The organism is Massilia aurea (assembly GCF_014200505.1).
Taxonomy (GTDB): domain Bacteria; phylum Pseudomonadota; class Gammaproteobacteria; order Burkholderiales; family Burkholderiaceae_D; genus Telluria; species Telluria aurea_B.
Map to the genome: position 1 here is coordinate 56062 of NZ_JACHBX010000003.1, position 56808 is coordinate 112869.

At 63.7% G+C, this 56808-nt stretch carries 55 protein-coding genes and 3 tRNA genes (2 of these 58 cut by a window edge); 10 read left to right on the top strand and 48 right to left on the bottom strand.

Annotated elements, in window-relative coordinates; translation table 11 throughout:
• From ltaE to HD842_RS14175, 12 genes are all read right to left on the bottom strand, one after another.
• Nucleotides 1–474: the beginning of a low-specificity L-threonine aldolase gene (gene ltaE, locus HD842_RS14120; RefSeq protein ID WP_183555374.1), read on the bottom strand. It extends 561 nt beyond the left edge of the window; only the first 474 of its 1035 coding nucleotides appear in the window; the start codon lies at nucleotides 472–474; the stop codon falls past the left edge of the window.
• A gap of 8 nt (nucleotides 475–482) precedes the next feature.
• Nucleotides 483–1367, bottom strand: coding sequence for a class I SAM-dependent methyltransferase (locus tag HD842_RS14125; protein ID WP_183555375.1), 885 nt, complete (start codon nucleotides 1365–1367; stop codon nucleotides 483–485).
• Nucleotides 1368–1372: 5 nt separating this feature from the next.
• Entirely contained in the window at nucleotides 1373–1714 is a 342-nt protein-coding gene (gene fdx, locus HD842_RS14130) for an ISC system 2Fe-2S type ferredoxin (protein WP_183555376.1), read from the bottom strand.
• 165 nt (nucleotides 1715–1879) lie between these two features.
• Nucleotides 1880–3769, bottom strand: a complete 1890-nt coding sequence (hscA, locus tag HD842_RS14135) for a Fe-S protein assembly chaperone HscA (protein WP_183555377.1) — start codon at nucleotides 3767–3769, stop codon at nucleotides 1880–1882.
• Between the two features lie 117 nt (nucleotides 3770–3886).
• Nucleotides 3887–4402: a Fe-S protein assembly co-chaperone HscB gene (gene hscB, locus HD842_RS14140; protein WP_183555378.1), complete on the bottom strand. Its 516-nt coding sequence runs from the start codon at nucleotides 4400–4402 to the stop codon at nucleotides 3887–3889.
• A 6-nt stretch (nucleotides 4403–4408) separates the two neighbouring features.
• Nucleotides 4409–4732 (bottom strand): iron-sulfur cluster assembly protein IscA, encoded by a 324-nt coding sequence (gene iscA / locus HD842_RS14145; RefSeq protein WP_183555379.1) that lies wholly within the window; start codon nucleotides 4730–4732, stop codon nucleotides 4409–4411.
• A gap of 35 nt (nucleotides 4733–4767) precedes the next feature.
• Nucleotides 4768–5178, bottom strand: coding sequence for a Fe-S cluster assembly scaffold IscU (gene iscU / locus HD842_RS14150; protein ID WP_183555380.1), 411 nt, complete (start codon nucleotides 5176–5178; stop codon nucleotides 4768–4770).
• Between the two features lie 47 nt (nucleotides 5179–5225).
• Nucleotides 5226–6482, bottom strand: a complete 1257-nt coding sequence (locus tag HD842_RS14155) for an IscS subfamily cysteine desulfurase (protein ID WP_183555381.1) — start codon at nucleotides 6480–6482, stop codon at nucleotides 5226–5228.
• Between the two features lie 19 nt (nucleotides 6483–6501).
• Complete coding sequence (gene iscR, locus HD842_RS14160) at nucleotides 6502–6978, bottom strand: Fe-S cluster assembly transcriptional regulator IscR (protein ID WP_183555382.1); 477 nt, start codon at nucleotides 6976–6978, stop codon at nucleotides 6502–6504.
• Between the two features lie 316 nt (nucleotides 6979–7294).
• Complete coding sequence (locus tag HD842_RS14165) at nucleotides 7295–8089, bottom strand: uracil-DNA glycosylase (protein WP_183555383.1); 795 nt, start codon at nucleotides 8087–8089, stop codon at nucleotides 7295–7297.
• Nucleotides 8090–8155: 66 nt separating this feature from the next.
• Nucleotides 8156–8800, bottom strand: a complete 645-nt coding sequence (gene maiA, locus HD842_RS14170; protein WP_183555384.1) for a maleylacetoacetate isomerase — start codon at nucleotides 8798–8800, stop codon at nucleotides 8156–8158.
• Nucleotides 8797–9822 carry a fumarylacetoacetate hydrolase family protein gene (locus HD842_RS14175; RefSeq protein WP_183555385.1) on the bottom strand — a complete coding sequence of 342 codons (1026 nt, stop codon included), beginning with the start codon at nucleotides 9820–9822 and terminating at the stop codon, nucleotides 8797–8799. Before HD842_RS14175 ends, maiA begins: the two co-directional genes overlap by 4 nt.
• 109 nt (nucleotides 9823–9931) lie before the next feature.
• On the opposite strand from HD842_RS14175, the gene HD842_RS14180 reads away from it, so the two are divergent.
• The gene (locus HD842_RS14180; protein ID WP_183555386.1) at nucleotides 9932–10837 is read left to right on the top strand and encodes a LysR family transcriptional regulator; all 906 of its coding nucleotides are present in this window, start codon (nucleotides 9932–9934) and stop codon (nucleotides 10835–10837) included.
• A gap of 54 nt (nucleotides 10838–10891) precedes the next feature.
• Entirely contained in the window at nucleotides 10892–11473 is a 582-nt protein-coding gene (locus HD842_RS14185; RefSeq protein ID WP_183555387.1) for a gamma-glutamylcyclotransferase, read from the top strand.
• On the opposite strand, the gene HD842_RS14190 is transcribed toward HD842_RS14185, so the two are convergent.
• The 12 genes from HD842_RS14190 to HD842_RS14245 form a co-directional block, all read right to left on the bottom strand.
• Nucleotides 11454–12050, bottom strand: a complete 597-nt coding sequence (locus tag HD842_RS14190) for an AAA family ATPase (protein ID WP_183555388.1) — start codon at nucleotides 12048–12050, stop codon at nucleotides 11454–11456. The genes HD842_RS14185 and HD842_RS14190 overlap by 20 nt on opposite strands.
• A gap of 61 nt (nucleotides 12051–12111) precedes the next feature.
• The gene (locus HD842_RS14195) at nucleotides 12112–13407 is read right to left on the bottom strand and encodes an MFS transporter (protein WP_183555913.1); all 1296 of its coding nucleotides are present in this window, start codon (nucleotides 13405–13407) and stop codon (nucleotides 12112–12114) included.
• A gap of 199 nt (nucleotides 13408–13606) precedes the next feature.
• Complete coding sequence (locus HD842_RS14200) at nucleotides 13607–14215, bottom strand: hypothetical protein (protein ID WP_183555389.1); 609 nt, start codon at nucleotides 14213–14215, stop codon at nucleotides 13607–13609.
• Nucleotides 14216–14303: 88 nt separating this feature from the next.
• Nucleotides 14304–15704 carry a S41 family peptidase gene (locus HD842_RS14205; RefSeq protein WP_183555390.1) on the bottom strand — a complete coding sequence of 467 codons (1401 nt, stop codon included), beginning with the start codon at nucleotides 15702–15704 and terminating at the stop codon, nucleotides 14304–14306.
• 128 nt (nucleotides 15705–15832) lie between these two features.
• Entirely contained in the window at nucleotides 15833–17026 is a 1194-nt protein-coding gene (locus tag HD842_RS14210; RefSeq protein WP_183555391.1) for a PA0069 family radical SAM protein, read from the bottom strand.
• A gap of 109 nt (nucleotides 17027–17135) precedes the next feature.
• On the bottom strand, nucleotides 17136–17855 hold the full coding sequence (gene ubiG / locus HD842_RS14215; RefSeq protein ID WP_183555392.1) for a bifunctional 2-polyprenyl-6-hydroxyphenol methylase/3-demethylubiquinol 3-O-methyltransferase UbiG: 720 nt from the start codon (nucleotides 17853–17855) through the stop codon (nucleotides 17136–17138).
• On the bottom strand, nucleotides 17852–18889 hold the full coding sequence (locus HD842_RS14220) for an NAD(P)/FAD-dependent oxidoreductase (RefSeq protein ID WP_183555393.1): 1038 nt from the start codon (nucleotides 18887–18889) through the stop codon (nucleotides 17852–17854). The genes ubiG and HD842_RS14220 overlap by 4 nt, the downstream gene beginning before the upstream one ends.
• The gene (locus HD842_RS14225; RefSeq protein WP_370660837.1) at nucleotides 18886–19308 is read right to left on the bottom strand and encodes a thiol-disulfide oxidoreductase DCC family protein; all 423 of its coding nucleotides are present in this window, start codon (nucleotides 19306–19308) and stop codon (nucleotides 18886–18888) included. Before HD842_RS14225 ends, HD842_RS14220 begins: the two co-directional genes overlap by 4 nt.
• A gap of 12 nt (nucleotides 19309–19320) precedes the next feature.
• A complete protein-coding gene (locus HD842_RS14230) occupies nucleotides 19321–20016 on the bottom strand; it encodes a tRNA-uridine aminocarboxypropyltransferase (protein ID WP_183555915.1) in 696 nt (231 codons plus the stop codon).
• Nucleotides 19998–21377, bottom strand: a complete 1380-nt coding sequence (locus HD842_RS14235) for an efflux transporter outer membrane subunit (protein WP_183555394.1) — start codon at nucleotides 21375–21377, stop codon at nucleotides 19998–20000. The genes HD842_RS14230 and HD842_RS14235 overlap by 19 nt, the downstream gene beginning before the upstream one ends.
• A complete protein-coding gene (locus tag HD842_RS14240; protein WP_183555395.1) occupies nucleotides 21374–22465 on the bottom strand; it encodes an HlyD family secretion protein in 1092 nt (363 codons plus the stop codon). Before HD842_RS14240 ends, HD842_RS14235 begins: the two co-directional genes overlap by 4 nt.
• Before the next feature lies 1 nt (nucleotide 22466).
• Nucleotides 22467–24167 carry an MFS transporter gene (locus HD842_RS14245; RefSeq protein WP_183555396.1) on the bottom strand — a complete coding sequence of 567 codons (1701 nt, stop codon included), beginning with the start codon at nucleotides 24165–24167 and terminating at the stop codon, nucleotides 22467–22469.
• 198 nt (nucleotides 24168–24365) lie between these two features.
• Here HD842_RS14245 and HD842_RS14250 point away from each other — a divergent pair, with 198 nt between their 5' ends.
• Entirely contained in the window at nucleotides 24366–25637 is a 1272-nt protein-coding gene (locus HD842_RS14250; RefSeq protein WP_183555397.1) for a dienelactone hydrolase family protein, read from the top strand.
• Between the two features lie 137 nt (nucleotides 25638–25774).
• Nucleotides 25775–26974, top strand: coding sequence for an esterase/lipase family protein (locus HD842_RS14255; RefSeq protein ID WP_183555398.1), 1200 nt, complete (start codon nucleotides 25775–25777; stop codon nucleotides 26972–26974).
• 97 nt (nucleotides 26975–27071) lie between these two features.
• Here the strand turns inward: HD842_RS14255 and HD842_RS14260 are convergent, their stop codons facing one another.
• A complete protein-coding gene (locus HD842_RS14260; protein WP_183555399.1) occupies nucleotides 27072–27632 on the bottom strand; it encodes a DUF2325 domain-containing protein in 561 nt (186 codons plus the stop codon).
• A gap of 158 nt (nucleotides 27633–27790) precedes the next feature.
• On the opposite strand from HD842_RS14260, the gene HD842_RS14265 reads away from it, so the two are divergent.
• Nucleotides 27791–30049, top strand: a complete 2259-nt coding sequence (locus HD842_RS14265; RefSeq protein WP_183555400.1) for an ATP-binding protein — start codon at nucleotides 27791–27793, stop codon at nucleotides 30047–30049.
• Nucleotides 30042–30497: a response regulator gene (locus HD842_RS14270; RefSeq protein ID WP_183555401.1), complete on the top strand. Its 456-nt coding sequence runs from the start codon at nucleotides 30042–30044 to the stop codon at nucleotides 30495–30497. The genes HD842_RS14265 and HD842_RS14270 overlap by 8 nt, the downstream gene beginning before the upstream one ends.
• Here HD842_RS14270 and HD842_RS14275 read toward each other — a convergent pair.
• Nucleotides 30479–32128, bottom strand: a complete 1650-nt coding sequence (locus HD842_RS14275; RefSeq protein ID WP_183555402.1) for a response regulator — start codon at nucleotides 32126–32128, stop codon at nucleotides 30479–30481. The genes HD842_RS14270 and HD842_RS14275 overlap by 19 nt on opposite strands.
• Before the next feature lie 165 nt (nucleotides 32129–32293).
• Here HD842_RS14275 and HD842_RS14280 point away from each other — a divergent pair, with 165 nt between their 5' ends.
• On the top strand, nucleotides 32294–32608 hold the full coding sequence (locus tag HD842_RS14280; protein WP_229424771.1) for an HNH endonuclease signature motif containing protein: 315 nt from the start codon (nucleotides 32294–32296) through the stop codon (nucleotides 32606–32608).
• Between the two features lie 62 nt (nucleotides 32609–32670).
• On the opposite strand, the gene HD842_RS14285 is transcribed toward HD842_RS14280, so the two are convergent.
• A tRNA-Asn gene (locus tag HD842_RS14285) sits at nucleotides 32671–32746 on the bottom strand.
• Nucleotides 32747–32878: 132 nt separating this feature from the next.
• Between HD842_RS14285 and purT the strand changes: the two genes are divergently transcribed.
• Nucleotides 32879–34093, top strand: a complete 1215-nt coding sequence (gene purT, locus HD842_RS14290) for a formate-dependent phosphoribosylglycinamide formyltransferase (protein WP_183555403.1) — start codon at nucleotides 32879–32881, stop codon at nucleotides 34091–34093.
• Between the two features lie 49 nt (nucleotides 34094–34142).
• Here purT and HD842_RS14295 read toward each other — a convergent pair whose 3' ends face one another.
• The 6 genes from HD842_RS14295 to HD842_RS14320 all read right to left on the bottom strand — a co-directional run bounded on the left by HD842_RS14295 (nucleotide 34143) and on the right by HD842_RS14320 (nucleotide 37996).
• Complete coding sequence (locus HD842_RS14295; protein ID WP_183555404.1) at nucleotides 34143–34781, bottom strand: hypothetical protein; 639 nt, start codon at nucleotides 34779–34781, stop codon at nucleotides 34143–34145.
• An 81-nt stretch (nucleotides 34782–34862) separates the two neighbouring features.
• Nucleotides 34863–35615, bottom strand: coding sequence for a hypothetical protein (locus HD842_RS14300; protein WP_183555405.1), 753 nt, complete (start codon nucleotides 35613–35615; stop codon nucleotides 34863–34865).
• 11 nt (nucleotides 35616–35626) lie between these two features.
• A tRNA-Asn gene (locus HD842_RS14305) sits at nucleotides 35627–35702 on the bottom strand.
• A gap of 55 nt (nucleotides 35703–35757) precedes the next feature.
• Nucleotides 35758–36516 (bottom strand): alpha/beta fold hydrolase, encoded by a 759-nt coding sequence (locus HD842_RS14310; protein WP_183555406.1) that lies wholly within the window; start codon nucleotides 36514–36516, stop codon nucleotides 35758–35760.
• A 76-nt stretch (nucleotides 36517–36592) separates the two neighbouring features.
• Nucleotides 36593–36668 (bottom strand) — tRNA-Asn (locus HD842_RS14315).
• 116 nt (nucleotides 36669–36784) lie between these two features.
• Entirely contained in the window at nucleotides 36785–37996 is a 1212-nt protein-coding gene (locus tag HD842_RS14320; RefSeq protein ID WP_183555407.1) for an amino acid aminotransferase, read from the bottom strand.
• A 119-nt stretch (nucleotides 37997–38115) separates the two neighbouring features.
• Here HD842_RS14320 and uvrB point away from each other — a divergent pair, with 119 nt between their 5' ends.
• The gene (uvrB, locus tag HD842_RS14325; RefSeq protein WP_221290607.1) at nucleotides 38116–40203 is read left to right on the top strand and encodes an excinuclease ABC subunit UvrB; all 2088 of its coding nucleotides are present in this window, start codon (nucleotides 38116–38118) and stop codon (nucleotides 40201–40203) included.
• A gap of 21 nt (nucleotides 40204–40224) precedes the next feature.
• Here the strand turns inward: uvrB and HD842_RS14330 are convergent, their stop codons facing one another.
• Nucleotides 40225–42246 carry a hybrid sensor histidine kinase/response regulator gene (locus HD842_RS14330; protein ID WP_183555408.1) on the bottom strand — a complete coding sequence of 674 codons (2022 nt, stop codon included), beginning with the start codon at nucleotides 42244–42246 and terminating at the stop codon, nucleotides 40225–40227.
• A 98-nt stretch (nucleotides 42247–42344) separates the two neighbouring features.
• Nucleotides 42345–42941 carry a MarC family protein gene (locus HD842_RS14335; protein ID WP_183555409.1) on the bottom strand — a complete coding sequence of 199 codons (597 nt, stop codon included), beginning with the start codon at nucleotides 42939–42941 and terminating at the stop codon, nucleotides 42345–42347.
• Between the two features lie 113 nt (nucleotides 42942–43054).
• Here HD842_RS14335 and HD842_RS14340 point away from each other — a divergent pair, with 113 nt between their 5' ends.
• Nucleotides 43055–43384: a TfoX/Sxy family protein gene (locus HD842_RS14340; protein WP_183555410.1), complete on the top strand. Its 330-nt coding sequence runs from the start codon at nucleotides 43055–43057 to the stop codon at nucleotides 43382–43384.
• A gap of 115 nt (nucleotides 43385–43499) precedes the next feature.
• On the opposite strand, the gene HD842_RS14345 is transcribed toward HD842_RS14340, so the two are convergent.
• From HD842_RS14345 to HD842_RS14405, 13 genes are all read right to left on the bottom strand, one after another.
• Entirely contained in the window at nucleotides 43500–44039 is a 540-nt protein-coding gene (locus tag HD842_RS14345; RefSeq protein WP_183555411.1) for a phosphoribosyltransferase, read from the bottom strand.
• A gap of 24 nt (nucleotides 44040–44063) precedes the next feature.
• Nucleotides 44064–45380 (bottom strand): adenylosuccinate synthase, encoded by a 1317-nt coding sequence (locus tag HD842_RS14350; protein WP_183555412.1) that lies wholly within the window; start codon nucleotides 45378–45380, stop codon nucleotides 44064–44066.
• Between the two features lie 3 nt (nucleotides 45381–45383).
• Nucleotides 45384–46538: an ATP phosphoribosyltransferase regulatory subunit gene (locus HD842_RS14355; RefSeq protein WP_183555413.1), complete on the bottom strand. Its 1155-nt coding sequence runs from the start codon at nucleotides 46536–46538 to the stop codon at nucleotides 45384–45386.
• A gap of 271 nt (nucleotides 46539–46809) precedes the next feature.
• Entirely contained in the window at nucleotides 46810–47688 is an 879-nt protein-coding gene (hflC, locus tag HD842_RS14360) for a protease modulator HflC (RefSeq protein WP_183555414.1), read from the bottom strand.
• Entirely contained in the window at nucleotides 47688–48974 is a 1287-nt protein-coding gene (gene hflK / locus HD842_RS14365) for an FtsH protease activity modulator HflK (protein ID WP_183555415.1), read from the bottom strand. Before hflK ends, hflC begins: the two co-directional genes overlap by 1 nt.
• A 4-nt stretch (nucleotides 48975–48978) precedes the next feature.
• Nucleotides 48979–50202, bottom strand: a complete 1224-nt coding sequence (gene hflX / locus HD842_RS14370; protein ID WP_183555918.1) for a GTPase HflX — start codon at nucleotides 50200–50202, stop codon at nucleotides 48979–48981.
• A gap of 32 nt (nucleotides 50203–50234) precedes the next feature.
• Complete coding sequence (gene hfq, locus HD842_RS14375; RefSeq protein ID WP_183555416.1) at nucleotides 50235–50474, bottom strand: RNA chaperone Hfq; 240 nt, start codon at nucleotides 50472–50474, stop codon at nucleotides 50235–50237.
• A 147-nt stretch (nucleotides 50475–50621) separates the two neighbouring features.
• Nucleotides 50622–51959 carry a ribosome biogenesis GTPase Der gene (gene der / locus HD842_RS14380; protein ID WP_183555417.1) on the bottom strand — a complete coding sequence of 446 codons (1338 nt, stop codon included), beginning with the start codon at nucleotides 51957–51959 and terminating at the stop codon, nucleotides 50622–50624.
• A gap of 6 nt (nucleotides 51960–51965) precedes the next feature.
• A complete protein-coding gene (bamB, locus tag HD842_RS14385) occupies nucleotides 51966–53120 on the bottom strand; it encodes an outer membrane protein assembly factor BamB (RefSeq protein ID WP_183555418.1) in 1155 nt (384 codons plus the stop codon).
• Between the two features lie 85 nt (nucleotides 53121–53205).
• Complete coding sequence (locus tag HD842_RS14390) at nucleotides 53206–53889, bottom strand: YfgM family protein (protein ID WP_183555419.1); 684 nt, start codon at nucleotides 53887–53889, stop codon at nucleotides 53206–53208.
• 47 nt (nucleotides 53890–53936) lie between these two features.
• On the bottom strand, nucleotides 53937–55295 hold the full coding sequence (hisS, locus tag HD842_RS14395; RefSeq protein WP_370660838.1) for a histidine--tRNA ligase: 1359 nt from the start codon (nucleotides 55293–55295) through the stop codon (nucleotides 53937–53939).
• Nucleotides 55296–55443: 148 nt separating this feature from the next.
• Nucleotides 55444–56745: a flavodoxin-dependent (E)-4-hydroxy-3-methylbut-2-enyl-diphosphate synthase gene (gene ispG / locus HD842_RS14400; protein ID WP_183555421.1), complete on the bottom strand. Its 1302-nt coding sequence runs from the start codon at nucleotides 56743–56745 to the stop codon at nucleotides 55444–55446.
• Nucleotides 56746–56768: 23 nt separating this feature from the next.
• Nucleotides 56769–56808 carry the 3' portion of a RodZ domain-containing protein gene (locus HD842_RS14405; protein ID WP_183555422.1) on the bottom strand. Its footprint extends 977 nt past the window's final position, so the window shows 40 of its 1017 coding nt (coding positions 978–1017); its start codon lies off the right edge, out of view; it ends in the stop codon at nucleotides 56769–56771.

Genomic DNA, 56808 nt, shown 5'->3' on the forward strand with positions numbered 1-56808 from the left:
CGCAGCCACGTACTCCTGGCTCAGCACACGGCCGCCGATCGTGTTTTCCAGCGCCAGCAGGCGGGTACGCGCGAAGTGCATGTCGTCGGGCTTGATGTAGGCCTCGATGTCGGCCAGCAGGATCGAGCCATCCGGCTGGTTGGCGATCGGCTGCGGCTGGATACTGCCCAGCACTGCAGCGCCGCCGCCTTCGTACTTGTACGTGTGCGCTTCCTGGCCCACCAGATATTCGTCGCCGCGGCCGCAATGCGTCATCAGGGCGATCAGATTGGTCTGCGTGCCGCTCGGCGCGAACATGCCGGCCTCGTAACCGAACAGCTCCGCCGCATAATCCTGCAGGCGGTTGACCGTGGGGTCGTCGCCATACACATCGTCGCCGACGCCCGCAGCCACCATCGTGGCGCGCATTGCGGCGCTTGGCTGCGTTACCGTATCGCTGCGCAGGTCGATCCAGCCTTGCGTGTTGTCGCTCATGCTTGTTGTCACTCCGTGGTAGCGGCTTGTGGGGCGTAGAAACGTTCGGTCATCTCTGCCAGGCCCAGTTCACCCAGCACCTCGTGCAGGCGTTCGGTCGGGCGGCGGCGCGGCAGGTTCTTGTAGGTGGCGATGATCAGTTCATTCTTCATCGAGTGTTCCCAGCCCACCAGCTCGGTCACGGTGACCTGGTAGCCATGCGCTTCGAGCTGCAGGCAGCGCAGCACATTGGTGATCTGGCTGCCGAATTCGCGCGTGTGGATCGGGTGGCGCCAGATTTCGGTCAGCGCCCTGCGTTTCACGTCCTTGCCCTTGTTCTTGCGCAGGACGGTAGCGACTTCGGCCTGGCAGCACGGCACCAGCACCATGTGCTTCGCATTCTTCTTGAGCGCGAAGTCGATGGCGTCGTCGGTGGCGGTATTGCAGGCATGCAGCGCGGTGACGATGTCGATCGATTCAGGGAGCGCGCTCGAGGTGCTCGATTCGGCCACCGACAGCGGCAGGAACGACATGCCCTTGAAACCCAGGCGCACAGCCAGCTCGGTCGATTTGGTGACCAGCTCTTCGCGCGTCTCGATGCCGTAGATGTGCGAGCCTTCGCCTTGAGCTTTGACGAACAGGTCGTACAGGATGAAGCCAAGGTACGATTTGCCGGCGCCATGGTCGACCAGCGACACGCTGCCCTTCGCCCCCTGCACATCGCGCAGCAGCGGCTCGATGAAGTTGTACAGGTGGTAGACCTGCTTGAGCTTGCGGCGGCTGTCCTGGTTCAACTTGCCGTCGCGGGTCAGGATGTGCAGCTCCTTGAGCAGCTCGATCGACTGGCCCGGGCGAACCTCGGGTGGCAGCTCCGGAGCGGCCGGGGCTTTCTTGACGTTCTCGACACGCTTCATGAAGATCAGTGGTTCTTTTCGGCAGCGTGGTTGATCGTGTACTTCGGGATCTCGACGACGAGGTCTTCGTCGGCGACGATCGCCTGGCACGACAGGCGCGAATTGGGCTCCAGGCCCCAGGCCTTGTCGAGCATGTCTTCTTCCTGTTCTTGCTGTTCGTTCAGCGAATTGAAGCCTTCGCGCACGATCACGTGGCAGGTCGTGCAGGCGCAGACGCGGTCGCAGGCGTGTTCGATGTCGATGTCGTTCTCGAGCAGGACGTCGCAGACCGATTTGCCGCTTGGCGCGTCAAGCACGGCGCCTTCTGGGCACAGCACTGGATGGGGGAGGATGACGATTTGTGGCACTTGGGTTACCTCGGTTGATTGTTGTAGTGATGCGCTTTCAAGACCGTCGTTCCCGCGAAGGCGGGAACCCAAGCCAGTTTGCAGCGTGCCGACGTTCGATGGTCATGGCAACGCTGGCAAACTTGGGTTCCCGCCTCCGCGGGAACGACGTTTCCGGGTTGCGTCTTAAATTTCGTCCAGCGACTTGCCCGACAATGCCTTGCGCACGCTCTTGTCCATGCGGCGCGCCGCGAATTCTTCGGTGCCATGCGCCAGCGCCTGGACTGCATCGTGCACCACGTTCTGGCGCAGGCCCGGTTCGAGCGTGGTGTCGTTCGACATCGCCACCGCGTCGCGCACCATTTGCAATTGCGCGGCAATCGTGGCCTGCTCGTCGGGCGACAGCAGATCGGTATCGCTGTCCAGCGCCGACTGCGTGGCCAGCAGGATGCGCTCGGCCTCGACTTGCTCTTCGCGCAGTGCGCGCATCTGCATGTCGCTCGAGGCCGACGTGTACGAATCCTGCAGCATGCGCGCCACCTGGTCGTCCGCCAGGCCATACGACGGCTTGACCGTGATCGATGCTTCGACGCCCGAGCGCATTTCGCGCGCAGCCACCGCCAGCAAGCCATCGGCGTCGACCTGGTAGGTCACGCGGATGCGCGCGGCGCCGGCTGCCATCGGCGGGATGCCGCGCAGCTCGAAGCGTGCCAGCGAACGGCAGTCCGACACCAGCTCGCGCTCGCCCTGCACCACGTGCACCGCCAGCGCCGTCTGGCCATCCTTGAAGGTCGTGAATTCCTGCGCGCGCGCGACCGGAATCGTCGAGTTGCGCGGAATGATTTTTTCGACCAGACCGCCCATCGTCTCGATGCCCAGCGACAGCGGGGTCACGTCCAGCAGAAGCCAGTCTTCGCCGTCGGCGCGGTTGCCGGCCAGCAGATTGGCCTGGATCGCCGCGCCCAGCGCCACCACGCGGTCCGGGTCGATATTGGCGTGAGGGATGGTCTGAAAGAATTCCGACACCGCCCGGCGCACGTGCGGCATGCGCGTCGCGCCGCCGACCATGACCACGCCGTCGACGTCTTCGACGCTCGTATCGGCATCGCGCATCGCCTTGCGGATCGCATTCATCGTCTTGCCGACCAGGTGCTTCGTGATCTCGACAAATTCCGTGGCCGTGATCGTCACCTGCACCAGCTCGCCCGACTTCAGGATCGCCTCGATCGTCGTTTCTTCGTTCGTCGACAGCAGTTCCTTGGCCTGGCGAGCCTTGACCATCAGCGTCGCGGTGTCCTGGTCCGACAGAGGCGCCAGACGCGCCTTTTCCATGATCCAGCAGAACAGGCGATGGTCGAAATCGTCGCCACCCAACGCCGAATCGCCGCCGGTCGACAGCACTTCGAACACGCCTTTTGACAGCTTGAGGATCGAGATGTCGAACGTGCCGCCGCCCAGATCGTAGACGGCGTACACGCCTTCCTTGCCCTGGTCGAGGCCATACGCGATGGCTGCGGCAGTCGGCTCGGACAGCAGGCGCAGGACATTCAGGCCGGCCAGCTGGGCCGCATCCTTGGTGGCCTGGCGCTGTGCATCGTCAAAATAGGCCGGCACCGTGATCACGGCGCCCACCAGGTCGTCGCCCAGCGAATCTTCGGCGCGCTGGCGCAGCGTGGCCAGGATCTGGGCCGAGATTTCGACGGGGCTTTTCACGCCGGCGACGGTATTCAACTGGACCATGCCCTCGCCATCGACGAAGTCGTACGGCAGGTTTTCTGCGTGCGTGATGTCTTTGAGGCCACGGCCCATGAAGCGCTTGACCGAGACGATCGTGTTCTTCGGGTCGGTGGTCTGATGCGCACGTGCCTTGTGGCCGATGTGGGCGTGGCCGTTGTCCAGGTAGCGCACGATCGACGGCAGCAGCGAGCGGCCTTCCTCGTCACTGAGCACTTCAGGGCTGCCGCTGCGAACGGTGGCGACGAGCGAATTGGTGGTGCCCAGGTCAATGCCCACTGCCAGGCGATGCTGGTGCGGGGCGGTGGACATGCCGGGTTCGGCGATTTGGAGGAGTGCCATAGTCGTGATACCAGTGTTATTTTTGCATGCCGGAGACGGTGCGGACGCTATTTTACGCGTCCGACCGGCATAGCGGGGCGTGGACGACAACGCCGTCCACGATGAAGTGCGGGAAGGTTATGCCTCGATCGCTTCGAAGGCGTACTGCACTTCGTCGCCGAACTTGTCGAGAAACATCAGCGAGCGCACGCCCTGCGCGGCTGCGGCGTAGTCCCCCGCATCGAGCTGCTGGCCAACGGTGACCAGCATCTGCTTGCGTTCGGCGCGTACCTGCGCATCGAGTGCGTCGAGCGCAGCGGCATCCTTGCCCGCGCGCGCATCGCCCAGTTCTTCGCGCCATTCCATCTGCTGCATCAGAAACGCAGTGGGCATCGCGGTATTCGATTCGGTCTGCAGGTCGACGCCGTTCAATTCGCACAGATACTGCGCGCGCTTTTGCGGATTGCGCAGGGTCTGGTAGGCGTCGTTGGCGCGCGTCGCCCATTGCATGGCGACGCGTTTTTCGCCGTCGCTGCTGCCGACAAACCTGTCAGGATGAACGCGGCCCTGGATCTCGCGGTAGGCGGCATCCAGGGCGCTCTGGTCGACCTCGAAACGGGCCGGCAGTTGAAACAGTTCGAAGTGATTCTGCATGCGCGATCAGATGCGGAAGCTCTCGCCGCAGCCGCAATTGTCCTTGACGTTCGGATTATTGAAGCGGAAGCCCTCGTTGAGGCCTTCGCGGGCGAAATCGAGCTCGGTGCCGTCGATGTACGGCAGGCTTTTCGGGTCAACGAAGACCTGCACGCCATGCGATTCGAAGACGCTGTCTTCGTTTGCGCTTTCATCGACGTACTCGAGCTTGTAGGCCAGGCCGGAGCAGCCGGTGGTGCGCACACCGAAACGCAAGCCAATGCCCTTGCCCCGGCGTTCGAGGTAACGGTTGACGTGCTTTGCAGCTTTTTCGGTCAGGGTGATTGCCATGTTGTGCTTCTCCAGCTCAGTTCTATTACCAGGAATTACGCCGCTGCGACTGCTGCAACTGCTTTATCGGCGTGCTTTGCCTTGTAGTCGGCCACAGCGGCCTTGATCGCGTCTTCTGCCAGGATCGAGCAGTGGATCTTGACCGGCGGCAGTGCCAGCTCTTCGGCGATCTGCGTGTTCTTGATGGCCAGTGCTTCGTCCAGGCTCTTGCCCTTGACCCACTCAGTGATCAGCGAGCTCGATGCGATGGCCGAACCGCAGCCATACGTCTTGAACTTTGCGTCTTCGATCAGGCCCTGGTCGTTGACCTTGATCTGCAGCTTCATGACGTCGCCGCAGGCCGGTGCGCCGACCATGCCGGTGCCGATGTCATCGTCGCCCTTGTCGAAGGCGCCGACGTTGCGTGGGTTTTCGTAGTGGTCCAGTACTTTGTCCGAATATGCCATGGTGATGCTCCAGTATGTTTAGAAAATGCGCGCTCGGTATGAGCAGATCAGTGTGCAGCCCACTGGATCGAGCTGATGTCGATCCCGTCCTTGAACATGTCCCACAGCGGCGACAGTTCACGCAGCTTGCCAACTTTGCTCTTGAGCAGGTTGACGGCAAAATCAATTTCTTCTTCGGTCGTGAAGCGGCCAATCGAGAAGCGGATCGAGCTGTGCGCCAGCTCGTCGCTGCGGCCCAGGGCGCGCAGCACGTACGATGGTTCCAGGCTGGCCGAGGTGCAGGCCGAACCGGACGACACGGCCAGGTCCTTGATCGCCATGATCAGGGACTCGCCTTCGACATAGTTGAACGAGACGTTCAGGTTATGCGGCACGCGGTGGTCCATGTCGCCATTGATATAGACTTCTTCGATCTCCATCAGGCCACGGGCCAGGCGATCGCGCAGTGCGCGCACGCGCGCCAGCTCGCTGTCCATCTCGACCTTCGCCAGGCGGAATGCTTCGCCCATGCCGACGATCTGGTGCGTCGGCAGCGTGCCCGAACGCATGCCGCGCTCGTGACCGCCACCGTGCATCTGCGCTTCGAGGCGCACGCGCGGCTTGCGACGCACGTACAGCGCGCCAATGCCTTTCGGGCCATAGGCCTTGTGCGCAGTGAAGGTCATCAGGTCGACCTTGAGGACTTCGAGGTTGATCTCGACCTTGCCGACGGCCTGGGCCGCGTCGCAATGGAAGATGATGCCCTTCGAGCGCAGCAGTTCGCCGATTTCGGCGATCGGCTGCACGACGCCGATTTCGTTGTTCACGAACATGACCGAGACGAGGATGGTGTCAGGGCGGATCGCCGCTGCCAGCTGCTCGACAGTGATCAGGCCGTTGGCTTGCGGCTCGAGGTAGGTCGCTTCGAAGCCGACGCGTTCGAGTTCACGCACGGTATCCAGCACGGCCTTGTGCTCGGTTTTCACGGTGATGATGTGCTTGCCCTTGGTCTTGTAGAACTGGGCCGCACCCTTGATCGCCAGGTTGTTGCTTTCGGTCGCGCCGGAGGTCCAGACGATTTCGCGCGGATCGGCGCCGATGATCGCGGCGACGTGGCCGCGTGCTTCTTCGACGGCCGCTTCGGCGTTCCAGCCGTAGGCATGGCTACGCGACGCAGGATTACCGAACTGCTCGCGCAGGAACGGAATCATCTTGTCGGCGACGCGTGGATCGACCGGCGTCGTGGCCGAGTAATCCATGTAGATCGGGAAATGTGGAGCTGGCGCGAAGCTTTGCTCGGTGGTCTTGTCCATTGGCGCGTTCATCTGATTTACTCCGGTAACTTTAGTTTTGTCCGACTGCGGCGGGGGCGCCGCGGTGCACGTGCACGACGTTCTGTTCTTTCTGGCGCTGCTGGTCGACCAGGTCTTGCAACGATACCGAATCGAGGTAGTCGACCATTTTTTCGTTCAGCGTGGTCCACAGTTCGTGGGTCATGCACCGGGCGCCGTCGGTATGGGCGCCATGGCAGTTCTCTTTACCGCCGCACTGGGTTGCATCGAGCGGCTCATCGACGGCGATGATGATGTCCGCCACCGTCACCTTGCCCGCCGCGCGCGCCAGGCTGTAGCCACCGCCCGGACCACGGATCGATTCGACGATCTCGTGGCGGCGCAGCTTGCCAAACAGCTGCTCGAGGTACGACAGCGAAATGGCCTGGCGCTGGCTGATGCCCGACAGCGTGACCGGACCATTGCCTTGACGCATGGCAAGGTCGATCATCGCAGTGACAGCAAAACGGCCTTTGGTGGTCAGACGCATTTCAACCCCGGTGAATGATAAAATATTTCTCTTGTCCAAGTACCAAGTCCGAGCCGCATCCTGCAGCACGTTTCCCTCTGAGAGCGGGGAAAGACCTGATTAGTTGAACGATTTAGTCAAGTATAGCAAATCGCAATGATCTTGTCTTGGACCACCCCAAAAACGGCGGGTCAGTTCCACTCCTGAAAAAGTCGCTGTTGAACGCGTGGACGGGGAACCCGTCCACCCTACGAGTGGCTCACCGTAGGGTGGATGGCTATGCCATCCACGCGTTCAACCCAACGTGATTTGTGACGCGCCGATTTGCTGAACGCGATTAACGGGCCCGCAGCAACGCCATCGGCCCGAACAGCGCCTGCATGCCCACATGCCCGATGAAGCTGAGGTTATAGGGATGCTCGGCCACCTCCTGCGGGAACGCAGCCGTCTCCGGCAACTTCTGCAATTGCTCGGCGATCTTGCCCCACAGGACCAGCGTCGGTACGTGCTTTTGCGCACCCAGCGCTGCCAGCACCGTCTGCAAAAACGGCAACCAGGCGCGCGCATCGATGACCGGCTTGACATGCTTGCGAAACACCAGCGCGGCATTCAGCAGCAAAAAGCCTTCTTGCACGAGATTGTCCTGCAACTGCGCCAGCGTCTGGATGGAGCCGTCAGCGCGCGCGGCCTGGGCGATCGGCGCCAGCGCCTCCCCGCTCGTCGCATCGGGCTTCAGCTGGCCGCCGGCCACCAGCAGCATTTTCATGAAGTTGCGCAGTGACGTCGCCCGGTTCACGGGCTTGGATAGTCCTGCGTCGCTCCACAGGTCACCCACGGCGCCGTCCATGAAGCTCACGCCGGTAGCGCTTGCGGCGCGCGGGTACGGCCCCTCCCCCACCAGCACGTAGCGTACCTTGTCCAGCGGCTGGGCAAAGGCGGCGAACATGCGGTGTTCCGTGGGGACGTAATCGTCCTGCGCCAGCGCGGGCAAATAATCAGGGTTGGCGCGGGCCACCGCCTGCAGCCCCGCTTCGAGGATCGGACGCCACGAGGCATCGGCCAGGTCGAGGGCCTGCAGGATCGGTGCAGGAATGGCAATAGAACTGGAGGCAGGCGCGGCGATGGCGGTCATGGCGAAATGGCAATGGAAGGAGGCGGCGATTGTAGCGCGCCGCCGCCCTTCGCATCCACCCGCGCGCTATTCGGAATCGGGCTGGCGCGACGGGTGCGCCGCCTGGAACGCAGGCAATGCGATGCACAACGCATTGATGCGGTCGATATTCGGGTAGCCCGACACATCGATATTGAAACGCTGCGCATTGAATACCTGCGGCGCCAGGTAGCAATCGGCGATGGTCGGATGGTCGCCGTGGCAGAACGGCCCCGCGCCGGGATCGCGCGCCAGATGGGCTTCGAGCGATTGCAGTCCCTCGATCACCCAGTGACGGTACCACTCGCTCTTGGCCTGGTCGGGCACACCGATCTCGCGCGCCAGGTAATTGAGCACGCGCAGATTGGTGATCGGGTGGATATCGCAACCGATGATCTGGGCCAGCTCGCGCACGCGCGCCCGGCCCGGTGCATCCTTCGGCAGCAGCGGCACGTCCGGATACACTTCTTCGAGATACTCGATGATCGCCAGCGACTGCGACAGCGTGATGCGGTCATCCTGGAAGGCCGGTACCAGGCCGCTCGGGTTGATCTGGCGATAGTCGTCCTGCAGGTGCTGTCCGCCATCCTTGAGCAGGTGCACCGGCACGGCGTCGTAGGCCAGCCCTTTCAGATGCAGCGCAATACGCACGCGGTAGGCGGCCGAACTGCGAAAGTAGGTATACAGTTTCATGGTTGTCTCTCGTGGTAACGGACGACTTCCTGATCGATGGCGCCAAAGATGCTGGCCCCGCTCGCATCCAGCATTTCGATGCGCACCGTGTCGCCGAATGACAGGTAAGGCGTTTTGGGGGCGCCGCCTTCGATGGTTTCGTACATGCGCACTTCGGCCAGGCAGCAATAGCCCACGCCGCCATGCTCGACACTCGAGCCATAAAGCCCACCCTGCTTGTTCGACACGGTGCCCGAACCGATGATGCTGCCCGCGCACAGCTCGCGCGTGGTGGCCGCGTGCGCGATCAGCTGGGCAAAGCTGAAGGTCATGTCTTCGCCGGCGTTGGGTTTGCCGAATGCGGCGCCGTTGAGCGTGACCAGGATCGGCAGATGCAGCTTGTTGCCCTGCCAGGCCTCGCCCAGCTCGTCCGGCGTGACCGCCACCGGCGAGAACGCGCTGGCCGGCTTGGATTGGTAGAAGCCGAAGCCCTTGGCCAGCTCGTTCGGGATCAGGTTGCGCAGCGAGACGTCGTTGACCAGCATGATGAGGCGGATGGCACTAGCGGCCTCGGCTGCGTCGGCGCCCATCGGCACGTCGCCTGTGACCACGGCCACCTCGGCTTCGAGGTCGATGCCCCAGTCTTCGGACAGTGCCGCGATCGGGTCCATTGGACCGACGAAGGAATCGCCACCGCCCTGGTACATCAGCGGATCGGTATAGAACGACGCCGGCACCTCGGCGCCGCGCGCCTTGCGCACCAGCTCGACGTGGTTGATGTAGGCCGAGCCGTCGGCCCACTGGTAGGCGCGCGGCAGCGGCGAATGACAATCTGCTTCGATGAACGATTCAGCCCCCTCGGCGTTGCCGTCATTGAGCTGGGCATAGACGTCTTCGAGCTGCGGCTTGCACGCATCCCAGTTGTCGAGCGCGGCCTGCAGCGTGCGCGCGATGGTCGGGACTTGCTGGCAGGTGACCAGATCGCGGCTGACGACGACCAGGGTGCCGTCGCGGCCGCCGGCTTTGAGGGTGGCGAGTTTCATGGACTGTCCTTTTGTTATTGCTGAGTAGCCGCCATTACAAGGTAAAACGCACTATCATACAAACGATATTTTCAGTGTGATATATCAGCTTATCTAATCAATCCATCTGATGAATCCAACGTTACGACAAATGCGCGCCTTCGTTGCGCTGGCCCGCACCGGCAATTTCACGCTGGCCGCGCAGACGCTGCACGTGACGCAATCGGCACTGTCGGGCCTGATCAAGGAGCTCGAGCAGACGCTGGACGCCAGGGTCGTCGACCGCAGCACGCGCCGGATCGGCCTGACCGACATCGGCCGCGAGTTGCTGCCCTTATTTAGCCAGATCATCGACGACCTGGACGGTGCGCTGGCTAACGTGGCCGACCACACGCGCCTGAAGAAAGGCGTTGTTCGCATCGCCGCGCCACAGCTGATGGCGTGCACCCTGCTGCCGCCCAGCATTGCCGCCTACCGCGCGCAACACCCGGAGATCGTCGTGCGCCTGGCCGACACCGAAGTCGAGGGTGTCATCACGCGCGTGCTGTCGGGCGAGGCGGATGTGGGAATCGGCCCGGAACGCACGCCCGCGCCGCCGCTGCTGGCGCGCGAACTGTTTTCCATGCCGTTCGCGCTGGTGTTTCCACACGAGCATCCGCTCGCTGCGCTCGAGCGCGTGACGTGGCAGGATGCGGCGGCCTACCCGTTCATCTCGCTGCAGGGCCAGTTCACCGAATTGCTGCTCGACGCAGTGCCGCCCTCGCGCACGGGCATTGCTTTGAGCCCAGCGCATGAGGTCACGTTCATGACGACGGCGCTGGCCATGGTCAGCGCCGGCCTGGGCGTCACGGTGTGCCTGCCCTATGCGGCGCCGCTGGCCACGCTGTACGGACTGACGATGCGCCCGCTCGATGCGCCGACGCTGCAGCGACGCTTTTTCGTCTATACGCGGCCTGGCAGATCGCTGTCGCCGGCCGCCGAGAGTTATGTGGAATTCCTCTTTGCATATGTAAAACGGGCGCAAGCGGAAGGCTGATTCTCACAAAAAGGCACGCTACAATGGGTCGTGTCTTTTTTTATCGGACCCACGATGTCCCACGATACCATCGCGATCAACCGCCAGATGAACAAGTTCGACGGCCATGCCAGCGTCTGGCTGTTTGGCTACGGCTCCCTGATCTTCAAACCCGATTTCCCGTTTCTTCAGCAACGCGCGGCGTCCATCCGCGGCTGGACGCGCCGCTTCTGGCAAGGCTCGCACGATCATCGCGGCACCGAAACGGCGCCGGGGCGCGTCGTGACCCTCGTACCAGACCCGGACGCCGTTTGCCACGGCATGGCGTTTCTCGTTACGCCCGAAGAATTCGCGCATCTCGACCATCGCGAAAAGAACGGCTACCTGCGTCTGGCGACGCAAATGCAATTTGACGACGGCAGCAGCGACGAAGGCATCGTGTATATCGCCACGCACGACAACGCGGCGTACCTGGGCCCGGCCGATGAGCACGCCATCGCGCGCCAGATCGCCACGGCGCGCGGCCCGAGCGGGCCGAACAGCGACTACCTGCTGGGCCTGGCCCAGTCACTGCGCGCGCTGGGCAAACCCGATCCGCACGTGTTCGAGATCGAGCGGCATCTGGCGGCCATGGGGGTTACGCAGCAGTACGCTTGATGGGGTCAGCGTTTGAGTCGTCCTGCTGCGCGATGGCTGCAAGCGTGGCCAGCACGCGCGCAGCACGCTGTTCGAGCGAACCTGTCAGGATCGTGTAGACGATGTCGCGCTGAGCCAGATCGTCCAGTACCAGTTGCTGGATCTCCGTGCGCCACGCGGCGTTTTCACGTACGCCTGGTTCTTCTTCATACGGGATATCGTCAGCACACACGAAATGGTGAAGGTAGCGGGTGCGGCATTCCAGCGCGTAGCGCAGCAAGGCTGGCGGCACCGGCTCGGTGACCTGGCCGAAGCGCAGGCCGAGCAGCAGCGTGGTCAGTGCATTGGTGTCGACGAAGACGTACTCGCCAGCGGCGTTCGCGACAGCAGCGTCTTCGGCAGCGCGGTGCCGCTCGGCGATCTCGACGTAATCAGCGGCCACCAGCTGGCCCTGCTTTTCTTCCCAGACAAAGCGGCCGATTTCGGGCACGAACTGCACGCCCTGCTCGCGCGCCAGCATGCTGGCCAATGTCGATTTCCCCGTCGACTCGGCGCCGACAAACACTACCAGCCGACTGCCCGCCTCTTGCTCACCCATGCCTGCATCCTGTAACGATCGATGCGACATCCTAGCCGAGCCGCCGTGACAACTCAACGGTTCAGTCGAGCGCGCGCTGGCGCGACTCGGTGTCCACGCACAGGATGGCAATGGCGCCCATGAGCAGGAAGCCAGAGAGCATGATCAGCGCCAGCGTGAAGTGTGTCGCCATCACGGGTGCGACGATCGCGGGCGCGAACAGGCCGCCGAAACGGGCAACTGCCCCCGCCATGCCCATCCCGCTGGCGCGCAGGCGCGTCGGGTAGACCTCGGGCGTGAACGCATACAGCGCGCCCCACGTGCCCAGCAGCGCAAAGCTCATCAACAACGTCGAACCGACGACCAGCACGGTCGAGCTGCCCAGGCTGTAGCCGAGGCATCCGACACTGCTCAGCAGCAGAAAACCGACCAGCGTCGGCTTGCGACCCCAGCGTTCGACGCCATACGCGGCCAGCGCGAAGCCGGGCAGCTGGACCAGCGCCAGCACGATCAAAAATTCCTGGCCACGCATGAAGCCGAAGCCTTCCGCACTCAGCCGGATCGGCAGGTAGACGAACACGCCGTAATAGGCAATCGAGATCAGGCCCCAGGCCACGAACAGCGCCACGCTGCGCCGGCGCAGCCCGCCCGAGAACAGCGACAGCAGTGTCGTTTTGACCTGAGGCTCGGGCAGCAACGGCGGCATCGTCAGCGTACGGCCATTCGTCCTGGCCACACGTTCCAGCACGGCGCGCGCCTCGTCCGGTTTGCCGCTGCGGTGCAGGTACATGGGCGACTCGGGGATGTACCAGCGCAGCACGACGCCGATGAGCGCCGGGATGCCGGTGACAAAGAAGATGACGCGCCACGCATCGTCACCCCAGCCGACTGCCCACAAGGCCAGCACGGCCAGGGAGATCGTGCCCAGCGCCCAGAACGATTCAAGCAGCACCAGCCAGCGGCCACGCCGGTCGCTGGGCAGGAACTCGGCCATCATCGTGTAATCGACTGGCAGCGTCGCACCCACACCGATGCCCGTCATCAGGCGCAGCGCGAGCAGCCACGTGAAGTCGGGCGCAAACGCCGACGCCACGCCGAAGCAGGCGTCGATTACGACCGCCATCAACAGCACGGGCCGGCGGCCAATACGATCGGCCAGGCGCCCGAAGACAAACGCGCCGATCAGCATGCCGACGAAGAATACGGTCCCCGTCTGCAAAGCCTGCGGCATCGACAGCCCGAAAGTCTTCGCGATCGACGGCGCAGAAAAGCCGATCGACAGCACCTGCATCGCGTCGGCCAGCCAGACCAGGCCGAAGATCAGGAAGATCCGGTACTGGAACCGGCCGACGCCAGCGGCCTGCAAGCCCTGCTCCATCGTCACGGCGGCAGCGCCGGCCTCGTTCGGGCGGCTGCCGGAAAGGCCGGCCTGGCCTGGTGTCACTGGTGTGGTCATGGATTCTTATCGAGGCGACTGGACGGCGCGCGCATCGGCGCGCCTGTCAATGCCGCATCTTAGAATAAAACGAGCTCGTCAGTGACGTTTTACCAAGGGTGTCGAGGGCTTAGAGGACCGATCAGCCACCAATGTTCAGCGATGCCCCGCCTGGCGAGCCCATGCCGCCCATACCACCCATACCCGATCCCGGGCCACGTCCGTTGCCCGGCACGCCGCGCCGGTTCTGCTCGTCGCGTGGTCCGCCCGGAGCGGCCCCACGCCCGCCGCCTTCGGGCACCACGCGCATTAGCTGCTCGCCCAGCCGACCGGCGACCTGGCGGCGTTGCTGATCATCCAGCCCATCATTCACGTCGAGCCACAAGGCGCGCAGTTGCCGGTCCTCGGCGTTTGCTGTCGCGCTTTCGGCCTCGGTGGCTGCATCGAGCTTGCGCAGGTCAGCGTCCGGGCTGGCCAGCAAGGTCCTGGCCCATTCCTGGAGTGCCGCGCGGCGCCGTGTGCGATCGCGCAGGATCGTGCGCGATGCGGCTTCGGCCTTGCTCCACAGGGTTTGCTGGTTGGGACTCAGGCCAAGTGACTGTTTCAGGTCGCCCGCCATCGGCAACAGGTCTTCGGCGCGCAGATCGGTCAGTGGTACCGCATGCGCCGCGCCGGCGCCGGCCATGGCCAGTGACAGCAGGCAGATGCGCAGCCAGCAAGGCAAGCGTGAGAACGTGGTTGGAAATGGCATACGATACCCATGGTCATAAAGGACGATCACGAATATAAGCGCAAGGCAGATGGCTGTCGTGCTGCTTTACCGAAACTTACCCGGCGCGTCACCACCGTTTCAGCGCTGCGCCAAGTTGTTTCAGGCTTGGGGACAGTGCGCCCAGCACGTTGCCGATACGGGAAGTCTGCCCCGGCCCGAGCAAGCTGACGGCGGCCGCCAGCACCTTGTCGTCACGCGTACCGAACATGCGCGTGCTTTCCACGCCGGCACGTGTCGCGGGCGGCGCATCATCCTGTACCGGCAGGATCGCGGTGAGATGCTGCGCCAGGTCTTCCTCGCGCAGTGCCAGTCCCCTCGCACCAGCCTGCGCGCGATCCTGTGCCACGATCACGTCCGGCGTGATCCCGCGCGCCTGGATTTCGTGGCCATTGGGCGTGAAGTAGCGCGCCACCGTGAGCTTGACGGCACTGTCGCCGGTCAGCGGAAAGATGCTCTGGATCGAACCCTTGCCGAAGGTACGCGAGCCAAGCACGGTGGCGCGGCCGTGGTCCTGCAATGCGCCGGCCAGCAATTCGGCGGACGACGCCGACGCACCGTTGACCAGCACCGCCAGCGGCACCGTTCGCGCCCATGCGGGCAGGTCGGCCAGCACGTCCGGCTCGTCTGGCCGCTGGTAGAACCGCGGGTCGACCGTGACGGTGGCAGCGGAATCAGGATCGGCAGCGGTGGCACGCCCGCGCGCCGAAAATAATGGCGTCCCTGGTGGCAGGAACGCCCCGGCCACGCCGACCGCGGCCGACACCAGGCCGCCCGGATCATTGCGCACATCGAGCACGATGCCGCGCGGCGCCCCGCTTGGGTCGAGCGTTTTCAAGGCCGCAACCAGGTCGTGCGCGGTGCGCCCTTCGAATGCCGACACCTGGATCCATGCGATGCCGTTTGGCATTGCACGTGCCGTAACGGTCTGTGCCAGCAACGCGGCCCGGTGCAGCCTGGCGGTACGAACGGCGCCGCTGCCGCCCCGCCGGTACCCGATGTCCAGCGCGCTACCGGGCACGCCGCGCATGCGGCGCGCAATCTCGGGCAAGCGCATGCCAGAGAGCGTGGCACCGTCGATCGACGCGATCGTATCGCCCGGCTCGATGCCGGCCAGGTACGCCGGTGAGTCTGCGGTGACCGCCGTTACCACCATGTCTGCGGCAGCGAAGTCGACACTGATGCCGATGCCGGTGTACTCGCCAGCCTCGTCCTTACGGACGGCATCGAGTTCATCCTTGTCCAGAAAACCCGAGTGCGGGTCGAGCGAGGCGAGCATGCCGGCGATCGCCCCTTCGAGCAGCTTCTTGTCGTCCGGCGCCTCGACGTACCGGGTTTTTACCAGCGCATAGGCCGAGAGCAAGGCCTGGAATTCGGCAGCGGGAACCACGACCGGCTCGCCTGCGCGGCAGGTGCTTGCGGCGACAAGGGGAAAGAGAAGGCAAAGAATGGTGGCGTGGCGTCGTTTCATGAGTCGGTGTCCTTGATGATCGACCGATTCTCTGCTGACCGCGTGTTGTGTGCGGTTAAGCGCTTGTAAGCAGGTGTAAGCAGGGGCTGTGCAGATCTGCATTCAGCGCTGGCGCCTCAGTTGCATTCTCAGAACAGGTCCAGCTGCCCTGCGCCCTGAGTAGTGCCTCGGCGTGTCGTCGCGGGCACCACCACTGGTCGCCGGAATTGCGAGCGATCGAGCCGCCCGAAACGCCCGCGCAATGACTTGAAGCCAAGGCGCTCGACCGCTTTTTCAAAGCGTTGCCGGATCAGGTCGGCCCAGACGCCGTCACCATGCATGCGCTGTGCAAAGTCGGCATCGTAGTCCTTGCCGCCGCGCATTTCGCGAATGCGGTTCATCACCCGCTGCGCGCGGTCCGGGAAATGGGCTTGCAGCCACTCTTGAAACAGCGGATTGACTTCGTGCGGCAGGCGCAGCACCGTGTAGTGGGCGCCGACCGCGCCGGCGTCGCGCGCCGCTTCAAGGATGCGTTCGATCTCGGGCTCGGTCACGAACGGGATGATCGGCGCCACGCTCACGCTGACGGGAATGCCGGCGTCGGTCAGCGTACGGATCGTGCGCAGACGCCGCATCGGCGCGGCCGCGCGTGGCTCCAGCGTGCGCGAAATCTGCGCGTCGAGTGTCGTGAGCGTCACCGCCGCGCAGGCCAGGTTGTTGGCCGCCATCGGCGCCAGCAGGTCGATGTCGCGCTCGATCAGCGACGACTTGGTGATCAGGCCAAGCGGGTGGCGGCATTCGGACAATACCTCCAGTACCTGGCGCGTGATCTGGCGTTCGCGCTCGCAGGGCTGGTAGGCGTCGGTGTTGACGCCAATGGCGATGTGTTCGGGGATGTAGCCGGGCTTGGCGAGTTCGCGCCGCAGCAGTTCGGGAGCATTGACCTTGGCGAAGAGCCGGGATTCAAAATCGAGACCCGGCGACAGGCCGAGATAGCTGTGCGTGGGCCGCGCGAAGCAATAAATGCAGCCGTGCTCGCAACCCCGGTAGGGATTGAGCGATACGCTGAACGGTATATCGGGCGACGTGTTGCGCGACAGGATAGTCTTGGCGAACTCGTCGGTGACCATGGTCTTGAACGCGGCCGATTCACCGGTCGACCCGGCAGCCGATTCAGAATCGGCATCAGACCAGCCGTCGTCAAAACGCTCGCGACCGTTGACCTCATAGCGTCCTTGCATATTCGACACCGCACCACGCCCCTTGCGTGCGACGCGCGGCGGCGCCAGCATGACGTGTTCTTCTATCCGCTCGCGGCGGATGGGCTCATCGGTGTCGATCATGGCCGCTGCTCCATACTGTATTTTTATACAGCATATTACGCCGCTACCCCATCAAATTCAAGCGCCAGCTGCCAGATGAGCATCAGACTACTGTTCCCAGCTGCTCCGGTCAGGTCGGACGGGCAAAGGTCGCCAGATAGTTCACGCTCGTATCGCTGCACCATGAGGCCCGATGCAACACCGGCAGGTAACGCATGCCGCGCAGATCGATCCGCTGCAGCCCGGCCCCGGAGGCTGCAGCCAGCATCTCGGCGGGTGTGACGAAGCGACGCCACTGGTGCGTGCCCCGCGGCAGCACGCGCATCACGTACTCCGCTGCCACGATGGCCAACAGATAGCTCTTCCAACTGCGGTCGATCGTCGACGCCAGCAGCAAACCACCGGGCGCCACGCGCCGAGCTACCTCTTCGATAAAGGCGTTGGGGTCGGCCACATGCTCGGCCACTTCGAGCGCCAATACGACGTCGAAGCATTCATCGGGCCGCAGGACAGTCTCCAGTTCGCCCAGGCGATAATCGACTACCGCGCCGCTGGCGTCGGCGTGGCGTTGCGCCGCCGCCAGGTTGCCGGGAGAGGCATCGATGCCGACCACCTGCGCGCCACGCAGTGCCAGCGGTTCGGACAGCAGCCCGCCGCCGCAGCCGACGTCGAGGATGCGCAGGCCCGCCAGCGACATATCGGCGCGGCCGAAATGCGACGCCATGCACTCAAGCAGATAAGCCTGGCGCAACGCGTTCGTGACATGTAGCGGCCGCATCGGTCCGTTCGGATCCCACCAGGTGGCGCCGAGGCGGTCGAAGCGGGCGATTTCGTCTGCAAGCGCGCTCATGTTTGGTCTCCGCTCGCAGCAGCGGTCACCAGCGCTGCCAGGGCGCGGCCGGAGCGCCAGGCGCCTTCCACACCGCCGCCGGCAAGGGCATCGCCGCACACGCCAAGCCCCATGCCCGCGTCCCACCAGGCGCCGTCGGCCGGCTCGTCACCGGGCGCCGCTGCCAGCGTTGCATACAGCCAGCGATGCACGGCCGCGAAGCGCCAGGCGAGAGCGTCGCCGACACAATCGGCAAGCGCCGCCTGCAGCATCGCCTGCACCTGGTCGGCTGGCGTGTCCAGATGCGCGCCGGTCCAGTCGGGCGTTGCGTGCACCACCCACTGGGCCTGCCCCGCCAGCACTGCGCGCGCCGGCTTGGCATCGTTGCGCACCACCAGCGCCAGCGGGCCGGATGCGGGCAGCGCCAGGTCCCAGTCACAGCCCGTTGCGGGCGCGTCGGTTGTTCCCATCAAGACCCAGACGGGCAACATCGGCACAGCCTGCGCGCGCGCGGCCCAATCCGGGCGATGCACGCCCAGCAGCGCGGCCGCCTGTTGCGGCGGGATCGCCAGCGCCACGGCGTCGAAGCCATCGGCCACGGTCGCACCGGCACTCTCCAGAGACCACGTTGCGCCGCTGCGCCGCACGCCATCCACCGTGCACAGCGTACGCAACGGCAGGTCCTTCAACAACGCGCGGCACAGGGCCGGCATGTCGGGCGTGGCAACCCACATCACGCCGCCAGGCAGGCCTGCGCTGTGTGAGGCCAGGCGCGGCGTCCAGCGCGCCAGCAGCCCGGCGCGCTGCCCCTGCTCGACGAAATCCAGGAACTCAGCGCCCGTGACAGCAAAGCACGGCGTCCCGTGATCCAGGCCCAGCACGGCATCGGCATCGGCGCTATCGAGCGTCACACGCCTGGTGGACATCCTCCCGCCAACGCCGCGCGACTTGTCGAACACCTGCACCGCATGCCCGGCATCGGCCAGCGTGCGCGCGCAGGTGGCCCCGGCAATGCCGGCTCCCACCACCGCTACCCGTAGGCTCGTGCCACTCATCGCTTGCTGCCGCGGCCGCGCCACAGCGGCCGCATGACGAGGAACAGGCGGTAGGCCGGCTCCAGCAACGCCAATGCGAGCCTGGACCCCAACAAGCGTCCAAGGCAGGCCCAGCGCGGCAGGGACCGCCACAGCAGGGTGAATGCCTCCGCCCCGCTGGCCAGGGTGCCATCGGGACGACGCATGTGCAGGCGCGCCATGGCAGCCTCGCGGTTCAGTCCCGGGCCAAGCGCTTCGGGGGCGCAGTGGGCGACGTCGACCCAGCAAACCTGGTCTGCGCCGTCCTGACGCTGATAGAGAGCGATCTCGCGGGTGCATACGGGGCAGCCGCCGTCGTAGTACACCGTGGGGGAGGTTAAGGATTGTTCTTGCATGATTTGATCATACAGGAAACAGGTCAAAATGCGGTTCACCGTCACGGGTGTTTCGGTTTAATGCCCGGTTAAACGGTTCACGCCCTGTTCATCAGATTGCCTTGCGTTGCCTGCGAGGGATCCGGCAGCGCAAGTGCGTACGTAGGCCGCTTGTTGTGCGACAAACCCGTCGAAAGCGTCGAGCAGTGGGCTGAAGTGCGCGGACGCGTTTTCCAGTTGCCCCAGGGCCTGCGCCGCCGCTTCCAGGCTCGACAGCTGATGCGGCGCGTGCGCCTTGCGGATGCGGTAGCTCGACGGCGCCACGTCGGTCAGTGCCAAGCGCGGCAGCCGTTGCAGCGCCGGGTTCAGGTACAGCATCTTGCGGCTCTTGCGCCAAGTGGCGTCGAGAAGCACCAGCCGCAGGGCCTCGGCAGGCAGCGCCGGCATCGGCAGCGGTGCGGGCAGGCCGGCATCATCTGGTGTGGCCGGATACAGCAACACGGGCGTGCGCCCATCCGCATGCAGCAGGCTATCGAGCACCCCGGTATCGAAGGCTTCGCCGGTCGCCATCACACTGCCGGTGACGCACAGGTGCAGCAAGCGCGCGCTGTTCTTGGCGTTGCCCACTTCCAGCGGATGCTGCAGGATCAGCAGGTGCGCCTGCGCCTGCACCGGTGTGATCCAGCGACAAATGCAGGCCGACTGCGCCCGCAAGCACCTCTCACAGACAGCGCGCTTCAAGCCAGCCGCACCGGTCACGGCGCTGGCGTCCAGCCGCCACCCAGCGCCCGGTACAGATCGACGTGCGCCGCCAGCAAACTCGTGCGCAGTTGCAGCGCGGCGAGATCGGCACTGAACGCGGTACGCTGCGCGTCGAGCTCTTCCAGGTACGACGCGTAGCCGTTCGTGTAGCGGTTGTGAGCCACGCGCAGCACCTCGCCGGCCGCCGCGCGCCGTGCCTCGGCTTCCAGCAATTGCCGCTGCAGGCCATCGATCGACGCCAGCGCATTCTCGGTCTCGGCAAACGCCGTGCGCACCACGGATTCATAACCGTAGATGGCGCGATCGCGCACCGTGCCGGCGATTTCAGCCTGCGCACGCAGGCGGCCCGCGTCGAACAAGGGCGCAAGCACACTGCCGCCGATGCTCCACAATTCCGTTGGCGAACGCAGCAATTGCTTGATGCCGCCCGCTCCTGCCCCGAGCGACGCCGTCAGCCGGATCGACGGCAGCAACGCATCGCGCGCGACGGCCAGGCTGGCATCGGCCGCGGCAATGGCCTGCTCGGCCTGGGCGATGTCGGGCCGGCGCCGCAGCAGTTCGGATGGCAAGCCGGCGCCCGGGGTCGGTTCACGCAGCGACAGCAGATCGGTACCGCGCGCAATCGCGCCCGGACTCGCGCCCAGCAGCAGATTCAATGCCTGTTCCTGCTGCGCCACCTGCCGCTCGAGCTGCGGCACGGTGCCGGCCGTTGCGTGCAATTCAGCTTCGGCCTGCGACATTTCCAGGCGCGAGCTGTAGCCCACCTCGAACTGGTGCCGCGCCAGGTTATACGAGCGCTCGCGCGAAGCCAGCGTGGCCTTGGCCAGCGCCAGCTGGGCGTCCAGGCCCAGCAAATTCAGATAGCCCGACGCCGTATTGGCCGCCACCGCCAGCGCCGCTGCTTCCAGCGCTGCCTCTTGCGACAGCGCCTCGAACCGCGCCGCCTCGACGGTGTTGGCCACGCGGCCGAACAGGTCCAGCTCGTAGCTGGCCTGCACGGCGCCCACGAGCGACGTCGATTCAATCGGCGTGCCTTGTGGGCCGATGGCACGCGCCCGGGTCGGCGCCAGCGACAGGTTCAGCGCCGGCAGGCGCGCGCTGTCGGCCACGCGAATGCGCGCCTGGTATTCCTGCAGCCGCGCGCGAGCCACCTTGAGGTCGCCATTGTTCGCCTGCGCCTGTTGTACCAGAGCGTCCAGCGCCGGATCGCCGAACGCGCGCCACCAGTCACGCTCGACGCTGGCATTCGCGCCAGGCAAGGTCGTGCGCCATGCCACCGGCACCGTCACCGAGGACGGTGGCGCCGGCTGCGGCGCCATCGCGCAGGCGGCCAACAGCAACGGCGCCGCCAGAACCACCAACCGCCGCTTCACCGCTGCCCCGCGTTCGCCGTGGCGGCAGCGGCCGTATCGATCGTCGTCACCACCGACATCCCGGGCCGCAGGCGGTTGGCCAGCGGCTGGTTCGGGTCGATGCTGATGCGCACCGGAATGCGCTGGGCGATCTTGACGTAGTTGCCGGTGGCGTTGTCCGGCGCGATCACCGAAAACTCCGAGCCGGTGGCGGGCGCGATGCGCTCGACGTGGCCGCGCAGCTTGGCGCCGCCCAGCGCGTCGACACTGAAACTGACCGGCTGGCCGACGGCCACCCCCGCCATCTGCGTTTCCTTCATGTTCGCGATGATCCACATCTGGTTCGGCACCAGCGCGGTCAGCTGCGCGCCGGCGTTCACGAAGGCGCCCTGACGCACGGTCACCTGCCCCAGCTGACCGTCGCGCGGCGCGGTGATGTTGGTGTTGGCCAGGTCGATCTCGGCCAGCTTGACCGCCGCTTCGGCGCTGGCAACCGCTGCCTCGAGGGCGGCGCGGTTGACGCCGACGGACGCCAGGTTCTGGCGGGCGATCTCGACGGAGGCACGCGCCTGGTCGCGGCTGGCGGCGGACTGGGCGCGGGTAGCGCGCGCGGCGTCGAGTTCGCGCGCCGACAGCGAACCGTCGGCCGCCAGCTCTTCCACGCGGCGCAGGTCGGCGCTGCTGCGCCGGGCCTGCGCTTCGTTCGATGCCAGCAGCGCCTGGTTCTGGGCGATGGTGGCGCGGGCGCTGGCGTTCGTCTGCGCGAAATTGGCCAGCGCCGCCTTGCGGTTGGCCAGTTCGGCCCGTGCCTGCGCCAGGCGCTGGATCGGGATCCGGTCATCGATGCGCAGCAGCAGCTCGCCCTTCTTGACGGTCTGGAAATCCTGCACGCGGACCTCGGTCACGTAGCCGCTCAGCTGCGGACTGATGATCGTCACCTGGCCGCGCACCAGCGCGTTCTCGGTTGCCTGCAGCGCACTGCGAAACGGCGGCAGGTTCCAGGCATACAGCACGATCAGGATGCCGACGAGCGCGATGGCGGCAAAGGCCAGCGCACTGAGGATGATCTTGCGCTTCGGGCGCGTGGGGGTAGGAACAGGTTCTGACATATCAATCGGTGACGGTAATGGGTGCAGGAATGTTATTGACAGGTGCGGCGGGTGCCGGTGCCGCATTAGGCGCCGGTGCTGTAGCCGGCGCGGTAGCCGAGGGGTTGTAATACATCCAGAGGGCGTGCAGGAAGATCCAGGTCGCGCTCACGGCAGCAATCAGGGCGATCATCAGGAACACGTCGTTGTAGGCCAGGATGTTCGCTTCGCGCGTGGCGCTGGCAGCCAGCGACGTCAGGCTCTGGCGCGTGCGCGCGGCCGGGTCGGCCAGCAATTGCCCGGCCGCCGCCGCGCCGGATTGGATGCGCCCGGCCACCAGCGGATCGAGCAAACTCAGGCCCTCGACGATCGTCGACGAGTGGAATTTCTCGCGCATGATCTGGAACGTGCCGACCAGCGCCGAGCCGATCAGGCCGCCCAGATTCTGGGTCAGGCCGAACAGCACCGAGAAACTGATCAGGGCGCCGGGATTGCCGATCACGGTGACGATCATCGAGATCAGCGACGGCCCGATGAACAGCGTGCCGCCAAACGCGAGCAGGCTCTGGCTCAGGTACATCTGCTCGGCGCGGGTCTGGTTATTGGCATGCGCGTCCATCCAGGCGCCCAGCGCCATCAGCAGCAACGCAATGACCTGCGGCGCCATCAGGTGCTTGACGTTGACGGTCAGGGCCGACACCACGATGCCGGCGACCGTGGCCGCCAGCACGCACAGGAACAGCGACTGCATCTGGTTATTGTCCAGCCCGACCGCGCGCAGGAAGCCCACCGCGCCCACGCTTTGCTCGGACAGCACGATGCGTACCAGCAGCAGCGACAGCGCCACGCGCAGGATGCTGCGGTTGGTCAGCCAGCGCAGGTTGAGCAGCGGGTTGGCCCGGTTGTGCTCGACGCACATCGCAGCCGCAAGCAGGAAGATCGACACCGCCAGCGCCACGCCGATCCACGCCTGCTCGGTCCACCAGAAGATGCGCCCGAACGTGAGCACCATGCACAGCAGCGCCATGCCCGGCGCAAACAGTGCGAACGTGACGAAGTCGGTGGGGCGAAACGCCTTGATCCGGTCGCCCGGCGGCAACTTGAGCAGCAGCACGGCGCCCAGCGACACCAGCGCCAGGCCCAGCTCGAACATGTACAGGCCGCGCCATTCGGCAATGCGCAACAGGTCGCCTGAGAAGATATAAGCCAGCGGCAGCGCCAGTTGGGCCGTGCCGAGCGAGATCGCGATGCCTTTCAGGCGCCACTCTTTCTTGAAGCCCTGCAACGTGTAATACAGGCCGAGCGGACTGACGGCGGCGGCCAGCATGCCATGGGCGGCGCGCACGGCGATGGCCGAGCCGAGATCGTTGACGAACAGGTGGGCCAGCGTGACCAGCGCGTACAGCACCAGGAAGCATTCGGTAAACAGGCGCAGGCCGAACTGTTGCCGGAATTTCACCAGCAGCAGGTTCATCGACGCGTTGGCCATCACGTAGGCCGCCGGCAGCCAGGCCGTTTCGGTCTGATACGCGCCCAGCACGCCCTGCAGATTGATCAGGTTGACGGCGACCAGCGCGTTGCCCAGGCCGCCCGTGATCGTGACGAGGATGCCGACCGCCAGATAGGCCAGTCGCAGCTTTGTCGTGTGCGCTGGCGTGGACGGAGAGCCGGGCAGCATCGGCTTTTCGTCGGGTGCCCATTCGCGTGGCGCGTACTTGCTCATCCTGCTATTTCACCATAATTGTCAGGCTCGCTATCTTACGCCTTTGCTCGACTTCACGTCGGATGACGCTTTCGCCACACCCAAACCATTTAATGCAAAAGTTGACCAACCAGATATTGCTCTATGGATTTATTGGCTCTAGACTCAAATTGTGCCGTGCGGAAATAGTTTCGTGTGGCAGCATTTCCAGAGTCAGCCATGTCGAACATCCACGCCATTCGCACCCTGATCTCCGCTTCGCTTGCCGCGCTGGCCATGCTGCCCGCAGTCGGCTTCTCGCAGGCACTGCCGGCACCCAAGCCCGTCACCAGCACGCTCGACTACCGGATGAACGAGCGCGTCATCCAGGTGCCGGCCGGGCCAGATGACGTGCTGCTCGAAACCACCGTTTTTCAGCCCGATGGCGCCGGGCCCTTCCCCCTGATCGTCATCAACCATGGCAAGGATCCGGGCCGCCCGAGCCTGCAGTCGCGCGACCGCTTCTATCATATGGCGTCCGTGTTCGTGAAGCGTGGCTACGCGGTCATGGTGCCGATGCGCCAGGGCTTTTCGAAGTCGGGCGGGCGCTACCGCGATCGCGGCTGCGACATGACGGCCAATGGCTACACCCAGGCCGAAGACATCCGCGCCACCCTCGCCTATGCGCGCCAGCAATCATGGATCGACGGCGGGCGCATGATCGTGGCCGGCCAGTCGTATGGCGGGCTGGCGGCCATCGCGCTGGGCACCGAGGCGCTGCCGGGCGTGCGCGGCCTGATCAATTTTGCGGGCGGCTTGCGCGACGACAGCAACCGCTGCGCGTGGCGCTCGCAACTGGTGGCGGCCTTTGCCGACTACGGCGCCAAGGCAAAAGTCCCGAGCCTCTGGATGTACGGCCAGAACGACTCGCTGTTCGGCCCGGAGCTGGCCAGCCGCATGCACGCTGCCTATGCCGCGGCCGGCGGCCGTGGCCGTCTGGTCGAATTCCCCGCCTTCAAGCGCGACGCGCACGGCATGCTGGCCAGCCGCGACGGCGAAAAAGTCTGGCTGCAAGATACTGAACAGTTCCTGCGCGAGATCGGGATGCCGACCGCCGTCGTGGTGGACGTCCCTGCCCCGCCCAGCCCGGCGCGCACCGATTACGCGCAGGTCGACGATATCGCCGCCGTACCGTTCCTGTCCGAGACCGGCCGCCGCGCCTACCGCGATTACCTGACCAAGATGACGCCGCGCGCGTTTGCCGTGTCGGCCAGCGGCGGCTGGACCTGGGCCGAAGAAGGCGAAGATCCGGACGGACGCGCACTGGCGACCTGCTCGGCCAAGAGCAAGGAGCCGTGCCGGCTATACTCGGTCGACGACTATGTGGTCTGGCATGACGAGCGCATCGACCGGGCCGAGAAAGCGGCAGCCACGGCGGCGCTGATGCCGGCGCCGAACCCGATGGCCGACTCCGATCCGACGACGTCGGTGGGTAGTACGACCGCGCGCTGATCGCGCAGGCTTGTCAAGCGGCCTGCGCAGTTCTTACTGCATGAGTTCGCTTTACTAAGCTTTGGGTCGATCCAGCGCAAACTGCTGCTTGGTGATGCATCAGACAATGCGGCTGTCGCATTGTCAGGAGCATACCAATGGTTCGTCTCGTCCACGCATGCGCTGCCGCGCTCCTCGTTTTCGCCATCGGCCTGCTGGCCGCCCCTGCCGCCACAGCCGCGAACAACGATCCCGTCGTGCTGGTGCACGGCTTTCTGGGCTTCGGCCCCGACGAATTCCAGAAGAGCGGCTTCAATTACTGGGGCGGCTATGGCGACATCGCGGCGCACATGCAGGTCTACCGCGGCCCGCACACGGTGGTTGCCGCCGCCGTCAGCCCGATCGCGTCGAACTGGGACCGCGCCGCCGAGCTGTATGCGCAAATCAAGGGCGGCTGCGTCGACTACGGCAAGGCGCACGTTGCCGCACAGGGCGTGCCCGGTCAGGTGCAAAAACCGCCCGGCAAATGCTGGGCCGCCGACCCACGCGACAATCCGCAAGGGTATCCGCCAGCGCTGTACCCGCGATGGGGCCATGACCATCCGATCCACATGATCGGCCACAGCCAGGGCGGCACGACCATCCGCGCCCTGATCCAGCTGCTGGAGCACGGTGCAATGACGGACGAAGGCGACGGCGCGCTGTTCAAGGGCGGCAAGACGGGCTGGATCCGCAGCGCGACGACCATCTCGGCGCCGCACGATGGCACCACGCTCAGTGATGCGGTCCTGAATATCCTGCCCAATGTGCCCATCGTGCTGCGCGACATCCTGCGTAACCGGGCGGCCAGCTGGGAGCTCGCGCCGGACGGTGCCCGCGAATTCAACCGGTGGGCGCTCACTTCGCCCAGCGTCTACTATTTTTCAGTGGGCACGGTGGCCACCGCCAGCGGCAGCTGGTGCTGCAACGGCACCGACCGCGCGATCGCACCGATCCAGACGACGGCGTTCCAGTACGCGCGCGCCGACATGATGCCCTACTTTAAATCGTTCGCCGGCGAGTGGATCGTGCCCTCGCCCGCCCAACGCGGCATGGGCAGCTACACCGTCAATGTGCCAAACCGGGTGCGCATCGACAGCGACTGGTTCCCAAGCGATGGCGTGGTCAACACGGTCAGCATGCGCGCACCTGGCGGGCATCCGGTACGCGACTACAACGGCACGGCGCTGCGCGGAACATGGAACTTTCTCGGCAACTACCCGGGATACGACCACTTCGATATCCTGAACTGGCCCAATCAAGGGCCATCGGCTGATCCGCTGTACGACCGGATCAGCGACATCCTCTTTGCGCTGTAGCTCAGGATGAAAATACCTCGGCGGTTAGTTATCCTGTGTAGGGTGGGCGGGTTTCCCGCCCACGCGTCCAACCTGCCATCGCATACTGCTGCGCGAGTCACGGTGAAAACACCTCATGGGGCCGATGGATGCGCACGATCTGCAAGCCGTCGGGCTGGTCCACCAGCATGCACAGCTTTCCGGTGCGCTTACAATGGTCTTGCACGCGCCAGTAGTCGCCATGGCTCATGCAGCCGGTCTGGCAGATCACCAGATCGGCGGCCTGCAGGCTTGCTTCCAGGTCAGCCGCCAATCCGGCTGGGGTGTGCGCCGAGTGACCCGCGCTGCCCGTCTGCCCGGCCAGCTCACGGCGCTGCAGCGTGCGCATCAGCTCATGCACGCGCGCCTGCAACGCGCCCACCTGGCGGCCTAGTGCAACGCGCCGACCGAGGCCCGGCAGCGCCGCATCGAGGGCCGCGCGGTCTTCGCGTTCCCAGGCCAGCGCCGTCGCAGCGCGGATCGTCGCGCCCCGCGCGCGGATCAGTTGCGCTTCCATGGCGGCGATGCGCGCGGCCTGCGCCTGCAGCAGCGCACTGCAGCGCACCTGCGCATCTGCATGTGCCCGTAGCAACGTCACGTGCTCGCCAGCCAGGCCATCGGCTTCCCGGTATGCGGCCATCTGCACCTCCTGTTCCTGAACCAACACCCATCTTAGATGAGAACGATTCTCATTTCAAGGGCGCGTCGAAGGAGGGACAAATCGACACATCGTGACGTGAGAACAAACTTTCACGATACAATATGGCCCTGCTCACCTGTGCGTTACCCCGACGGCCCATGACCCAGGCATCTCCCGACCAACTCGACATTTCCAGCTGCGCCAGCGAGCCCATCCGCACGCCTGGTGGTATCCAGCCCCACGGCTTCATGCTGACGCTATCGCCTGCACTCGATGTGTTGCAGGCCAGCGCCAACCTGCTACCCATGGCCGGCCTGGCGGCGGAAGCGGCGATCGGCCTGCCATTGGCAGCCGTCATCGGCAAGGCCTGTGGCGAGCGCATGGCGCGCGAACTGGCCACCGACAAGCTTGGCCAGCGCCCCATGTATCTGGGCACCGTCACGCTTGGCAACGACCGCCATTTCGATGTGATGGGCCACGTCTGGGACGGCCTGGTGATCGCCGAGTTCGAAGCGGTCGATCGTGCCGAGCCCGCCGATTTTCGGCATCTGTATCCGCTCATTACCGATTTTCTTGCCAAGGTCGGCGAGCACGCATCGATCCCTGCACTGACCGAGCTGGCGGCCCACCATATACGTTCCGTCACCGGCTACGGCCGCGTGATGGTGTACCAGTTCGACCCCGATGGCCATGGCCGCGTGATGGCCGAAGCCAAAGCGCCCGACTACGACTCGTATCTGAATCAGTCTTTTCCGGCCAGCGACATTCCATCCCAGGCACGCGAGCTGTACCTGAGCTCGCCGATCCGCGTCATCCAGGATGCCGATTACGATGCCTCACCGCTGGTACCTGAGTTCAACCCGGCCACGGGCACCCGTAACGATCTGACGTATGCGGCGCTGCGCAGCGTCTCGCCCGTGCATCTGCAATACATGCGCAATATGGGCACGCTCGCCTCGATGTCGGTCTCGCTGATCGTCAAGGGCAAGCTGTGGGGTCTGATTGCGTGCCACAACGCCGTCCCGCGCGCGGTATCGGTCGAAAAACGCACGGCCTGTGAACAGCTCGGTCAGATCCTCGCGTTGTGCATCGAGAGCCGCGAAGACAGCGCGGAGCTGCAGTTCCGCCTGGACGTGCGCCGCATCATGGTCGAAATCCTTGGCCGCCTGACCAAAAGCGCCGACTTCATCGACAATCTGCGCGGCGTGTCCGGCGAGCTGCTTCGCTTTGCCCGCGCCGGCGGCGTGGCCATCGTGGCAGACGAACGTATCTTCACTTACGGCGATACGCCGGACGACGCCGCCATTCGCGACCTGTCGACCTGGCTTGCCGTGCATGGCCACACCGAGGTATTCCATACCGACGAGCTCGCCGCCGTGTACCCGCCGGCCAACGCCTTTCTCCACAATGCCAGCGGCTTGCTGGCGCTGCCGATCTCGCGCATCCACCAGCACTATCTGCTGTGGTTCCGCCCCGAAATGATCCAGACCATGGAATGGGCCGGCAATCCGTACGAGAAGGAAGCGGCCCCTGGTGCGCCGAGCCGGTTATCGCCGCGCCAGAGCTTCGCCACCTGGCGCGAAACCATCCACGGCCACAGCCTGCCGTGGCACGTGGCCGAAATCGAGCTGACCACCGAGTTCCGCACGGCGCTGCTGGGCATCGCGCTCGAGCGCGCCGAGCAGATGGCCGAACTGGCCGAAGAACTGGGCCGCGCCAACAAGGAGCTCGAAGCGTTTTCGTATTCGGTGTCGCACGACCTGCGCGCGCCGCTGCGCCACATCGCCGGCTTTTCCGACCTGCTGCTCGAATCGGCCGGCAGCGAAGACGTGGCGCTGCGCCAGCGCTTTTTGAAGAACATCAAGGAGTCGGCGCGCCTGGCCGGCAAGCTGGTCGACGATCTGCTGTCGTTCTCGCAGATGGGCCGCGCCGCACTGCGCCCCACCAGCATCGACATGACCGACCTGGTGTCGGGCTGCATCGACAAGCTGGGCCTCGAGATCGGCCAGCGCCGCGTCAACTGGCACATCGACCGCCTGCCCGTCGTGCAGGGCGACCCGAGCTTCCTGCACCTGGCGATGTTCAACCTGTTGTCCAACGCCGTCAAGTTCACCAGCGGGCGCGACCCGGCCGTGATCCGGATCTGGGCCGAGGACGCCGGCGACGACATCGCGTTCCACGTGGCCGACAATGGCGCCGGCTTCAACCGCGATTACGTACACAAGCTGTTCGGCGTGTTCCAGCGCCTGCACCGCATGGAAGATTTCCAGGGCACCGGCATCGGCCTGGCCAATGTGCGCCGCATCATCGAACGCCACAACGGCCGCGTCTGGGCCGACTCGATCCTGGGCGAAGGTGCGACGTTCTCCTTCACCCTCCCCAAACAAGCCATCACAGAACAAGGCACCCATGCTTAAGCCCATCCTCCTGGTAGAAGACAATCCCCACGACCTGGAGCTCACCCTCATCGCCCTGTCGAAGAGCCAGCTGGCCAACGAAGTCGTGGTCGCGCGCGACGGCGCCGAGGCGCTTGACTATCTGCACCGGCGCGGCGAATTCGACGGCCGCCAGCTTGGCAATCCGGCCGTGATCCTGCTCGACCTGAAATTGCCGAAGGTCGACGGGCTCGAGGTGCTCAAGGAAATCCGCACCACCGCCGACCTGCGGTCAGTGCCGGTAGTGATGTTGACGTCGTCCAAGGAAGAACAGGACGTGATCCGCAGCTACGAGCTGGGTGTGAATGCGTATGTGGTCAAGCCGGTCGATTTCAATGAATTCGTGCGCGCTATTGCCGACCTGGGGATCTTCTGGGCGGTGCTCAACGAGCCGCCGCCAGGCTCGCACCGTTACATCAAGCCGAAGTGACTGGCCGTTTGCGGCTTGCCTGAGGCGCGCCGCGAACGACGCAGCAAATGACGGATGCGCGCACTCAGCGCATCCGGATGGTAGGGTTTCTGCAGCAGGTGGACCGACGCGTCCAGCTTGCCCTCATGGGTCAGCACGCCTTCGGCGTAGCCCGACGTGTACAGCACTTCGCACTCCGGCAGGTGACGGCGCACGATCTCGCCCAGTTGCAGGCTCGACAGCGGCCCCGGCATGATCACGTCGGTAAACACCAGGTCGATATGCCGGCCTTCTTCCACCAGCGCCGCCGCGCTGGCCGCATCGCGCGCTTCCAGCACGTCATAACCCAGCGCCGACAGAATGCCGCACGTCGATGAGCGCACGTCGTCTTCGTCTTCAACCACGAGAATGGTTTCCAGGCCGCCTGTCAGCGACGGGTGCACGGCTGCCTCTGCTTGCTCGGCCGGGATCGCGGTGCTGCGTGGCAGATAGATGCGCACGCTGCTGCCCTTCCCCGGCTCGCTGCGCAGCACGATTTCGCCGCCCGACTGCTTGACGAAACCATACGCCATCGACAGCCCCAGGCCCGTGCCCTGGCCCGTCGGCTTGGTGGTGAAGAACGGTTCGAACGCCCGGCGCAGCACGTCGGGCGGCATGCCCTTGCCCGTATCGGCGATCTCGAGCATCACATAATCGTTGTGCGGAACGTCGGGCGGCAAATCATCGTCGGCCGCCGCGTTGATGGCGCGGATGGTCAGCGTGCCGCCATCGGGCATCGCGTCGCGCGCGTTGATGACCAGGTTCAGCAGCACGTTGTTGAGCTGGTTGGGATCGACCATGGTGCTGCCCAGCTCGGGCGCGACTTCGGTCTCGACCCGGGTACCGGCGCCAAGCACGCGGCGCGCCATGTCGTCGAGCTCACGCACCAGATGGGTCGGATCGATGACGACTGACTGCAGCGGCTGACGCCGTGCAAAGGCCAGCAAGTGCGCGGCCAGCTTGGCGCCGCGCTCGACGCCCGACAGCGCCATCTCGACGCGCGTGCGGGCAGCGTCGTTCAGGTTGCCAACCATCTTCAGCAATTGCAGATTGCCGCCGATGATTTGCAGTACGTTGTTGAAATCGTGGGCCACGCCACCGGTGAGCTGGCCGATCGCTTCCATCTTTTGCGCCTGATGCAGCGCCAGCTGGCTCGCCGCCAGTTGCTCCTGGCTCAGGCGCAGCGATGCAAACGCTTCATCACGTTCACGCCGCGCAACGCAGGCGCCGCTGTGATACCGGACACGCGCCACGAGCTCGCGTGGATCGGGCCACTTGACCATGTAGTCGTTGGCGCCGATGGCAAACGCCTTGGCCTTGGTATCGGGGTCGTCTTCGGAAGAGAGCAGGATGACCGGCACGTCATGCGTATCCGGATGCGCGCGCAGCATGGCAATCACGTCAAAGCCATCCAGACCGCCAGGCATGCGCAAATCGACGATCACCACCGTCGCGGCGACATCGCGCGCAACCTCGACGGCGCGGGCCGGGCTGGACTCGTAACGGAGCTGATGACCAACACAGCTTTTGAGGCCATGGGCGATGATGTCCTGAGCAAACGACTCATCGTCGATCAACAGCACGGAACAAACGGTGGAGTTGTCTTCGATCATTACAAACTGCGTCGCTTTCAGGGCTGGAGGGGTAACGTGCTGCGCGAGAATTCAGGGTTAATTCTACACTAATACCATTTAACAAGGGTTCGTCCCGCTTGGTATCATTCTGGCAAACACGGGTCAAGACTTGTGCGGTAAAAAATCGCCCTGCATATGACGCGCATGCCACATCACCAAGCCACGACCACGCCCGATGACCCCTGCCCACTCTGCGGACGGCCGTTGGGAACGGAGCACGTCGACCGCCATCACCTGATCCCGAAGACGTTCAAGGGGCGCGACCAATTCCCGATCCACAAGATCTGCCATCGCAAGATCCACTCGGCGCTCACCGAGCGCGAACTGCTGCAGACCTATCACACATGGGAATCGCTGCGCGGGCATGCGGATATCGCGGCGTTCATCGCGTGGGTGGCGAAGAAGCCGGCGGGGTTTTATACGCGCACGTACACCGCGAACAAGAAAAAGGGGCGCTGACGGACTGACTGACGCCGGAAATGCAAAAAGGGCCGCATTCGCATGCGGCCCTTCTCTTGTTCTGGCTCCCCGACCTGGACTCGAACCAGGGACCTGCGGATTAACAGTCCGTCGCTCTACCAACTGAGCTATCAGGGAATCGAGGCAATATTATAGCCGGGCATTTGCGGTTTGACCAGAGCAGTGTGTGAATCGGCTAGCCGGCCGCTGCCAAAGGGCGCTTTTGATATAGTCGCAGCTTCCCACCACCTCCTTGATCCCCGAACGACCATGACCATTTCACGCACCCTCGGCACCCCACTCTCCCCTTCCGCAACCCGCGTCATGCTGCTCGGCTCGGGCGAACTGGGCAAGGAAGTGATCATCTCGCTGCAACGCCTGGGCGTCGAGGTGATCGCCGTCGACCGCTATCCGAATGCACCGGGCCACCAGGTCGCGCACCGCGCGCACGTGATCGACATGACCGACGGCGCGGCGCTCGAAGCGCTGATCGCGCAGGAGCGCCCTCACCTCGTGGTGCCGGAAATCGAAGCGATCGCCACCGACAAGCTGGCCGAACTGGAAGCGGCGGGCGTCATCACCTGCATCCCGACCGCACGCGCGGCGCAACTGACGATGAACCGCGAAGGCATCCGCCGCCTGGCCGCCGAAGAACTGGGCCTGGCCACGTCGCCCTACCAGTTTGCCAGCAGCCTGGACGAGCTGCAGGCTGCCTGCGCTGCCGTGGGCTTTCCATGCGTGGTCAAGCCGGTGATGTCGTCGTCGGGCAAGGGCCAGTCGAAGCTCGATGGCGCGGATGATGTGGCCGCGGCCTGGGCATACGCTGCCAGCGGCGGGCGTGTCGATGCCGGGCGCGTGATTGCCGAAGGCTTCATCGACTTCGATTACGAAATCACGTTGCTGACGGTGCGCTCGCTGGGCGCAGATGGCCAGGTCGTAACGAGCTTCTGCGATCCGATCGGGCACAAGCAGGTCCAGGGTGACTACGTCGAATCGTGGCAGCCGCATCCGATGCAGCCGCTGGCACTGGAACGTTCGCGCGAGATCGCAGCCAAAGTCACCGGCAATCTGGGCGGTCTGGGCGTGTTCGGCGTTGAACTCTTCGTCAAGGGCGACATGGTGTGGTTCTCGGAAGTGAGCCCGCGCCCGCACGACACGGGTATGGTGACGATGGCCAGCCAGGTGCAGAGCGAGTTCGAACTGCATGCGAAGGCGATCCTCGGGCTGCCGGTGAATGTCGCCGTGCGCGCGCCGGGCGCGTCGGCCGTGATCTACGGTCAGCTCGATGAAGCGGGGATTGCGTTCGAGGGTGTGGCCGAGGCGCTGCAGGTGCCGGGCGCAGATGTACGCCTGTTTGGCAAGCCGGAGTCGTTTGCACGCCGGCGCATGGGCGTGGCACTGGCGACGGCGGGCGATATCGCTACGGCGCGTGAACGTGCGCTGGCGGCAGCGGCGAAGATCAAGCCGGTGTCGGGCTCAAACTAATGGGTATGGGCAGGCGCGCGCTGCCACCGCCTGCGACCTGCTCAACCCGTCAAGCGTTTGCAGAACTGTGAAATTTCGGCTCGAAGCCGTGCGCAAAGGCTTGCACCACCGAGCGAGGTGTCAATACCGCCACGGTCGCGTCAGCGTCCATATCTATCCTCTCGCCATAACCGTTGAATGACCACGGCAGGAAGCCACGCGGAGAGACCAGGTAAGCCGTATCCTGGTGCTCAAACATGACACCGACAGGCAGGCTGCTGAGCGCCGCATCAAACCTCACTTTTGCGCCACCTTTTGCTGCGCGCTCCGCATGAAGCAATCGGTCGATGTCTGTCATTGAGATCGCCGCATCTGTTTTTTCAGCCACATTCGCACGTACCCAAGCTTGCTTGAACTTGAGATGGCGCTCGCGTTGACAATAAGCGCAGGGCCGGTGGCCAGCGGCAAAAGCAGTCGCCTCATCGATAAAAAACAGTTCCGAATAATTCCCTGGCGAGAACGGTTTCGACCGCTTGATGCTCTTGAATTCAAGTAAACACGTCACCCAAGCCTTGTGCGCCCATGGCCGAACGATCCTGTTTTCGTCATCATGCAGAATTCCACGGTTACCCATTAAAGCGCCGCGGGCCGGATTGGCGCACAGCCGCCCCCAAGGGTCGACCCGATTTTGTAGCGTACCAGACGTCATTCATTTGCTTTCGATCGCGTGTTAGCTGACAGGGCAACGTACATTTGGCGGTGCCAGAGCCGCTTACGATTCATCGGTAGCCTAAGGTGTCGAAGTTACCGACGCACCAGGCTGAATATTGGCCGTTAAGCGCTCAAGGATTGCAGAAGATGGAAAGGACAACGTCGTTACTTCACGCACGACGTCCAGAGCTTGAGCCCACCCCCTTAATACCTCAAAATTCCCATCAATTTTCTGGTAGCAGCTATCCAGATAGGTGGACGCAGCAAGGCAGTCTTTGACGTTCGAGATATCAAAACGCTCGATAAAATGGTGTACCAGATGATTTCGCATTTCGAGCAACTCGGCCAAGCCACGTCTAACGTGAGCCTCCTGATCAGATGACATGCCGATTGAAAAGCGAGAGCTAACCCATGGCGTATCGACAGGTTTTTGAGAAACACAGTCATTTTCTTCGAACCGGGATTCGGAGTTGAGGTAACCAGTGAACTTGCCGACCAGTACGCCCAAGCACTGTTTGCTCATCGCATGAACTTGCTTCGCCCGGGACTCTTCCAGCCCTGCCATCGAACCTTCGAGCGCCATGCCTGTGACCATTGTTTTAAGCAGGCGCTCGTATTGCTGCAGCCGCAACATGCAGCGCCCAAGCTTGCGCTGGACTTCGCGCTGCGCTTCTTCTACTTTGATACTATCAGCAGCCTCCAATGTGTTGAGCCCCGTCAATTTCATCTGGAGCAAGTGTACGCAGAGAGGATTTTCTTGTCCATCGGGAAATAATCCGCTTTTCAGGCCTGAAAAGCAAAAAGCCCAACCGGTAAGGGCTGGGCTTTTCACATTGCATATTTTGGCTCCCCGACCTGGACTCGAACCAGGGACCTGCGGATTAACAGTCCGTCGCTCTACCAACTGAGCTATCAGGGAATTGAGGCCGCATTATACCTGCTGGTGTCGATTTCGCAAATTTTTCAGAAGAAATTTAGCGAGGGATTCGCGCCAGCAAGCGTTTGAGCGTATCGATCACCAGTTCCGGCTCGGACAACTGCGGGAAATGCGCGCTGCGCTCGGCCACTATCCGCTCGCCCAACGGCGACAAGGCCGCCAGCGCCAGCTGCGAACGCTCACGCTCACGCACCAGCGCCGCCGGCACCAGCCAGCGCGGCAAGCGCTTCGTGCCCGACAGCACCGTCACCGGCACGGGCGGGAACGCGGGCGCCTCGAGGATATCCCTGACGGTCTCGCGCTCGTTGCGGAGCTCGTCGAACGCATCGCGCGGCGACACGCGATCGAGCAGCTTGACGAAGCCCCGCTGCAGCGCCGACTGGTGTTGCTTCAGATTGTCGACGTCCTGCGGCGCCGTCGCCTCGATGAACAGCACGCCCGCCACCTCGTCGGCGAACTCGCGCGCGAACAGGTTGGCGTGCAGGCCGCCAAACGAATGCGCCACCAGCACGAACGGCGACGGCACCTTGGCGAACTGCAGCAACAGACGCAGCTGCGCGACGACGGTCTCACCATACTGCGCTTCGGTCGGCTTCGGACTGCCGCCCGTACCCGGCCGGTCGTAGCTGAACACGGTGCCCAGCGCCTCGATCTCGGGATACAGCTTGAACCAGCCATCCAGCGGGCCGCCGGCGCCACCGATCAGCACGATCGACGGACTGCCCTGCCCGGCTCTGGCGAAGCGGAACATCTGCCCTTCGATCAGGGTGGCGTGGCTCTTGAGTGGTTGCTTCACGCGAACTCTCCAAAAAGACAACATAACGCCGCATAACGAAAAAGGCCGCATCCTTCGATGCGGCCTTCTTGTATTCTGGCTCCCCGACCTGGACTCGAACCAGGGACCTGCGGATTAACAGTCCGTCGCTCTACCAACTGAGCTATCAGGGAATTGAAGCTGGCATTATATGGTTCATGAAACGTTTCTGTCAAATCAGAACAGGCGTTTCGTTCTCCATCTACTGCTGCTCTCTTGCGCGCTTGCAGCGATCAAGAGAGCCAGGATTTTAGAGAACTTTGGCGATGGCGTCAACGACGCGATCGATGTTCGTGGAATTGAGCGCCGCCACGCAGATGCGGCCCGTGTCCACGGCGTAGATCGATTCGTCGCGCAGCTTGCCCACCTGCTCTTTGGTCAGGCCCGAGTACGAGAACATGCCAACCTGCTCGCGCACGAATTCGAAATCGTGACCCGGCGCCTTGGCCTTGAGCTTTTCAACCATCGCGCTACGCATCTCGCGGATACGCACGCGCATGCCAGCCAGCTCTTCTTCCCACAGCTTGCGCAGCTCAGGCGTTGCCAGCACGGTGGCGACGACCTTGCCGCCATGGGTTGGCGGGTTCGAGTAGTTGGTGCGCACGACGCGCTTGAGTTGCGACAGCACGCGCGTGGCTTCTTCGCTCGTGGTGGCCACGATCGACAGCGCGCCGACGCGCTCCCCGTACAGCGAGAACGATTTTGAGAACGAGTTCGACACCAGCATCGCCATGCCGGTCGCAGCGAAGCGACGCACGACGGCGCCGTCTTCATCGATGCCGTTGGCAAAGCCCTGGTACGCCATGTCGAGGAATGGCACGAGGTTGCCGGCCTGGACGGCAGCAATCACCTGGTCCCACTGGTCTTGCGTCAGGTCGGCGCCGGTCGGGTTGTGGCAGCACGCGTGCAGCACGACGATGGAACCTGCTGGCATGGCTTTGAGCGCGGCGAGCATGCCGTCGAAGTTTACGCCGCGGGTGGCCGCATCGTAGTACGCATAGTTGTGCACCGTGAAGCCGGCGCTTTCGAACAGCGCGCGGTGGTTTTCCCAGCTCGGATCGCTGATATACACGTCGGACCCTGGCAGGAAGCGCTTGAGGAAGTCGGCGCCGATCTTGAGTGCGCCGGTGCCGCCAATGGCTTGCACGGTCAGCGCGCGTTTCTCTTGAATTACCGGGCTGTCGGCACCAAATACCAGCTCTTGCACCGCTTTGTCATACGCTGCCAGACCTTCGATTGGCAGGTAGGTTCGCGGTGTTGGCTGCTCCATCAGTTTTGCTTCCGCTTTCTGCACGCACTCGAGCAGCGGCACTTTGCCCTTGTCGTCATAATAGACACCCACGCCGAGGTTGATTTTCGCGGTGTTCGTGTCGGCGTTGAAGGCTTCGGTGATGCCCAGGATCGGGTCGCGTGGGGCCATTTCAATGGCACTGAACAGGCTGGCGGAGGCAGTGGAAGTCATCTGATAAACTCGGTTTTGTTGGCTGGATTGACAGCGGCGGGGTTTGCAATTGTATAGACAGCGGCCCCTGAACCTGCAGGGCCGCGAGCGGATTCTCATTCTAACAAAGGTCTGTAAGCATGGCTGAATTATCCATCGCAACTTCTCCCGAACCGACCGTCATCACGTTCCCGGATTCGCCGTTCAAACTGCACCAGCCGTTCGAGCCGGCGGGCGACCAGCCCACCGCGATCAAGGGGCTGATGGAAGGCATCGACGACGGCCTGATGTACCAGACGCTGCTGGGCGTCACGGGCTCCGGCAAGACCTATACGATGGCCAATGTGATCGCGCAGGCCGGCCGGCCCGCGATCATTTTCGCGCCCAATAAAACGCTGGCGGCCCAGTTGTATTCGGAGTTCCGCGAATTCTTCCCGCAAAACGCGGTCGAGTATTTCGTCTCGTACTACGATTACTACCAGCCCGAAGCCTACGTGCCGCAGCGCGACCTGTTCATCGAAAAGGACTCGTCGATCAACGAGCACATCGAGCAGATGCGCCTGTCGTGCACCAAGTCGCTGATGGAGCGGCGCGACGTCGTTATCGTCGCCACCGTCTCGGCGATCTACGGTATCGGTAATCCGAACGAATACCACAAGATGATTCTGACGCTGCGCCACAAGGACAAAGTGGCCCAGCGTGACATCATCGCGCGCCTGATCCAGATGCAGTACACGCGCAATGAGATGGATTTCTCACGCGGCTCGTTCCGCGTGCGTGGCGACACGATCGACATCTTCCCGGCCGAGCACGCCGAGCTGGCGATCCGCGTCGAGATGTTCGACGACGAGATCGAATCGCTGCAGTTGTTCGATCCACTCACGGGCCGTGTGCGCCAGAAGATCCCGCGCTTTACCGTGTATCCGGGTTCGCACTACGTGACGCCCCGTTCGACGGTCCTGCGCGCGGTCGAATCGATCAAGGCCGAGCTGCGCGACCGTCTCGAAGAATTCCGCCAGCAGAACAAGCTGATCGAAGAGCAGCGCCTCGAGCAGCGCACCCGTTTCGACCTCGAGATGATGGCCGAGATCGGCTTTACCAAGGGCATCGAGAACTACTCGCGCCACCTGTCCGGCGCGATGCCGGGCGAGCCGCCGCCGACGCTGATCGACTATCTGCCGAAAGACGCGCTGATGTTCATGGACGAGTCGCACGTCATGATTGGCCAGCTCAATGCGATGTACAACGGCGACCGTTCGCGCAAGGAAAACCTGGTCGAGTACGGCTTCCGCCTGCCGTCGGCGCTGGATAACCGGCCGCTGAAATTCGTCGAGTTCGAAGGCAAGATGCGCCAGACGATTTTCGTCTCGGCCACGCCGGCCGAGTACGAACAGGGGCGCGCCGACAACGTCGTCGAGCAGGTGGTGCGCCCGACGGGCCTGGTCGATCCGATGATCATCGTGCGCCCTGCCCTGTCGCAGGTCGACGATCTGATGGGCGAGATCAACGACCGCATCGCCAAGGACGAGCGCGTGCTGGTCACGACCCTCACCAAGCGTATGTCCGAGCAGCTCACTGAATATCTGGGCGACCACGGCATCAAGGTGCGCTACCTGCACAGCGATATCGACACGGTCGAGCGCGTGGAAATCCTGCGCGACCTGCGCCTGGGCACGTTCGATGTGCTGGTCGGCATCAACCTGCTGCGCGAGGGCCTCGATTTGCCGGAGGTGTCACTGGTGGCGGTGCTCGATGCCGACAAGGAAGGTTTCCTGCGCTCCGAACGTTCGCTGATCCAGACGATCGGCCGTGCGGCGCGTAACCTGAACGGCGTGGCGATCCTGTACGCGGACCGCGTCACCGATTCGATGCGGCGCGCCATCGACGAGACCGAGCGCCGGCGTGCCAAGCAGATCGCGTTCAACCTCGAGAACAACATCATCCCGAAAGGCGTGCACAAGAAGATCAAGGAAATGATCGACGGCGTGTACAACCCGAATACGGAGCGCGAGGTGCAGCAAGACGCCAAGGAAACGGCGAAGATCGAGTCGATGAGCGAGAAGCAGATCAGCAAGGAGATCAAGCGCCTCGAAAAACTCATGGTCGATCACGCCAAGAACCTGGAGTTCGAGAAAGCTGCGCAGGTGCGCGACCAGCTGCATGTGCTCAAGCAGCAGGCATTCGGCGCGCCGGGGGCCGACAACGTTGTCTCGATGCTGGGCAAGTAACGCCGGCAGGGCGTTACAGGCTTAGCGCTCTATGCTGGCCAGCAACGTCAGCAACCGGTCCAGGTCGGCCGGCTTGACCATGTGATGGTCGAAGCCGGCGTCGTGCGCACGCTGCTGGTCTTCGGCCTGGCCATAGCCAGTCAACGCCACCAGCACGGCTCCCGCCGTCGCAGGCTGTGCACGCAGGCGACGGGCCAATTCGTGGCCGTCCATGTCGGGCAAGCCGATATCGAGCAGCGCCACCGCGGGCGGCTCGCGCAATGCCGTCGTTAGCGCGCTCGCGCCATCGAATTCGACCCGAACTTCGTACCCATTCATCCCCAGCAGCGTGGCCAGCATCTCGGCGGCGTCGACGTTGTCGTCGACCACCAGCACGCGCAAGCCTGATGCGTCAGGCACAGAGGCGGCCGGCGCCGGGGCTGGCACCTCCACGACCGGTTCCAGCAACGGCAGGTAGACGACAAATTCGCTGCCCTCGCCCAGCCCATCGCTGAGCGCATCGACGCGGCCGCCATGCAGCAGCACCAGGCTCTTGACGAGCGCCAGTCCGAGACCCAGCCCGCCCTGCGAGCGGTCCGGCGTGCGCTCGGCCTGTGTGAACAGGTCGAAAATATACGGCAGCACGGGCAGGTCGATGCCCTGGCCATTGTCGCGCACGGCAAGGCGCACGTCGCCGCCGTCCGTGCGCACGCTCAGCACGATGCGGCCCCTGGCCGGCGTGTACTTGGCGGCGTTGTTCAGGATGTTGGACAGCACCTGGATCAGGCGCGTGCGGTCGCCCAGCACGTACAGGCCAGGTTCGATGTCGAGGAGCAGCTCATGGTGGCAGCTGTCGAGCATCGGCCGCACCTGCTCCACCGCTTCCTGCACGAGCGGTTCGACCGCCACGGTTTCCTGCGCCATCGTGACCTGCCCGCGCGTGACGCGCGAGACGTCCAGCAAATCGTTCACGAGCGCCGTCATGTGCTCGGCCTGGCGCGCGATGATCGCACTGGCGCGCGCAATGCCGGGCGCGTCCATCTGGCCGCGCTGCAGCAGTTGCGCGGCGGTGGTGATCGGTGCGAGCGGATTGCGCAACTCGTGCGCGAGCATCGCCAGGAAATCATCCTTCTGGCGATTGGCTTCGCGCAGCTCGTCCTCGATACGCTTGCGCGCGGTGACGTCGCTGCCTTCCAGGAAAATACCCGTCACCTTGCCGAACTGGTCGCGGATCGGCTGATAGACAAAATCGAGAAAGCATTCTTCGAGCGGGCCGCCCGGTTCGCGTTGCACGCGCAGCGGTACAGCATGGCCGACAAACGGCTGGCCACTGGCATACACCTGGTCGAGCAACTCGAAGTAGCCCTGCCCCTGGACCTCGGGTAGGGCCTCGCGTACCGGTTTGCCGATCAGATCGCGATGCCCGACCAGTGCCAGGTAGGAACGGTTGGTCAGTTCGAACACATGGTCGGGGCCGCGCAACACGGCGATGATGCCGGGCGCTTCCTCGAACAGGTTCACCAAGCGCGTGTTTTCTTCTTCGCGATAACGCTGCGCCAGCACTTCGTTGGTGATTTCAACGCAGGCGCAGAACATGCCGACGACGATACCGTCATCGCCTCGCACGGGCGAATACGAAAAGCGGAACCACGTCTCTTCGTCGTACCCATGGCGGCGCATGGTCAGCGGAAAGCGTTCGAGGTAAATGGACTCGCCGCCCATCGTGCGCGCAACCATCGGCGCGATCTCGTCCCAGATATCGGGCCACACATCGCAAAAACGCAGACCGAGCGAGGCCGGGTGCTTGGCACCCAGGATCACGCTGTAGGCATCGTTGTACAGGAAGCCGAGTTCGTCGCCCCAGGCGACGAACATCGGGAACTTGGAATCGAGCATCAGTGCAACCGTCGTGCACAAGGCCTGCGGCCAGTCGCGCGGATGACCGAGTGGCGAGGTAGTCCAGTCGTGTTCGCGCATCAGCGCACGCACCGTGCCGTCGCCGAGAAATAATGACGGTTCTTGCCGCACATCAGTCGGCGCTCCCACTACCTGATTCATACCCATGATGCTTCGTGTTGATCCGCGCACATCGCGCAAGCGAAGTGTGCCAGATTTGCCGCTCCTCTCACGCACGCCAGCGTAAAACGAGCGTGACGCGATCGTTACAGCGTCTGCACAAACTCGCGGATACCGCCCAGCAGCATCTCGACCGCCATTGCCGTGAGGATCAGGCCCATCAGGCGCTCGAAGGCCGTCATGACTTGCGGGCCAAGCTTTTGCTGCAGCTTTTCGGCACTGAGGAACACGGCCAGCCAGACGATGCCGACGGCAGCCAGCGCGGCCACATGCACCATCGTTTCAGTAAAGCTGGTGGCCGACAGCAGCAGCACGGTGGCCAGCGCCGACGGCCCGGCCAGCGCAGGAATCGCCAGTGGGACGATGAACGGTTCGCCGCCCTCGCTCCTGCCCAACACGCCATCGGGGTGCGGGAAGATCATGCGGATCGCGATCATCAACAGGATCACGGCGCCTCCGATGCGCAGCGCGATCGGGCTCAGGTGCAACGCTTCCAGGAAGTGCTTGCCGAAGAACATGAACACCAGCAGCAGCACGAAGGCAATCGCACACTCGCGGATCACGATGCGGTTGCGGCGTTCGAGCGGGGTGTCTTTCAGGGCGGCGGCGAACAGCGGGACGTTACCGAAGGGGTCGGTCACGAGAATGAGCAGAATGAAGGTGGAGAAAAAGCTTTGGGTCATGGCTTATTATTCTTGGAAGACGCGACGACAGTAAAGGCGTAATCTTACCAGAGTGCATCAAAGTGCTGGACGATCTGGCACGAAGGCCGATCACCTCTACTTCGAAAGCAGACATGGGATCACAACAAAGCACGGTCGACTTCGTCCTCGACCAGATGAGCGCCGCCGGGGCGGTCAGCGCCAAAAAGATGTTCGGCGAATACGGTGTCTATCTCGACGAGAAGATGGTCGCGCTGGTGTGCGACGATGTCCTGTTCGTCAAACCGACGGAGGGTGGCCGATCCCATATCGGGACGCCTGTCGAGGCGCCACCCTACCCGGGTGCGAAACCCTGTTTCCAGATTGACGGCGACCTGTGCGAAGACCGGGAATGGCTGAGCCAGCTGGTGCGGATTACCGCGCAGGAATTGCCGCTGCCTAAGAAGAAAAAGAAGGCGCTGTAACCGTTACCTATTGGTGAGCTCGATTGGTGAGCTCGGTTGCCACAGTGAAGCGCGAATAAAAAAGCGGGGAAAGGCATCTGCCCTTCCCCGCTCATCGCCCATCTGACCGGATGAATTACTTCTCGAACTTCTTCAGCCAGGCCGACAGCTGGTGCGGGCGCAGGCCGTCGTATTCTTCGAACGGCTGGTGAATCCATGGATTGTGCGGCAGGTCGTCCAGGAAATAGTCTGGACGAATCGACGACGTACCCTTGACCCAGATGACCGCCGATTTGACTTCGGTGACCTGCGGGTAGTTTTCGGTCAGGTGCTGGCTGACTTTACGCAGCGTCACGCCCGAGTCGGCCAGATCGTCGACCAGCAGGACGCGGCCAGCCAGTGGACCCTTGGTCATCGTCATGTACTTCGAGATATCCAGGTCGCCTTGCTTGGTGCCCGCTTCTTCGCGGTACGAGCTGGTCGACAGGATCGCCAGTGGCACGTCGAAGATGCGCGAGAACACGTCGCCCGGACGCACACCGCCGCGCGCCAGGCACAGCACCTGGTCGAACTTCCAGCCCGATTCATACACTTGCAGCGCCAGGCGCTCGATCAGGCGGTGGTATTCGTCCCACGAGACCCACAGGTCTTTTTCCGTCGATACAGGGGAATTCATCTTTTTTGACTCCAGATTTTGTCGTTAGGCCGCGAACGGGTGACGCAGCACGATCGTTTCTTCGCGGTCAGGACCGGTCGAGACCATGTCGATCGGCACGCCGACCAGTTCTTCGATGCGCTGGATGTAGGCGCGGGCGTTGGCCGGCAGCTCTTCCATCGACTTGGCGCCGACGGTGCTTTCGGTCCAGCCTGGCATCTCTTCGTACACTGGCTCGCAGCGGGCTGCGTCTTCAGCGCCGACCGGGAAGATGTCGACCGCGCGGCCGTCGATCTTGTAGCCGGTGCACAGCTTGAGCGACTCGATGCCGTCTAGCACGTCGAGCTTGGTCAGGCACATGCCCGACACGCCATTGATCTGGACCGAGCGGCGCAGCAGCGCAGCATCGAACCAGCCGCAGCGACGGGCGCGGCCCGTGACGGTGCCGAACTCGTGGCCCACGCGCGACAGGTGCTCGCCGACGCCAGCGTCGGTTGGCAGTTCGGCCGGGAACGGGCCCGAACCGACGCGGGTGGTGTAGGCCTTGGTGATGCCCAGGATGTAGTGCAGCATGTTCGGACCGACGCCGGCGCCGGCGGCGGCATTGCCGGCCACGCAGTTCGACGAGGTGACGAACGGATAGGTGCCGTGGTCGACGTCCAGCAGCGAGCCCTGTGCGCCTTCGAACAGCAGCTTGCCGCCGGCTTTGTGCGCCGCGTACAGCGCGGACGAGACGTCGCCGACCATCGGACGCAGGCGTGGCACGAGGGCCATCGCATCGTCGAACGTGGTCTGGAAGTCGATCGCTTCGGCGCCCAGGTAGTTCACCAGCACGTGGTTGTGGTAGTCGAGGTTCTCTTTGAGCTTCTCGGCAAAGCGCTCTGCGTTGAGCAGGTCGGCGATGCGGATGGCGCGGCGGGCGACCTTGTCTTCGTAGGCCGGGCCGATGCCCTTGCCCGTGGTACCGATCTTGTTCTCGCCACGCTTGAGTTCGCGTGCCTTGTCGATGGCGACGTGGTACGGCAGGATGATCGGGCAGGCTTCCGAGATCATCAGGCGCGAGACGACTTCGACGCCGGCCGCGGCCAGCTTGTCGATTTCGCGCATGACGTCCGGCACCGAGACCACGACACCGTTGCCGATGTAGCAGGCGACGCCTTCGCGCATGATGCCCGACGGGATCAGTTGCAGCGCGGTTTTCTGGCCCTTGATCACCAGGGTGTGACCAGCGTTATGGCCGCCCTGGAAACGCACCACGCCAGCGGCGTGGTCGGTGAGCCAGTCGACGATCTTGCCCTTGCCTTCATCGCCCCACTGGGTGCCGATGACAACGACGTTCTTTGCCACGTTAGTATTTGACATCACTTAACCTAAGTTTTTGAGAATCCAATTTCCACTTTCGAGGACGAGTACGCGGTCGCACTCGAACTCGTCCTGAACATTGTCGTGACCCGGCATGCTCTGGATCACGACTTCGCCTGCCTTGCGCAGGTCAGCGATTTTTTCCTTCAGCTCGGGGGCATTGCCCCACGGCGCGCGAATGGAATGCTTGCGCTCGGCCATCGGCAGCAGCCGGGCCAGTTCGCGCAGGTCGAGCGAGAAGCCCGTTGCGGGCCGCGCACGGCCGAATGCTTCGCCTACATGGTCGTAGCGACCGCCGCGCGCGACGGCATTCGGCAAGCCCGTCACGTACAGCGCGAACATGGCGCCGCTTTCATACTGGTAGCCGCGCAGGTCGGCCAGATCGATCGCGATCTCGGCGCGGCCCAGCGCGCCGGCGGCCAGCGCCGCCAGTTCGGCCAGCGCGCGCTGCACGCCCGGGAGCGCCGGCAGTGCGTCGCGGGCTTCGGCCAGCACGTCGATATTGCCGTACAGGCGCGGCAAGGCCAGCAGCGCCTTGCGGGTCTGCGGGTAGTAATTCTGCGAGATGGCGTCCAGGCCCGGCGCATCCTTGGCGCGCAGCAGGCTGTAGAGCTGGTTCTCGTCGCGCTTGGCGGCCGGGTCGTCGTCCAGCAGTGCGCGCAGCACGCCGACGTGCGCGAGGTCGAGGCGCACATTCGTGAAACCGGCCAGGGCCAGCGAACCCAGCGCCAGTTCCTGGATCTCGGCATCGGCTTCGAGGCCCGCGTGGCCATAGATCTCGGCGCCGATCTGCATCGGCTCACGCGTGGCGTGCAGGCCCGACGGGCGGGTATGCAGCACGCTGCCGGCGTAGCACAGGCGGGTGATCGAGTCGCGGTTGAGCAGGTGCGCGTCGATGCGCGCGACCTGCGTGGTCATGTCGGCGCGCAGGCCCAGCAGGCGGCCCGACAGCGGATCGACGACCTTGAAGGTTTTCAGGTCGGTGTCGGCACCGGCGCCGGCCAGCAGCGAGTCGAGATACTCGAGCAGCGGCGGCATCACCAGTTCGTAACCGTAGAGCCGGAAGTTGTCGAGCATCAGTCGGCGCAACTCTTCGATCTTGCGCGCTTCGGACGGCAAGACATCGGCGATATTTTCAGGCAATAGCCAATTCGGCATGGGCAACGACGTTATGGGTTTGGGGTAGTCAATGGCAAGCGTCGTACGACAGGCGTGCCAGCGCACGACGCGAACGCCGAATCGGTGATTTTAACCGAAAACCACCAGATTGAGGCAGCGAAAGCGGGACTGGCGGGGGTCAAGGTTGATAATCTGCCACGATGCCGGACAGTACGGGCAATGCCTGCCGCAGACGACACTGGGGGAGCAAGGCCGATGGCCCTGCTCCCCCAGAGTGTTCAATTACCTCCGCAACGAGGTGGGAACGGCGTTACTTGCCGCCGCCTGCAGGCGCCTTGAAGTACTTGAAGAACTCCGAGTTCGGATCGACGACGAGGACGTCGCTGCGATCCTTGAAGCTCGCACGGTAGGCCTCGAGTGAACGGTAGTAGCGCGCGAATTCCGGGTTCTTGCCGAAGGCGTCAGCGTAGATGGCCGATGCTTTGGCATCGCCGTCACCCTTGACTTTTTCGGCATCGCGGAACGCTTCGGCGATGATCACGGTGCGCTGACGATCGGCGTCGGCGCGGATCTGCTCGGATTCGGCAGCACCGGTCGAACGCGATTCGTTGGCCACGCGAACACGCTCGGCGCGCATGCGTTCGTATACCGAATTGATGTTCTGCTCGGTGTACTCGACACGCTTGAGGCGTACGTCGACGATGCCGATGCCGACTTCGGCAGCTTCAGCAATGAGCTTGGCCTGCACTGCTGCCATCACGGCTGCGCGCTGGCCCGAAATCACTTCACGCACGGTGCGCTTGGTGATCTCATCGCTCAGCGCCGCCTTGATGACCTGCGACAACCGGTTCTGCGCGCGCGTTTCATCGCCCGCGAAACTGATGTAGTACAGACGCGGATCGCTGATGCGCCACTTGATGAACGAGTCAACCAACACATTGCTCTTCTCGGACGTGATGAAGCGGTTCACGTCAGGCGTGTCGAGCGTCAGGATGCGCTTGTCCATATAGACCACGTTCTGGAACGGTGGCGGCAACTTGAAATGCAGGCCCGGCTTGTCGATCACTTCCTTGACCTGGCCAAGCGCGAACACGATCGCGAAGCGGCGCTGGTCGACAACGAAAATGGTGGACGACAGCAGCATCAGTGCGATGAAGCCGGCCACGAAGATGGTAACGAGGCGGTTCATTAACGGGTCTCCCGATCACGTGAGGAATCACGGCTGCGCTCATCACGCTGGCGCACCGCTTCCAGGGCCTGGGTCACTTCGGCCGGCTGGCCGGTGCCTGGCACTTGCACCGGACCCGACTTGCTGCCGACCTGGGCATCGTTGGCTGCAACCTGTTGCATCAGCTTGTCGAGCGGCAGGTACAGCATATTGTTGTTGGCACGCGAGTCGATCATCACCTTGGTGGTGCTGGAGAAGATCTGCTGCATCGTGTCGACATACATGCGGTCACGGGTCACGCCCGGGGCCTTGGCGTAGGCAGCGACGACCTGATCGAAGCGCGATGCGTTACCGGTCGCGTTCTCGACGACCATGGAGCGATACGCTTCAGCATCCTGCTGCAGGCGGAACGCCTGGCCGCGCGCGGCCGGAATCACCTGGTTGGCATACGCTTCACCTTCGTTGCGGGCGCGGGCACGATCCTGGCTGGCGCGCACGGCGTCATCGAACGCGCTCTGGACCTGCTCCGGCGGTTGCACGCCCTGCATCGTCACGTTGCTGATCAGGGCGCCCAACTTGTAGCGATCGGTGATCGTCTGGATCAGCGTCTGCACATCGGCTGCGACTTTTTCGCGGCCTTCGTACAGGACGAAGTCCATCTTGCTGCGACCGACCACTTCGCGGATCGCCGTTTCGGCTGCCTGACGCACGGTGTCGTCCTGATCGCGGTTGTTGAACACCCATGCGACCGGGTCTTTCAGCGTGTATTGCACGGCAAACTGGATGTCGACGATGTTTTCGTCGTCGGTCAGCATCAGCGATTCCAGCGGCTGCTTGTTGCTTGCCGTGCCACGGTAGCCAATCTCGGCCGTACGGATGGTCGAGACATCGACGATCTCGTGCGCCTGGATCGGATACGGCCAGCGCCAGTTGAAACCAGGCGTCGTCGTGTGGCTCAATTGGCCGAACGTCGTGACGACAGCGGTCCTGCCCTCTTGCACGATGAACGCGCCGGAGGCCAGCCAGATGAAGCCGACGATGATGGCAATGACGCCCGCACCAATGCCGGCGCCGCGCATTTCGCGGTTCGGGCCACCGCTATCGCCGCCACCGTTGTTATTGCCACGGTTGCCGAACATCTTGTTGAGACGCGCATTGAAGTCGCGCCACATCTGGTCGAGGTCGGGCGGACCGTCGCCCGGACGGCGACCGTCCTGGGCTTTGCGGTCATCTTCTGGGTTGCGGCCCCAGCGTGGGTCGTTCAGCGACAGTTTGACGCCGAATCTTTTTAGTATGGAAACAAACATAGGCTTAGCGTGGCCCGACAAGGGTGGAAGTTGGCAGATGATCGGCAGGACCTTCGGGTAGCGCGTCAGGCAGGGCGTCCACCGACGCATCGACCTCGGCGAGCTCGAAAGCGTCGTCCTGTTCTTCGTTTTCCGGGGTGACTCGATAGCTTTGACCGGGTCCGGACTTGGCAGTTTCGGCGATCGCCGAGCGCAGCAGATCCAGGCCGGCGCCGCTATGGGCACTGATGAAAACCCGGTTGATCTTATCATACTCATCACGCTCGACTCCGGGCTCCAGGCCCGCAGCATCGATCTTGTTCCAGACCAGAATTTGGGGAACATGATCGGCGCCAATCTCGCGCAACACCTCGTTGACCTGCTCCACCTGCTCCATGCGCGTGGGTGACGCGCTGTCGACCACGTGCAGCAGCAGGTCGGCGTGGATCGTCTCTTCGAGCGTGGCACGGAATGCCGCCACCAGCTGGTGCGGCAAGTCGCGCACGAAGCCGACGGTGTCGGAAATGACGACACTGCCGACGTCGTCGCCCAGGTACATGCGGCGGCTGGTCGTGTCCAGCGTGGCGAACAGCTGATTCGCCACGTACACGCCGGCCTTGGTCAGCGAGTTGAACAGCGTCGACTTGCCGGCATTGGTGTAGCCAACCAGCGAGACGGAGAACGTGTTGTTGCGCCCGCGCTGACGGCGCTGGGTCTCGTGCTGCTTGCGCAGCTTGGCCAGCCGTGCGCGCAGCGCCTTGACGCGCTCGCCGATCAGCCGGCGGTCGGTCTCGAGCTGGGTTTCACCCGGACCGCGCAGGCCGATACCACCCTTTTGCCGTTCAAGGTGAGTCCAGCCGCGGATCAGGCGCGTGGCCAGGTGCTGCAACTGGGCCAGCTCGACCTGCAGCTTGCCCTCGTGGCTCTTGGCGCGCTGCGCGAAGATATCGAGGATCAGGCTGGTACGGTCGACGACGCGCAGTTCGAGACGACGCTCGAGGTTACGCTGCTGGGCAGGCGAGAGTGCGTGATTGAAGATAACGATATCGACGCCGAGTGCCTTAGCGTCGAGGGCGATTTCATCGGCCTTGCCGCTGCCGATGAAGAGTGCGGGATCGGGGCTCGAGCGCTTGGCCGTGATCGTGGTGATCGGTTCGGCGCCAGCGGACTTCGCAAGCAGGGACAACTCTTCGAGACTGGCGTTGAAGTCGCCAGTCCCGAAGTCGATGCCGACCAGGGCTGCGCGCATGAGCGGCGTGCCGGGGGCGTCAGCCATCGGCCTTACTCGGCTTCGCTGGAGTCAAGATTGAGGTTGACGGCGCGGGCCGGCACGACGGTAGAGATGGCGTGTTTATAGACCATCTGGGTCACGGTGTTGCGAAGCAAAACGACGTATTGGTCGAAGGATTCGATATGACCCTGCAGCTTGATACCGTTGACCAGGTAGATCGAGACAGGGACGTGTTCCTTGCGCAAGGCGTTGAGGAATGGGTCTTGTAACAGTTGCCCTTTGTTGCTCATAACAGCTCCGTGATGTTGTTGTAGTTAAAAGTTTGAGGCGATTTGCCGATTTTCAAGTAGTCATGCCACATGGGTGAGGCCATATTCTGCCAAAGCGAATGCGGCCCTGAACTACTGTAACCTGTTTCGCCACTTTTTGTCGTACTGCTACGGCTTCGCGAACGGGTTCTTGCCACTGCGTAGCTCGATCCGCAGCGGTGTGCCGACCAGGCTGAACGTCTCGCGGAAATGCTTCTCGAGATAGCGCTTGTAAGGCTCGCTGATCCCGTCCAGGGCATTGCCGTGGATGACGATGATCGGCGGGTTCTGGCCACCCTGGTGGGCGTAGCGCATCTTTGGACGGCCCGAGCCCTTGCGTTTCGGCTCTTGCTTCTCCACGGCCTCTTGCAGCGCGCGCGTCAGGCGCGGCGTCGACAGGTTGGCGGTGGCGGCAGCGTAGGCGGCCTCGACCGATTTCATCAGTTGCGTGATGCCGGTGCCGCGCAGTGCCGAGACGAAGTGCGTGTTGGCAAAGCTGAGGAAATCGAGTTTGCGGTCGAGATCGATTTTGACTTCGTCGCGCTCGTCGGTTTTCAGGCCATCCCATTTGTTGACGGCCACGACCAGCGCCCTGCCCGACTCCAGAATGAAGCCGGCGATGTGCGCGTCTTGCTCCGAAATGTCTTGCTGGGCGTCGAGCAGCAGCACGACGACGTTGGCGTCGGCGATCGACTGCATGGTCTTGACGACCGAGAACTTCTCGATGGCCTCAAAGATCTTGCCGCGACGGCGGATACCTGCCGTGTCGATCAGCGTGAACTTTTTACCGTCGCGTTCGAACGGTACTTCGATCGAGTCACGCGTGGTGCCCGGCATGTCGAAGGCAATCACGCGCTGCTCGCCGACCAGCGTGTTGATCAGGGTCGACTTGCCCACGTTCGGGCGGCCGACGATGGCGATCTTGATGCCATGGTCGACGTGCTCGAGTTCGGCCGGCTCGTCCGGCCGCGCGGCGAACGCAGCGTCGAGCGCCTCGACCACGAGGTCGGTCACGCCGTCGCCGTGGGCGGCGGAGATGACGTACGGGTCGCCCATGCCGAGCTCGTAGAAGTCGGCCGTGACGGCCGTGTACTTCATGCCTTCGGACTTGTTCACGACGAGCATGACCTTGCGGCCGCTCTTGCGCAGGAAATCGGTGATGGTCTTGTCGTGCGGCGTCAGGCCCTGACGGCCATCGACGATGAACACGACCACGTCGGCTTCGGCGACGGCCTGGCGCGTTTGCAGCGCCATTTCGTGCATGATGCCTTCTTTGGCGACCGGCTCGAAACCGCCCGTGTCAATGACCAGGAATGGTCGTTCGCCAATGCGGCCTTCACCGTAATGGCGGTCGCGCGTCAGGCCTGGCATGTCGGCCACCAACGCGTCGCGCGAACGGGTCATGCGGTTAAATAAGGTCGATTTCCCGACGTTGGGTCGACCTACGAGTGCGATTACCGGCTTCATGTTTTCTTATTCGACCGCGATGGCGGTCACAGTTCCGTTTTGTGTTTGAAAAATCAGGTTTGTGCCGGCCACCAGCGGCGTGCCCACGATCGGGCTCCCGTCGGTTGCGGCGCGCGCCAGGAAAGAGCCATCTTCGCGCGACAGGAAGTGCACGTAGCCTTCGTAGTCGCCAACCGCGACGGCGCGGCCATACGACAGCGGGGTCGACAGGCGGCGGAACGACAGTTTGTCGTTCTTCCAGCTGCTGGCGCCCGTGTCGCGGGTGAATGCATTGAGTGCTCCCTTGTCGTCCGGTGCGAACACGAACAATTGGTCGACGGCCACGCCGACGCTGGAAGACAGATCGCGCGTCCAGCGCGCCGAACCGGTCACCAGGTCAAAGCAGCCTACGCGCCCTTGGTAGGAAGCGGCGCACACCTCGTTTTCGAACAGCACCGGGGCGCCGCCGATATCGGTGACGCGCTCCAGTTCGGTCGCGCCGCGCGAGATGCCGACCTCGACGTCCCAGCGCGGTGCGCCGGTGGCGATGATCAGTGCGGACAGCTTGCCGCCCGGCTGCGCGACGATGACGTCGGTGCCAGCCACGATCATGCCCGGCGCGTTGCGCAGCGTCAGCGGCGGCGCGACCTTCTGCACGGTCCATTTCTTGCTGCCATCCGTGGCGTCGACACCGACGATGCGGTTGTCGATCGAACGGGCGACGACGATGCCTTGCGACACGACCGGCGCCGACAGGATCTCGCTCGACAGCTGCGTTTTCCACAGCAGCTTGCCGTCCATGTTGTAACCCATCAGGATGCCCTTCTCGGCACCGACGACGATCAGGTTGCCATCCGTGCCCACGCCCGCCGACAGCTCGCTGTCGGCCTTGACGCGCCACAGCTGCTTGCCGGTGGCGGCGTCGACGCGCGCAATGGCGCCATCGGCTGCGGCCACGACGAGCGTGTTGCCGCTCAGCGCAGGCGAGAACTGATAGCCCTTGGCCTTGCCGATGTCGAGTTTCCATGCGGTGCGCACGGCCATGCTGCCCTTGAGTTCGACGAGCTTGGCGGGTTGATCGCCCTTCTTGTCGGATGCAAATGGATTGAGCGAATTGAGGGTCGAGCAACCCGTCATCAGGGCCAGTACGCCGACGCCAACAAGCTTGCTGCTAATACGCATTATGTTCTACCTTGTTCCTGGACTATAAAGGACGCAAAGCCCGCGGCCGCTCGAAGGCGGACGCGGGCCATCTCATGCGAAAAATTTACGCAGCCGCTTTCTGGTCTGCGGCTGGCGCTTTGCCGTTCTTGTCTGCCGGCACCGTGCCGCCGATGGCTTCGAGCTTGACCTGCACCAGTTGACGGGCCGGGCTGGCGGCATCCATCGCGGCCAGTGCGGCGACATATGCAGCACGCGCTTCGTTCAGCTTGTTCTGGCCGACCAGCACATCGCCCTTGCGGTCGTTCACTTCAGCGGTGAACTGCGGCAGGAACGTGCCGTTCAAGACTTTCAGCGCGTCGTCGAAGGCTTTCTCATCGAGCAGCACGCCCGCCAGACGCAGCTTGGCGATCGACTTGTATTCGTCGTTGCCGTTGTCGGCCGCCCACTGCAGCTGGGCCTTGGCGGTTTTCAGGTCGTTGGCTTCGAACGCCGTCTTGGCCGCTGCCAGGGCTGCCATCTGCGTGTACGGCGAGCTTTCGTACTTGCTGCGGATGTCGCCGGCGATACGCTGCACCTTGGCATTGTCATTGGCCAGCAGCGACGTTTGCAGTTCGTCGTACAGCGCCGAGGCTTCGATCGACTTGTTGGCCTGGTGGGTCTTCCAGAAATTCCAGCCGGCGAAGGAACCGAGCGCCAGGATCAGGACCCAGACGATGATGTTGCCGTATTTCGACCAGAACGCCTTGAAGGAATCAAGCTGTTCCTGCTCTTGGTGATCGTATGCCATGTGCGTGTTCTTGTAGTGGTTGAATGGTTTGCGAGGTACGACGGGTGTTAATGCTTGTGCACGTGATCGTGATCGTGATCGTGACCGCAGTGTTCGTCATGCACGTGCGCGCCGGTGATCTGGTCGACCAGGTAATCGACCACTTCCAGGAACGGCACGGTGCTCTGCTGCTGCTCGCCGATCTCGCCGCGCATCGTCTTCACGGCCGCGGTTTCGTTGGCAACTTCGTCGTCGCCAATGATCACGGCAAACGCCGCGCCCGACCCGTCGGCCTTCTTCATCTGGCTCTTGAAGCTGCCGGCACCCGCTGGCGTTGCGCAATGTAACACAACATCCAGCCCGGCATCCCGAATGCGCTCGGCCAGGATGAAGGCTTGCAGCTGCGCCTTCTCGCCCTGATGGACCATGTAGACGTCGCATTGGTTCGGTTCGGCCGGCTCGCCCATCGCCTTCATCAGCTCGATGATGCGCTCCATGCCCATCGCGAAACCGACGGCCGGCGTGGCCTTGCCGCCAAACGTTTCCACCAGCGGATCGTAGCGGCCGCCGGCGCAGATCGTGCCTTGCGAGCCGAGTGCATCGGTGACCCACTCGAACACGGTGCGGTTGTAATAGTCCAGGCCGCGCACGAGGCGCGGGTTCACGGTGTACTGCACCGCGTTCTGGTCGAGCAAGAACTTGACGCCATTGAAGTGCGCCAGCGATTCTTCGCCCAGGTAGTCGAGCAGGCGCGGGGCCGCGTTGACCATTTCCTGCATGGCCGGATTCTTGGTATCGAGGATGCGCAGCGGATTGCTGTGCAGGCGGCGCTTGGCTTCGGCGTCCAGAATGCTTTCGTGCTGCTCGAGGTAGGCGATCAGGTCGGCGCGGTGACGCTGGCGCTCTTCGGCATTGCCGATCGAGTTCAGTTCGAGGCGCACGTTCTCGATACCCAGGTCATCCCACAGGCGGCGGCACATCATGATCAGCTCGGCATCGATGTCCGGGCCCGAAAAACCGATGGCTTCGGCGCCGAACTGGAAGAACTGGCGATAGCGGCCGCGCTGCGGACGCTCGTGGCGGAACATCGGGCCCTTGTACCACAGGCGGCGCGGGCCGTCGTAGACCAGATTGTGTTCGAGCACGGCGCGCACGACGCTGGCGGTGCCTTCCGGACGCAGCGTGAGCTGGTCGCCGTTCATCGAATCCTCGAACGAATACATTTCTTTTTCGACGATGTCGGTCACGGCGCCGATGGCGCGCGAGAACAGGCTCGTCTGCTCGACGATCGGCGTGACGATCTTCTGGTAGCCGTAGCTTTTCAGGATCGTTTCGGTGGTGTTCTCGAACAATTCCCACAGCGGTGCATCGCTGGGCAGGATGTCGTTCATGCCTTTGATGGCGACGATTTTTTCTGGTTTGGACATAAGTGTTATCTGTTGATTCGACGTCGTTCCCGCGCAGGCGGGAACCTCATTTCGTGGCGTCATCGGCCGTCTCATGCGACGACATGGCGCAAACCACCTTGGGTTCCCGCCCTCGCGGGAACGACGTGCTGGGGCCAATGGCCGAATTTTACGACGCTGCGGTCTCGCGGCTGTAATTCTTCTTCACGTAATCGAGCACGATCGTCTGGAATTCTTCGACGATGCGCTCGCCGCGCAGCGTGGCAAACTTCTGGCCATCGACAAACACCGGCGCCGCCGTCGATTCGCCCGTGCCCGGCAAGCTGATGCCGATGTTCGCGTGCTTCGATTCGCCCGGACCATTGACGATGCAACCCATTACAGCGACGTTCATACCTTCCACGCCTGGATACGTCTTTTTCCATTCCGGCATCTGGTCGCGCAGGAAGGTCTGGATATTGTCTGCCAGCTCCTGGAACACGGTCGACGTCGTGCGGCCGCAACCCGGGCACGCAATAACCATCGGCGTGAACTTGCGCAGGCCCATCGTCTGTAGGATTTCCTGGCCGACGATGACTTCGCGCGTGCGGTCGCCGCCCGGTTCCGGCGTCAGCGAGATACGGATCGTGTCGCCGATGCCCTCTTGCAGCAGCACCGACAGCGCGGCGGTCGAGGCGACGATGCCCTTGCTGCCCATGCCCGCTTCGGTCAGACCCAGGTGCAGCGGGTAGTCGCAGCGGCGGGCCAGCTCGCGGTACACGGCGATCAGGTCCTGCACGCCCGAGACCTTGCACGACAGGATGATCTTGTCGCGCGCCAGGCCCACTTCTTCGGCGCGGATGGCGTTTTCGATGGCCGACGTGATCAACGCTTCATACATGACGGCCTGCGCCGACCATGGATTGGCGCGCAAGGCGTTCTCGTCCATGATGCGCGCCAGCAGCGACTGGTCCAGGCTGCCCCAGTTCACGCCGATGCGCACCGGCTTGTCATACTTGGCGGCGATCTCGATCATCTGGGCGAACTGGGTGTCGCGCTTGGCGCCCTGCCCCACATTGCCCGGATTGATGCGGTATTTCGACAGCGCCTGCGCGCACTCCGGATAGTCGCGCAGCAGCAGGTGGCCGTTGTAGTGGAAGTCGCCGACCAGCGGCACATCGACTTCCATGCGGTCGAGCTGGGCGCGGATCGCCGGCACGGCAGCCGCGGCTTCCGGCGTGTTCACGGTAATGCGCACGATCTCGGAGCCGGCACGTGCCAGCTCCTTGATCTGGATGGCAGTGCCGATCGCATCGGCGGTATCGGTATTGGTCATCGACTGGATGACGACGGGCGCATCGCCACCGACCCACACCTGGCGCGCGCCGTGCGCGACCAGAACCTTGCGGCTGGCGCGGCGGGCCATCGGGCCCGACGGAATGGCGGCGGCCGATGCGTACTCGGGGATTGGGGCTTCGTTCAAGGAATTCATGTTGGTTCCAGCGAGTGATCAGCTTATTTCAGGGCCACGCGTGCGATGGTCTTGCCCGGCTGC

Coding starts and splice junctions, on each gene's coding strand:
- hflC (WP_183555414.1), bottom strand. CDS start 47,688: ATGAACCGCCTCGTTACCATCTTCGTGGCCGGCTTCATCGCACTGATG.
- hflX (WP_183555918.1), bottom strand. CDS start 50,202: ATGCGCGCAGCCCTGGTCGGCATCGACTTCGGGACTGGCGACTTCAAC.
- HD842_RS14260 (WP_183555399.1), bottom strand. CDS start 27,632: ATGGCCGCATACCGGGAAGCCGATGGCCTGGCTGGCGAGCACGTGACG.
- iscU (WP_183555380.1), bottom strand. CDS start 5,178: ATGGCATATTCGGACAAAGTACTGGACCACTACGAAAACCCACGCAAC.
- HD842_RS14345 (WP_183555411.1), bottom strand. CDS start 44,039: ATGAATTCCCCTGTATCGACGGAAAAAGACCTGTGGGTCTCGTGGGAC.
- hisS (WP_370660838.1), bottom strand. CDS start 55,295: ATGTCCAAACCAGAAAAAATCGTCGCCATCAAAGGCATGAACGACATC.
- ispG (WP_183555421.1), bottom strand. CDS start 56,745: ATGAATTCCTTGAACGAAGCCCCAATCCCCGAGTACGCATCGGCCGCC.
- HD842_RS14250 (WP_183555397.1), top strand. CDS start 24,366: ATGTCGAACATCCACGCCATTCGCACCCTGATCTCCGCTTCGCTTGCC.
- purT (WP_183555403.1), top strand. CDS start 32,879: ATGACCATTTCACGCACCCTCGGCACCCCACTCTCCCCTTCCGCAACC.
- HD842_RS14320 (WP_183555407.1), bottom strand. CDS start 37,996: ATGACTTCCACTGCCTCCGCCAGCCTGTTCAGTGCCATTGAAATGGCC.
- hscA (WP_183555377.1), bottom strand. CDS start 3,769: ATGGCACTCCTCCAAATCGCCGAACCCGGCATGTCCACCGCCCCGCAC.
- HD842_RS14335 (WP_183555409.1), bottom strand. CDS start 42,941: ATGACCCAAAGCTTTTTCTCCACCTTCATTCTGCTCATTCTCGTGACC.
- HD842_RS14210 (WP_183555391.1), bottom strand. CDS start 17,026: ATGATCGACACCGATGAGCCCATCCGCCGCGAGCGGATAGAAGAACAC.
- iscA (WP_183555379.1), bottom strand. CDS start 4,732: ATGGCAATCACCCTGACCGAAAAAGCTGCAAAGCACGTCAACCGTTAC.
- uvrB (WP_221290607.1), top strand. CDS start 38,116: ATGGCTGAATTATCCATCGCAACTTCTCCCGAACCGACCGTCATCACG.
- HD842_RS14245 (WP_183555396.1), bottom strand. CDS start 24,167: ATGAGCAAGTACGCGCCACGCGAATGGGCACCCGACGAAAAGCCGATG.
- HD842_RS14280 (WP_229424771.1), top strand. CDS start 32,294: ATGCCACATCACCAAGCCACGACCACGCCCGATGACCCCTGCCCACTC.
- HD842_RS14390 (WP_183555419.1), bottom strand. CDS start 53,889: ATGGCATACGATCACCAAGAGCAGGAACAGCTTGATTCCTTCAAGGCG.
- bamB (WP_183555418.1), bottom strand. CDS start 53,120: ATGCGTATTAGCAGCAAGCTTGTTGGCGTCGGCGTACTGGCCCTGATG.
- hfq (WP_183555416.1), bottom strand. CDS start 50,474: ATGAGCAACAAAGGGCAACTGTTACAAGACCCATTCCTCAACGCCTTG.
- HD842_RS14355 (WP_183555413.1), bottom strand. CDS start 46,538: ATGCCGAATTGGCTATTGCCTGAAAATATCGCCGATGTCTTGCCGTCC.
- hscB (WP_183555378.1), bottom strand. CDS start 4,402: ATGCAGAATCACTTCGAACTGTTTCAACTGCCGGCCCGTTTCGAGGTC.
- HD842_RS14175 (WP_183555385.1), bottom strand. CDS start 9,822: ATGAAACTCGCCACCCTCAAAGCCGGCGGCCGCGACGGCACCCTGGTC.
- hflK (WP_183555415.1), bottom strand. CDS start 48,974: ATGTTTGTTTCCATACTAAAAAGATTCGGCGTCAAACTGTCGCTGAAC.
- HD842_RS14270 (WP_183555401.1), top strand. CDS start 30,042: ATGCTTAAGCCCATCCTCCTGGTAGAAGACAATCCCCACGACCTGGAG.
- HD842_RS14190 (WP_183555388.1), bottom strand. CDS start 12,050: ATGGGTGAGCAAGAGGCGGGCAGTCGGCTGGTAGTGTTTGTCGGCGCC.
- HD842_RS14275 (WP_183555402.1), bottom strand. CDS start 32,128: ATGATCGAAGACAACTCCACCGTTTGTTCCGTGCTGTTGATCGACGAT.
- HD842_RS14340 (WP_183555410.1), top strand. CDS start 43,055: ATGGGATCACAACAAAGCACGGTCGACTTCGTCCTCGACCAGATGAGC.
- der (WP_183555417.1), bottom strand. CDS start 51,959: ATGAAGCCGGTAATCGCACTCGTAGGTCGACCCAACGTCGGGAAATCG.
- HD842_RS14255 (WP_183555398.1), top strand. CDS start 25,775: ATGGTTCGTCTCGTCCACGCATGCGCTGCCGCGCTCCTCGTTTTCGCC.
- HD842_RS14195 (WP_183555913.1), bottom strand. CDS start 13,407: ATGGAGCAGGGCTTGCAGGCCGCTGGCGTCGGCCGGTTCCAGTACCGG.
- HD842_RS14125 (WP_183555375.1), bottom strand. CDS start 1,367: ATGAAGCGTGTCGAGAACGTCAAGAAAGCCCCGGCCGCTCCGGAGCTG.
- maiA (WP_183555384.1), bottom strand. CDS start 8,800: ATGAAACTGTATACCTACTTTCGCAGTTCGGCCGCCTACCGCGTGCGT.
- iscR (WP_183555382.1), bottom strand. CDS start 6,978: ATGCGTCTGACCACCAAAGGCCGTTTTGCTGTCACTGCGATGATCGAC.
- HD842_RS14240 (WP_183555395.1), bottom strand. CDS start 22,465: ATGTCAGAACCTGTTCCTACCCCCACGCGCCCGAAGCGCAAGATCATC.
- HD842_RS14265 (WP_183555400.1), top strand. CDS start 27,791: ATGACCCAGGCATCTCCCGACCAACTCGACATTTCCAGCTGCGCCAGC.
- HD842_RS14330 (WP_183555408.1), bottom strand. CDS start 42,246: ATGGGTATGAATCAGGTAGTGGGAGCGCCGACTGATGTGCGGCAAGAA.
- HD842_RS14180 (WP_183555386.1), top strand. CDS start 9,932: ATGAATCCAACGTTACGACAAATGCGCGCCTTCGTTGCGCTGGCCCGC.
- HD842_RS14350 (WP_183555412.1), bottom strand. CDS start 45,380: ATGTCAAATACTAACGTGGCAAAGAACGTCGTTGTCATCGGCACCCAG.
- HD842_RS14200 (WP_183555389.1), bottom strand. CDS start 14,215: ATGCCATTTCCAACCACGTTCTCACGCTTGCCTTGCTGGCTGCGCATC.
- ubiG (WP_183555392.1), bottom strand. CDS start 17,855: ATGAGCGCGCTTGCAGACGAAATCGCCCGCTTCGACCGCCTCGGCGCC.
- HD842_RS14155 (WP_183555381.1), bottom strand. CDS start 6,482: ATGAACGCGCCAATGGACAAGACCACCGAGCAAAGCTTCGCGCCAGCT.
- HD842_RS14185 (WP_183555387.1), top strand. CDS start 10,892: ATGTCCCACGATACCATCGCGATCAACCGCCAGATGAACAAGTTCGAC.
- HD842_RS14295 (WP_183555404.1), bottom strand. CDS start 34,781: ATGACGTCTGGTACGCTACAAAATCGGGTCGACCCTTGGGGGCGGCTG.
- HD842_RS14205 (WP_183555390.1), bottom strand. CDS start 15,704: ATGAAACGACGCCACGCCACCATTCTTTGCCTTCTCTTTCCCCTTGTC.
- HD842_RS14165 (WP_183555383.1), bottom strand. CDS start 8,089: ATGACCGCCATCGCCGCGCCTGCCTCCAGTTCTATTGCCATTCCTGCA.
- HD842_RS14220 (WP_183555393.1), bottom strand. CDS start 18,889: ATGAGTGGCACGAGCCTACGGGTAGCGGTGGTGGGAGCCGGCATTGCC.